The organism is Candidatus Eisenbacteria bacterium (assembly GCA_005893305.1).
GTDB lineage: Bacteria > Eisenbacteria > RBG-16-71-46 > SZUA-252 > SZUA-252 > WS-9.
In genome coordinates this window covers 1-57,671 of sequence record VBOZ01000008.1, presented here as the reverse complement: position 1 = coordinate 57,671, position 57,671 = coordinate 1, and the positions used below count along the sequence as shown (strand labels likewise).

Genomic DNA, 57,671 nt, shown 5'->3' with positions numbered 1-57,671 from the left:
GATCGTGATCCCGCCCTCGATCTTCCTCATCGTCTGGCTCGGGAAGAAGCTGCGCCGGCGCAGCACCATCACCCAGGAGCGGATGGCGGACCTGAACTCGATCCTCCAGGAGACCCTGACCGGAATCCGGGTGGTGAAGGCGTTCTCCATGGAGGAATTCGAGAAGCGCAAGTTCGCCCGCGCGGCGCAGGACTACTTCCGCTCCTTCGTGAGGCAGAAGCGCCTGGGCTCGATGGCCGGCCCCCTGACGGAGTTCCTCGGCGTGGTGGCCGCCACGCTGGTGCTCTGGTACGGAGGGCACGAAATCCTCCTCCAACGGGCTCTGGAGCCGCAGCAGTTCTTCATCTTTCTCTTCGCGATGCTCCAGTTGATGGCCCCGCTCAAGTCGCTCAGCAACGTGAACGCGACGATCCAGGAGGGGCTCGCGGCGGCGGTGCGCATCTTCCGCCTCCTCGACACGCAGCCGACCGTGGCGAGCCGGCCCGACGCGCGGACGGTGGTGTCGATCCGCGATGGGTTCGAGTTCGAGGGCGTATCGTTCCGCTACGGATCCGGCGGCGACGTGCTGCACGACGTCTCCTTCCGCGCGCGGGTCGGGGAGATGGTGGCGCTGGTAGGGCCGAGCGGGGCGGGGAAGTCGACCCTCGTCGATTTGGTGGCCCGCTTCTACGATCCGAGCCAGGGGCGGATCCTGCTCGACGGCCTGGATCTCCGCGAGTACGACGTCGCCTCGCTCCGTCGGCTGATGGGCGTGGTGACCCAGGAGCCGATCCTGTTCAACGATACCGTCTGGAACAACATCGCCTACGGCGTTCCCGACGCGGACGAGGAGTCGGTCCGTCTCGCCGCCCGGTCGGCGAACGCGGAGCGGTTCATTCTCCAGACGACGGAGGGGTACCAGACCAAGATCGGGGATCGCGGAATGCTGCTCTCGGGCGGCGAGCGGCAGCGGATCGCGATCGCGCGCGCCATCTTCAAGAACCCGCCGCTCCTCCTCCTTGACGAAGCAACGTCCAGCCTCGACTCGGAATCCGAGCTTCTGGTGCAGGAGGCGCTGGAGGCGCTCTTCGCGGGACGCACGGTGTTCGTCATCGCGCACCGACTCTCGACGATCCAGCGGGCGGACCGCATCTTCGTGCTCGACGGGGGCCGGATCGTCCAGACCGGCACCCATCCGGAGCTGGTCCAGGTTCCGGGACTCTACCAGAAGCTGCACCGCCTCCAGTTCCGCCTCGCCGACGCCGAGCTCGCAGCCCAGAACCGGGCGAGCTGACCTGTGCCCCAGGGACCGGCGGTTGTCGTCCGGTTCTCGTCGTTGGGCGACGTTCTGCTCGCCGCGCACGTGCCCTCGTTCCTTCGCGCCGCCGATCCCGGCCGCCACGTCCTCTTCGTCACCAAGGAGCAGTACGCCGGCGCGCTCCGTGGCCATCCCGACATCGACCGCTTCTACGTGCTGCGCGACGGAACGAGCGATCCCGCCGAGCCCGCCCCCTTCGGGTTCGTGGGCGGGCTCGGGGATCTCGTCGCAGCGCTCCGGCGTGAGGGGATCGCGGAGGTGATCGACCTTCACCAGAATCTTCGATCGTCGCGGATCGTGGGGGCCTTCGATCAGGCGAAGCGGACCCTGCCGCAAAAGCACGGCCTTCGCCGCCGGCTCATGGTTCACGCGCGCTGGATCCGCGTGAAGCCCGTTCCGCCGCTCCTCGAAACCTACCGCTCTCTCGCGGGGTTGCCGCCGGACGCGCCGCTCAAGCCGTGGCTTCGCGACGCCCTCACCGGGGCCGAGCGCTCGCGGGCGACGGCGCGGCTGGGCGCGGACGCGGGGCGCGGCTTCGTGTTCCTCGGCGTCGGGGCGCGGTGGGAGACGAAGCGGTGGCCGGCGCGGCACTTCGTCGCGCTCGGGACGGCGATCGCCTCCGATCTCGGCCTGGGCGTCCGCTACGCGATCGACCCCAAGGAGCGCTTGCTGGAGGCGGAGCTTCGCGCGCTTCTCCCGGAGGGGCGCCACGCCGAGATCGCCTCGCTTGGGTTTCGCGACGCGGCGGCCCTCGCGGCGGGCGCCTCGGCGATCGTCTCGAACGATTCCGCTCTCCTCCATCTGGGGCCGGCCCTCGGCGTGCCCGGTCTGGGGATCTTCGGGAGCACGGTTCCCGCATTCGGGTTCGCGCCCCAGGGCCCCCGCGACTCGGTGGTGGAGATCCCGCTCGGCTGCAGGCCCTGCGACGTGCACGGGAAACGGCGATGCCCGCTCTCGCACCACGCGTGCATGGAGCGCCTCCCGCCCGAGCTGGTGCTGGCGTCGCTCCGGCCCCTTCTCGCTTCCAGGAAGGTCGGATGACGCGGGTCCTGATCACCCACGCGGAGCCCGAGGCTCTGGCGCGGGAAGTCGAGGGAGTCCTCGGAGAGTCGATCCCGTGGACGGGGCTAGAGGGCGCCGGGGACGCGACCGCCGACGTCTGGTTCTGCGCGGGGCTCCCACCGCCCGCGCCGGTAGCCCTCCCGGCGCTTCGATGGATTCAGAGCGGCTGGGCGGGCATCGAGGCATGGTCCGGTCGCCCGGAATGGCGCGACGGCGTGACCTTGACCCGCACCGTGGGGGACTTTCCGAAGCGGATCGCCGAGTACGTGTTCGGCTATCTGCTCGCGTGGGAGCTCGGCGTTCCGGAAGCGCTGCGCCAGATGGAAGCCCGCGAATGGAAGCGATGGACGCCCGGGACGCTGGCGGGCAGCTCGCTCCTCGTGGTCGGGTACGGCGCGATCGGGGCTCACGTGGGCTCCGTGGGGCGGGAGCTGGGCATGCGCGTGGAGGGAATCCGGAGAGGGCCGGTCCCCGCGGGGGAGGACGCGGCGGGAATGTACGGGCCGGATGCGATTCGCGACCGGCTGCCGCACGCCGAGTTCATCGTCAACCTTCTGCCGCACACCCCCGCGACGGAATCGTTCTGGAACCGGGAGCGCTTCGCGCTCATGCGGGAGGGCGCGACCTTCGTGAATGCCTCGCGGGGCGCCACCGTCGACGAGGCGGCGCTTCTGGAGGGAATCGCGAAGGGACGCCCGGCGCGGGCGCTCCTCGACGTCTTCCGCGAGGAGCCTCTGCCGGCCACGCATCCCCTTCGAACGGCCAAGGGAATCTGGATCACGCCGCACGTGGCCGGGATCGGCACGCTCCGGCCGCTCGCGGAGGACTTCGCGGAGAATTGGCGGCGATATCGCAGCGGGGTCGCGCTCCGGAACGTTGTCGACCGGGCCCGGGGCTACTAGGGAATTGCCTTGATTCCGGCCCCTTCGCACCCATAATCGCCATAGGGAGGAAGACACGTTGGCGGTACGGACGCAGAAGGAGCCTACGGTGACCCAGGGCACGATGTGGGCGATGGAGAAATCGGCCCCAGGGCCGGGCCTCACGCGCATCACCGCGCCGATCCCGAACGTCGGGCCGAGGGACGTGAGAATCCGCGTCACGGCCTTCGCGATCTGCGGGACCGACCTCCACATCGTGGAGTGGGATCGCTGGGCGGAGTCGCGGATCAAGCCCCCGCTCATTCCGGGCCACGAATTCACGGGGATCGTCGAATCGGTCGGCTCCGAGGTGGCGCTCGTACGGGCCGGGGATCGCGTCACCGGCGAGACGCACATCTACTGCGGCCTTTGCTACGCCTGCCGCCGCGGACTCCTCCATCTCTGCAAGAACGTCCAGATCCTGGGCGTGGACCGGCAGGGCGCCTTCGCCGACTTCGTCGTGATTCCCGAGCAGAACGTCTGGAAGGTGGATCCCAAGATTCCCGAGGAGATCGCGGCGGTCCACGATCCGCTCGGAAACGCGGTCCACACGGCGCTGGCGGGTCCCGTCGCGGGGCTCCGCTTCGCGGTCTTCGGCTGCGGGCCGATCGGCTGCTTCGCGGTGGGGGTTCTAAAGTCGGCGGGAGCGGCGTGGGTGGCGGCGATCGACAAGAACCCGATCCGGCTCGAGCTCGCCGAGAAAATGGGCGCGGACCGGCTCCTCCACGTGGAGCGGGACGCGGTCGTGCGCTCGATCCTCGACGCGACGGGGGGCGACGGCGTCGACGGAATGCTCGAGATGTCGGGCAGCGCGGGCGCGCTCAGGGACGGCTTCGAGGTGCTCGCCAACGGAGGGCGCGTCTCGCTCCTCGGCATCCCGTCGAAGCCGCTCGAGATCGACGTGGCCAAGGAGATCATCTTCCGCGGGGCCACCGTGCAGGGAATCAACGGCCGCTGGATCTTCGACACGTGGTACCGGATGGAGGCGCTCCTCCTCTCCGGGAAGCTCGACATCCGGCCGGTGATCACGCACGTGCTCGGCTGGGACGATTTCCACCAGGCGGTGGAGCTCCAACGCTCGGGCAAGGCGGGAAAGATCGTGCTGGTGCGGGACCGCAAATGAGCCGCGCCACCGCGACGAACAACCCGCTCCAGTTCCTCGACGAGGCCCTCGCCCAGATCCGCGCCGAAGGCCTCTACCGAAAGCTCCGCGTCCTGGCTGGGGAGCAGCGCGCGGCCGCGCGCTTCGACTCGAAGGACGTGATCAACCTTTCGTCGAACAACTACCTGGGATTGACGACCCACCCGAAGCTCCGCGAGGCCGCGCTCCGCGCGCTCAAGGAGCTGGGGGTCGGCTCCGGCTCGGTCCGGACCATCGCGGGGACGATGGAGATCCACATGGAGCTGGAGCGGAGGATCGCGGCCTTCAAGAAGACCGAGGCCTCCGTCGTCTTCCAGAGCGGTTTCGCCGCGAACGCCGGGACCGTGGCCGCGATTCTCGGAAAGGACGACCTGATTCTCTCGGACGAGCTGAACCACGCGAGCATCATCGACGGCGCGCGGTTGAGCCGGGCGACGATCCGGGTCTTCCCGCACCGCAATCCCACCGAGCTCGGACGCCTCCTCGAGGAGACCGCGTCGGTGAAGCGCCGTCTCGTGATCACCGACGGGGTCTTCAGCATGGACGGCGACATCGCGCCGATGCCGGAGATCGCGGCGCTCGCGAGGGCGCACGGGGCCATCATGATGGTGGACGACGCCCACGCGAGCGGCGTTCTGGGCAAGGCCGGGCGCGGCACCGTCGATCACTTCGGGCTGCACGGACAGGTCGACATCCAGGTAGGGACCCTCTCCAAGGCGATCGGCGTCCTGGGCGGCTACGTGGCCGGCACGCGATCCCTCATCGAGTACCTGTATCACCGAGCGAGGCCGTTCCTCTTCAGCACCTCTCATCCTCCGGCGGTCGCGGCGGCCTGCATCGCGGCCTTCGACGTTCTGGAGGCCGAGCCGGAGCGCATCGAGCGGCTGTGGTCGAACACGAAGCGCTTCAAGGACGGGTTGAAGCGCCTCGGGTTCAACACGGGAATCAGCGAGACCCCGATCACGCCCATCTTCGTGGGAGAGGCCGACCTCGCGATGAAGTTCTCCGACCGCCTCTTCGACCGCGGCCTCTTCGCGCAGGGGATCGGCTACCCGACCGTCCCGAAGGGGAAGGCGCGGCTCCGCACGATCGTGACCGCGACGCACACCGAAGAGGAGCTGGACCGCGCCCTCTCCATCCTCGAAGAGGTGGGGCGAGGCCTCGAAATCATCCGCTGACCCGCTGCGTGGCGAAGCCATGACACGCCCGGAAGACGCGCCCCTGCTCGTTCGCATTCCCAACTGGCTCGGAGATCTCGTCCTCTCGCTTCCCACCCTGGAGTCGGCCGCCGAAGGACCGGCGATCTTCCTGGGCCCGGAGTCGTTCCGGGACATCCTCGAGCCGCGATTTCCGAGCGTCCGTTACGTCGCGACGAGCCGGGCGGCGCGATGGGCGCCGCTCCCCACGATCCGCGCGCTCCGCCCGCGCAGGGCACTCCTCCTTACCGAGTCGCTCTCTTCGGCCCTTCTCACGTGGCTCGCCGGCGTACCCGAGCGGATCGGTTATGCCGCGGAGTGGCGCGGGCCCCTGCTCACCACGCGCGTTCGCCGGGCGGGACCGCCGCGATCGACCGCCCGCGCCGCCGAGTATCGCGAGCTCGCGGCCGCCGCGGGGATCGCCCCGCGCTCGGAGATCCCGACGCTTCAGCCGTTGGCCGAGGAGTCCGACAGCGCGCGGGTCGCCCTCGAGCGCGCGGGGTGGAAGGGCGCTCCCTATCTCCTGCTCGCGCCGGGGGCCAGCTACGGTCCGGCGAAGCAGTGGGAGCCGAAGCGCTTCGCCGCGGCCGGGGCCGGCATCGCGCGGCGCACCGGCCGCGCGGTCGTGGTGGTCGGCGGGGTCGAGGATCGCGATGCCGCCGCGTCGGCGGCGCGCGAAGCTCGGGGCGCGGGGGCACGCGCGATCGACCTCGCCGGTTCCACCGGGCTGGGTGAGCTCTTCGGGATCGTCGCGGGCGCAGACGGCGTCATCTCGAACGATTCCGGCGTCATGCACCTCGCCGCGGCGCTCCGCCGGCCCACGGTCGGCGTGTTCGGCTCGACGAGCCCGGTCTGGACTTCGGCTTCCGCCCCGTGGGTGTCGAATCTCTACGCGGCCTACCCCTGTTCTCCCTGCTATCGCCGGACCTGCCCGATCGGCTACGGATGCCTCCGCTCGATCGGCCCGGAGGAGGCGTCGCGGGCGCTGGAGCAGCTCCTCCCGTGACCGGCGAGGGGCGCGGGGGCCGGCGGGCGCTCGAGTGGCTGCTCGACCGGACGTTCGCGATCCGGCCCCTCCTCTGGATCCCCGCGGTGGCCGTCTACGGCGCGGGGCGTGCTTGGGAATTTCGCGTGTCGGGCCGGAACGATTTCTCGCCGGGACCCCTCGCGTCGCTGCTTCTGATCCTGGCGGCCGTCCACGGGGCGAACGCCTGGCGCGACCGCGACGGGGACCGTCGGAACCGGAAGGGACTCCCCGTGGTGCGCGGCCTCGTCGGCGGCCGATCCCTTCTCGCGGTGGGTCTCGGCGCCGTCCTTGTGGCGGCGATTGTCGCGCGGGGCGCGTCGTCCTTCGAGCAGGGTCTCCTTCTGGTTTCATTGGTCCTTGGGGTGGCCTACGTGGCGCCGCCCTTCGAGCTCAAGCGAAGGCCGATCCTGGACGTGCTCTCGCACGGCGCGGGCTACGGGGTCGTGGCGTTCCTGCTCGGAGCGGCAGGCTGCGGCGGACCGTGGGGCGTGGGGGATCTGCGCGCGGGGTCGATGGCGTCGCTGCCGTATACGCTCGGGATCATGACGGTCTCGCTACTCACCATGTTGGCCGATCGCGAGGGCGACGAGCAGGCGGGTCAGCGGACCACGGCGGTCGCGCTGGGCGCGGGGCGGGCGGCGGGCCTGTCTGTCGGGCTCGCGTGGGGGACGATGGCGGCGGGGCTCTGGGCGCTCGATCTCACGCCTGCGGTCTGGGGCATCCTCGCGGCGGCGATTCTGGCGCTCGGGCCGGGACTCGATTCGCGGACGGCCGCCTCGTGGAACGCGCTCTCGATACGGCTCCAGCTGCTTTTTCTCGTGATCCTGGCGCCCCAAGCGCCGGCCGCATTCCTCGCCGCGATTCTGATCGCGGGCGCCACGGAAGCTTACAACCGATGGCGGTGGGGCGTCGGCTACCCGCTACGAGCGGTCGGCCGGGGTGGTGCGTGACTCAGCGGAGAACGCGCGAGTAGGTCACCCCGTCGCTCTGGTACTGATAGAGGCGGGCGGCCGCGCGCGCCATCGCCGCGGGGAGGTAGCCCTCGACACCCAAGGTCTCCAGATCCGGAGGATATTCCCCCCGGACCCGCCGGTAGGTCTCCAGAGCGAGGCTCACGCGGGCGGCCTCGTCGACGAGCGCGATCTCGGGCGGGACGGCGACCACCGCCGGCGCCGCGGCTCGCGCCGCTCGGGAGAGAAGAGCCGGAGTGACAAAGAACGCGATCGCGAAGGAGGCGGCAAGGGAAACGATGGCGACCGCGAAGGCGAGGAAGCTGTTGGCGGTCCGCCGCGCGGGAACCGGGGGCGGCTCCGCGGCGATCGGGGTCACCTTCGCGGGCGCCGCACCGAGCGAAACCTCGATGACGCCGAGGTCCAGGAGGTGATGGAGCGCCTCGAACGCCTCGAACTCCACCAGCTTCGATTGCGCGACGAGGTCGCGCAGCGGCCGCAAGCCGTCGACGAGCGGCAGAATGCGCCGCTCCTGGGACGACATCTCCTTGGGCGGCATGGCCAGCGGCTTCGGGCGGAGCACCATCGCGGGGGAGGAGAGCGTTTCCCGATAGCGGACGATCTCATCGATTCGCCGCATGCTCTCCATCAGGAGCCCCTCGGTATTCAGGCGGACGTTCACCGCGAACTTGGGAACGGTGCGTGAATCGCCCGAGAAGTGGTAGGAGCCGGATTTCCACGTGAGCAGCTGGTGGAGCGTGTCCTGGATCTGGTGCTCCAGCGCCTGCGTGAGCGCCTCGCTCGTCATGTAGTTGCCGGAGAGGAGGACGTCGGTCAGCTCCCTCCGACTCTCGGCCTCGATGGTCTCGATCTGCTTCAGCTGGGCCTCGGTCAGATGCCCCGTCCGGACCAAGTACGGCTTCAGCGGATCGCGCGCGTTCCTGCGTCGGTCGCGCGTCGAGACGATCTTGCCCGCCTCGAAGAAGACGACCGCGACATCATCGCCGGCGGTCAGCTTGAGCACGCCCGACTTCTGCTGAACCGCGATCAGCTGAAGGATTTCGGGGAGGCTGAAATCGTCGAGGTTTCCCTGGAGCGCCATGTCAGGGTCTCCGGCCCGTTCGGGCGCGCGCCGGTCTCGCGCCCGCGCCCGTTGCCTCGTCCACCGGGGCGGTCAGGTCCTCGACGTGTGTCGTCGTCGTGGAGAAATACCGCGCGACGCTGATCGCGTACGTGAGCAGGAAGAGGAGGATGAGTGGGATTCTCTTGGCCAATCCCGACGTCGGGGACGGAAGCACGTCGAGCGACGGCACCAGGGCGCCGTTCCAAACGACGAGCAGCGCCGCCGAGCTCATCACGAGGAGAGCGAAGAATCCCGAGAGGGTCGCGCCCCGGAGCATCTGAGCCGCACCGGGCACGAGGAGGGTGAGGATCGCCTGGCCCGCCGTGCGCCTCCGCGCGGCGCCCCGGCCCTGCCGGGTGAGGAGAAGCCGGGTGAACTCCGTCGACTTCAGCTCCTTCACCGATTTGAAGCAGTTCTCACAGAAGGCGCGCTGCTGCATCCGCTTGACGCAGCGGCGGCAGATCACCGTCTGGCAGTTGGAGCAGTGCATCGTCGGGAGGCCCCGCCCGAGGAATTGGCCGATCCCGGCGAAGATGAGAAACATCGCGGGGATGAAGACCAGCGCAAAAGGCGCCGGCGGCGCCAGGCGCGTGACCCACCGGATCAGGGCGTTTCCTTCGCGGACGCTCGGGATCCGGTGCGACGCGAAACGCCGGGAGAGCCCCCACAGCGCCTCGGCGGGCGGATCCGCGTCCATGACGCTCCGGTTGAGCTGCGGCGCGGTCCAGCGGCTGAAATCGGCCACGCGATCGAACGAGATTGTGGAGGCGCGGGACTGCTCTCGACTCGCCTCCGTGAACATGAGCTGCTTCGTATAGACCTGCGCCAGATTGAAATGAGGCTCGACCGCCCCGGGCGTGGCGGCCGCGGCCGCCTCGTAGGTCTGCCTCGCCCGCCCGAAATCCTCGCGCGCGAAGTAGACGTTTCCGAGGTTCGTCAGGATCCAGGCCGTCTTCGGGCGGAGCACGGCGGCGAGGGTAAGCTGCCTCTCGGCCATGTCGAGGTCCCCGCTTCGCCGCGCCATCGATCCGAGCGCGAACGGGAAGAGCGCTTCGGTCGCGTCGCGGGCCTCCCACGACATGAGCGCCGCCGCGAGGTCCGGGTCGTACCCGGAGTTCATCGCGCGGTCCACCAGAAGTCCCGGCTCCTCGAGCGTCGGCGCGCCCGCCCAAGGGGCGATCGCGCCGATACCGCCCGCGAGAACGAGCGCGGAGACCAGGAACAGCACCACGAGACCCACCTCGCGCTTCCCGAAACGGAAGGAGGTGAGGCCGGAGAAGAGCGTCGCCGTCGGGATGGCGCCGAGCCCCCATACCGCGGGGGAGAGCGTCACGACGGCGGCGGACGCCTGCCCGATGTGCGATTGGGGCGCTCCCAACAGCTCCCGCACGACGTGGACCAGGTGGGGGAAGTGCCGGAACGCGATTCCGATCACCGCGAGAAGGAGGCTGACCATCCAAACGGCGATGAGGCCGGTCAGCACGTTCGCGAGAAGGTGGCGCTGCCAGGGGTAGCTTCGCCCGAGAATGCGGAAGGCCTCGCTCAGCTCGCCCACCGCGCGGCCCGGGTTTCGAAACGCCAGCACGCGGGCCAGCGTGAAGTGCGCGTCCGGGAAGTCCGGGTCGAAGGCGGACGCCGCTTCCAGGAGTCGGATGGCCTCGGCGGGTTTCCCGGTGGCGTCCTGCGCGAGGGCCTCGCGGTAGCAGGCCTGCGCCGCCGCCAGGGCGCGCGTCACGCCGGAGTCGTACTTCTGGTTGAGCGCGCTCGTAATCGCTTCGGCGCCGGCCGGCGCGAACGCCTCACCCTTCGCGATGGCAGCCCGCGGGGAAGCCAGAGAGAGTGCCGAGGCGAGGAGTGTGAACGCAACCGCGGGGACGCGAAAATGTCGCCGGTGCGCGTGCGAGGCTCGATGACCAGTCGTTCGGCGCGTCACGGGCGCACGTTAGTGGTGGGGTGGAAGGGGTGTCAAGGGATTTGTCCCCCAGCGTGCTATCCTACGCGCCTCACGACGCATCGTTGTCATCCAAGGGAGGTTGGGAGGAAGCGGCATGCCGGCGCAAGCGACCCGCATCGAAGCACTCCCCGGAAAGGTCGGACAAGAGGTCCTGCTGGAGGGGTGGCTCTACGCGCGACGATCGAGCGGGAAGCTCGAATTTCTCCAAGTAAGGGACGGAAGCGGCGTCGTGCAGTGCGTCGCCTCGAAGGCGGATCTGCCCGAGGACGTCTTTGCCCGCGCCGCGGCGGTGTCGCAGGAGGCGGCGATCCGGGCGCGGGGCCTCGTGCGCGAGGACAAGCGGGCTCCGAGCGGCGTGGAGCTCACCCTCACGGGGCTCGAGGTCGTGGGGGAGAGCCGCGAGTATCCGATCACGCCGAAGGAGCACGGAACGCCGTTCCTCCTGGATCACCGGCATCTCTGGATCCGCTCGCAGCGGCAGCACGCCATCTTGAAGATCCGCCACACCCTCGTCGACGCCTGCCGCGGCTTCCTCAACCGGGAAGGCTTCACCCTCGCCGACGCCCCGATCTTCACCCCCAATCCGTGCGAGGGGACGACCACCCTGTTCGAGACCGAGTACTTCGACGAGAAAGCCTATCTCACACAGAGCGGCCAGCTCTACAACGAGGCGACCGCGATGGCCTTCGGCCGGACCTACTGTTTCGGCCCGACCTTCCGGGCCGAGAAATCGAAAACGCGGCGCCACCTGATCGAGTTCTGGATGGTGGAGCCCGAGATCGCGTACGCGACGCTCGACGATCTGATGGTCTGGATCGAGCGCTTCGTCGAGGCGATCGTCGCGCGCGTGCTCGAGGATCGGCGCGAGGAGCTCAAGGTCCTGGGCCGGGACGTCGCCGCCCTCGAGCGCGTCCATCCTCCGTTTCCGCGCGTCTCGTACGAGGAGGCCGCGCGAACGCTGAAGGAAAAGGGGCTCCCGTTCGAGTGGGGCGGCGATTTCGGGGCGACGGATGAAACGGTCCTGACCGAGGGGCGCGATCGGCCCTTCTTCGTGCACCGCTTCCCGGCGGCCGTGAAGGCCTTCTACATGAAGCGCGATCCCGGCGACGACCGGCTCTCACTCTCGTGCGATCTCCTCGCCCCGGAGGGATACGGCGAGATCGTCGGCGGAGGGCAGCGGGAGGACGACTACGGAACGCTCGTCGAGAGGATCGAGGAGGAGAAGCTCTCCAAGGAGACGTTCGAGTGGTACCTGGACCTGCGGCGGTACGGGTCGGTGCCGCACAGCGGGTTCGGCATGGGCATCGAGCGCGCGCTCGCCTGGATCTGTGGGATCGAGCACCTGCGCGAGACGATCCCGTTTCCTCGTCTCCTGAACCGCCTGCGCCCCTAGGCGCGGGGTGGGATCCGGCAGAGCGCTAGGCCCTGAGGGCTTCCCACCAGAATATGGATTGACACCCCGATGGACACCACCGTACGTTCCCCCACTCTTCGACGGCGCGACGCCGTGCAGCCACCCCTCGTGGGTGGCGTTTTTGCAAGCGGTCGCGGCCGTTACGGGGAATTAATTGGCTCCCGGCGGGGTATCCCCAGTAGGCTCGGTTCGGCGCCCGGAAGGCGCGGAAATGTGCAGGGATTGACAGGGGTTACGAGGGCGGGTAGTCTTACGAGGTGAGTGGCTTTCGCCGGGCGTCGCGCGCTCGGTTTTCTCGGGCGGCGCTCGTCATGGCGGCCCTGGCCTGCGGGGCCTGCTCATCGCCATCCCCCCCTCGGAAGACATCCTCTCCGCCGCTGACGCTCGCGGGGACAGAGTACCTGTCTCCTCTGTTCCGGGCCGAAATCCGGGAATTCCGGGATCAGTACCCGGACGCGGACTCGATCGTCATACGGCCATCGGGCTCCGCGGAAGGAATGGAGCAGCTGGTGAACGGTGAGGTTTCGATGTCGCTCTTGCTGAGGGAGTTGACGGACCCGGAGGTCGAGGCGGCGATCCGGCGGGATGGAATGCAAGCATTCCCGGTCGCGTGGGACGCGGTGGCGGTGATCGTGAACCCGGCCTCGCCGATCGAGCAGATTTCGCGCACGGAGCTCGCCGCCGTCTACCGCGGCGAAACGAAGGAATGGGCCTCCCTCGGTTGGAGGCAAGGAGGAGAGATTATCACCCTGACAGCGGGGCCGCGGCTCGGTATCTACGCCTACCTGGAGCAGGCGCTCCTCGGAGGCGACCCGTACGCGCCGACCGTCTACGCGCCGCCGACGGAGGAGGAAGTCGTCGAGGTGGTTGCGACTCGGCGAAACGCGCTCGCCTGCGTGTCGCGGCCGCTGGCGGAGGGCGTCGGCTCGCGGGTGAAGACGCTTCGGGTTTCCCAGGCGATCGGGCTGGAGTCGATTCCGCTGACGCGCGAGACGCTCTTCACGCGCCGGTACCCGCTCCTGAAACCGATCTCGGTCGCGACGAGCGCTCATCCGGCCGCGACCGTCTCGAGCTTCATCAACTTCGTCTCGGGCATAGACGGGCAGCGCATCATCGCGCGGCACGGCTACGCCCCAGCCACCGTTCCCATCCGGATCATCCGCACGGCCGAGGGGGTAGAGTGAAGCTCGTCCGCTATCTCGTGCCCGCCACGATCCTCGTGCTCGCCCTGGCGACCCCTCCGGCGTGGGCTCTCTCCTCGGGAGACCTAATCAAGCAGGGGATCTCCATGCTCCGGGAGGGAAAGATCCGGGAATCGCTCGACCTCTTCAGCAAGGCCCAGAAGCTCGATCCAAACAGCCCGAAGCCGCACTACTACCTCGCGTCCGCCCTCGAGCGGTTCGGCACGCCCGAAGGCGCCGACAGCGCGCTCGTGGAGTACCAGACCGCGCTCAAGCTGAATCCAAAGTACCCGGAGGCGCTCACCGGGCTCGGAAAACTCCTGCGCAAGACGGGCAAGAAGGAGGAGGGCACGGCCAAGCTCGAGGACGCGGTCAAGTACGACCCTAAGGATCCGGCGGCGCTCTACGCCCTGGGCCAATCGTACCTGGAGGACAAGCGGTACGACGACGCCGCTAAGGTCTTCCGGAAGGGAACCCTTCTCAAGCAGGGGAGAGCCCTCTTTCTCGCGGGCTTGGCGCTTGCCCTGGAGGGGAAGGGCGACCTGAAGCAGGCGGAAGAAGTATTCATCCGCGCGCGCGAGACCGACCCGAACAACCTGCGCGTCCGCGTCGATCTCGGCGGGTTCTACATGCGGAAGAAGATCCCGGTCCTGGCCGCGCCGGAGTACGGCCGCGCGACCGAGCTGGATCCGAAAAATCCCGAGTACCACTACCTCTACGGCAAGGCGCTCGTCGGGATGAACGAGTTCAACGCGGGTCTCACCGCGTTCATCGCCGCGACGCAGCAGGATTCGACGTACGCGCCCGCGTATCTGGAATCGGGGCGCCTCTTCTATCGCGCGAAGCGATACAAGGAAGCCGCCGATAATTTCAAGGTCTACACCGGCCTCGTGCCCGACGACTACCAGGGCTATCTGGAATCGGGCCGAGCGCTATCCAACAGCCGTGATTCCAACGACAAGGTGGAAGCCGTCATCACCTTGACCAAGGCGAACGAGATGAAGCCCGGCGTTCCCGAGGTCCTGGGGGCGCTTTGCAAGCTCTACGCCGAACAAGGGGAGGCCGGGCGCGACAGCGCGCTCGCGTACTGCGACCAGTACGCCTCCGCCACCGATTCGCTCACCGCCGAGGAGAACCTTCGCGTCGGAACGTTGTTCGTCGCGGCCGGCGATTCCGCCAAGGCATTCGAGCATCTGACCCGGGCTCTCGCGCAGGACTCGACGTTGACCAAGGACGGGAATTTCCAGCTCGGCTTCCTCTACTTCTCGAGGCAGGATTTCGCGTCGGCGGCTCCGTATTTCGAGCGGACGCTCCAGGCCGATTCCGTGTTCGTCCCGGCGCTCTTGAACCTGGCCCTCTCGAGGCTCCAGCTCGGCGACAAGGCGAAGGCGATCGAGATCCTGAGACGCTCTTTGGCGGTGAATCCCAAGGACGTGCGGGCAATGATCTGGATCGGCCAGACGATGCTCACGATGGAGCCGGACTCGCTCCCCGTGGCGCTCGAGACCTACCGCGCGGCGATCGCGGCCGATTCGGCGAACGCCGACGCGTACCGGGGGGCCGGCCTGGCGCTCCTGCTCATGGACAACTGCTCGGAGGCCCTCGGGCTGTTCCAGAAGGCCACCGAGCTGACGCCGGACCACGTGCAGGGCCACATCTGGCTGGGACAGACCTACTCCAAATGCCGCGATCAAAATAAAGCGAAATTCGAGTTCAACAAAGCGCTCGAGATCGACCCGACAAACCGTGAAGCATCGCGGGGACTCGAGATCATTCGAAAATGGGAGGAGCAGCAGCTACAGCGCAAAGGCGCCAAATCGACAGGCGCGGGCGCCAAACCGTCTGGCGCTGGTGCCAGCACTCCGTAGGCCAACGCGGCGGGATGCCGCGAACAGGGAGGCACGATGAGCTTGGATGTCCGGACCTCGGGTGACGTCACGATCCTCACGCCGAAGGGAATGCTCTTGGGCGGCAAGGAGACGGACGAGCTGGCGGCCAAGATCAAGGAGCTGAGCGAGGCGGGAAACAAGAAACTGCTGATCAACCTGGGGCAGACCACGTTCATGAACTCGGTCTCGCTGGGAGTGCTCATCGCGGGTCATTCGAATTACGCGAAGCGCAGCGCGCAGATGAAGCTTTGCGCCGTGGACAAGAAGATCCAGAACATCTTCGTCGTGACGAAGCTCTCGCTCGTCTTCGACGTGTACGACAGCTGCGATGAGGCTTCGAAGAGCTTCAAGTAACAGGTATTGCCGGTCAGTTCGGGCCTGATGCATACTTTTTGCGTCCAGCCCGGTAGGACGTTCTCATCTCGGAAGAGGAGGGAGTCGTAGTGAGACAAGGCTTATTCATCACGATCGTCGCCGTGGCCGCCCTGGCCATCTCCATCGTCATCTACATGTTTCTCCCGGAGTACATCAAGTCGGGCGGACCGCTGGTGGCGCTGCTCATCATGCTTTCGATCATGTCCGTGACGCTCGTGTTCGAGCGCCTCTTCACGATTTCCCGCGCGAGGGGCAAGGATCCGATCCCGACCTTCATGCGCAACGTTCGGAAGAAGATCGACACCATGGACATCGAGGGCGCCGCGGACCTCTGCTCGAAGCAGCGGGGCTCGTTGGCGAACGTGCTCCGGGCCGGCCTCGACCGCTATCTGCTCGTGCGCACCGCGCCGATCGATCGCCAGGCCAAGCTCCAAGAGGTTCAGAAGGCGATGGAGGAGGCGAACATGCTCGAGGTTCCGCTTCTCGAGCGGAATTTGATCGCTCTCGCCACGATCGCTTCGATCGCGACGATGGTCGGTCTTCTCGGAACGGTGATCGGAATGATCCGGTCGTTCTCGGCGCTGGGACACACCGGATCGGTGGACGCGGTCAAGCTCGCGGTCGGGATCTCCGAGGCGCTCATCAACACCGCCGGCGGTCTCTTCGTCGCCATCTTCTCGATCGTGCTCTACAACGTGTTCGTCACGATGATCGACAATTTCAACTACATGATGGACGAGGCGACCCTCGAGGTCGTCGAGGTGTTGGCGCTGAAGGAGGCGACGAAGTAGCATGGCTGCGAAGAAGATGAAGCGGATCGGCGTCAAGATCGACATGACGCCGATGGTCGACGTGGCCTTCCTGCTGCTGATTTTCTTCATGTCGACGTCGCAGTTCGATCCGCCCCAGAAGGTGCCGATCGCCCTCCCGGATAGCCATTCCAATCTCAAGGTGCCCGAGTCGGATGTGCTGATTCTGGGAATATCCAAGGACAACAAGCTGTATTGGCAGGTGGGGAAGAACCCTCAGCAGGAAACCGACATGGTGAGCCTGGAGCAGCTGGTCTTGGATCAGCGCCATCGCAACCCCCGGCTCCGCGTGGCCATTAAGGCGGACAAGGACTCGGAATACGGGACGATGGAAGACGTCATGGCCATCATGCAGAAGACGAATACGATCACGTTCGAACTCGTCACGGAGCTGGTGGCGAGCAAGAAGTCGGCAATGAGGTAGCGGCCGACCGCCGCGACACCGAAAGGAAGTGACGTACCATGGGTGCCGTAGACACCCCTGAAGCTGGCGTAAAACACAAAAAGGGCGGACTTCGGAAGAGGGCGCCGAAGCGCATCGGGGTCAAGATCGACATGACCCCGATGGTCGACGTCGCGTTCCTCCTGCTCATCTTCTTCATGTGCACCACGGTATTCCGCAAGCCGCAGGCGCTCGAGATCAACCTCCCGCCGGACCCCAAAGCCAAGGTCGAGATCGCGGAGTCGAACGTGTTCACACTCCGGGTGGTCGCACCCGCGGACACGACGCAGGGAGGGGTCCGCGCGTTCTGGACGCTGGCCAAGGCCCCGCCCAAGGAGGCGAAGTTCGATGAGCTCGAGGCGATCTTCGCGGCGGAAGGAAAGAAGAATCCCAAGCTGGTGGTCCTCGTGAAGATCGATCGGACCGTGAAGTACAAGTACATGGTGAACATCATCGACCAGCTGCAGTTCGCCGAGCTGAATCGATTCTCCTTGGCGCCGCTCGACGACGCGGACAGGAAGGAGATCGCGGGTCTGTGACCTCCACCGTCGCTTCGACCGTGTTCGAGCGTGTCCCGATCGGAGCCGCCGATCTCAAGGCGAACTCGCAGCGGATGTTCCGGAAGGGGCTCCTCATTTCCGCCGGAATCCATCTGGCGATCATCGGAATCTACATGCTGACCCAGATCTGGCACCCGCCGGACGAGGCCGCCTACACGGGACGCGTGATCAAGATGCAGACCCTGCCGCCGCCGCCGCCGCTCTCCTCGGCGCCGCCTCCGCCGGTGATCCCGATCAATCAGGAGATCGTGAAGCCCACGATCGGAACGCCGGTCCCGGTTCCGGATGCGCAGGCGCCCGAACAGACCATCATGACCCAGCAGGAGCTCTCGCAGGCCCTCTCTCCGGTCGGCTTGGGTACCGCCGGCAAGGACAGCCTCGTCATCGCCTCGGATGAGCTGCCGGGCGAAGGGGAGTTCGTGTATTACGAGGACGAGCCGGTGCCCGTAACCCAGGTGACGCCCAAGTATCCCGAGATGGCGCGCGACGCCCAGGTTCAGGGCCGCGTCGTGCTCCACGTCCTCGTCGGAAAGGATGGGCGGGTCAAGAACGTCAAGGTGATCCGAAGCGTGAAGATGCTCGACGAAGCCGCAGTTGCCGCCATCAAGCAGTGGGTCTTCAAGCCGGCGCTCAGCAACAACAAGCCGGTGGCCGTGTGGGTGGAAGTGCCGATGGACTTCCACTTCTAGAGCGTTTCACCCCCCTCGCGTAGATCTCCCGCCGCCGCCGCGCGGCGGGACGGAGCCGGGACAAGAAAGGTCGACGCGCCATGACCGCCGCGACCGTCCCTCCCCCCAGCTGGATTCCGATCGGTGCCCCGGAGATTCGCGCGAACGCCCGCCGGTTTTTCAGCCGTGCGTTGGCGATCTCAGGTGTTGGGCATCTAGCAGTCCTCGGTGGCGTCCTCTGGCTCCAAGCGCGCTCTGTCGAGACGCAACCAACCTGGTACAAGACGGCGATCCACGTCATGCCGGTCCCGCCGACCGACCTGCCGCCTCCGCCGGTCATGCCGCCCTCCGAGCGCCCCACGACGAATCCGACCGACAATGGCGTGTTCAAGCCCGTCCAATGGGATCCGCCCACGCTCGATAACCCGAGCCGGAACGTGAAGGCGATCGGGAACGACACGAGGAGGGAGCCGCCTTCCTCCGCGCCGCCACCCAGCGGCGAGCCCAGCGGCGAGCCCGCGGTCGACGGGAATCCCTCGGAAGGAGCATTCGTCGCCTTCGACCAACCGCCCGTTCCCATCTACCGCCCCGCACCCGATTATCCCGACTGGGCGCGCGAGCAGGGGATCCAGGGCCGCGTCGTGTTGCACGTCCTCGTGGGCCGGGACGGGCAGGTCACGCGGATCACGGTGTTGCGCGATGTCTCGGGCCTGACCGACGCCGCGCGGGAAGCGATCGCCCGGTGGCGCTTTCACCCGGCCCTCTCCGGGCGGAACCCCGTCGCCGTATGGGTCGAGATTCCAATCGAGTTCAAGCTTTGAACGCCGTGGCCGGGGGGCGCTCCCGAGCGCTCCTCGACCCCATTTCTCTTTGACAGCGCTACCCCCGCAGCCTACTCTTGCTGGTCGTGCTTGGTCCGGGCAAGCTTCTTCTCCATAAGCATTTCCGCGCTTCGGCCGCACCTTCCTCGGGCTCATGTTCTCGCTGAAGGCGGCTTCGCAAATGACGGGGGGTCAATAACATGGAGGGTGATAGGAACTCCGCGCCCGGCTCCGGCGACGCCAATGGGGTGGAAGCAGCGCCCTCGATATCGGCGTTTCAGAGCATCATCGGGGTGTTCGCGAATCCCAGGAAAACCTTCGAGGGGATGGCCGCGAAGCCGCGCTTCCTGATTCCGTTGATCCTCGTTGTCTTGGCTCAGGCGGCCTTCGCGGTCGCGATCTTCCAATCGGGCATCGTCAAGAGCGACGCCATCGCCAAGATGGAGGCGAAGGGAAAGCCGCCCGAGATGATCGGCGCCATGGAGAAGTTCTTCGACTCTCCGGCCGCGCCGGTCATCGGGGCCACCACCGCCGTCGTCGTGGTCGCCTTCGTTCTGCTCTTCAACTCCGCGCTCCTCTTCTTCATCGGCAATCTCATGCTGGGGGCGCGGCTCAGATTCCAGCACTACCTTTGCGTCGCGGCGCACGCGGCCGTCATCGGCCTCGTCGACGTCGCGGTTCGATTGGGACTCGCCCTTGGAAAGGGAACGCTCGACATCCGCCTCGGCCTGGGAAACCTGTTCGGCGAGGATCCCGGTTTCCTCGGGCGATTTCTCGACACCCTGAGCAATCCCCTGATGCTCTGGTCGGGGGCGGTCTCCGCCGTCGGCGTATCCGTCTTCGCGAAGAAGAAATTCAGCTTTGGAGTGCTCGTGGTCCTGCCTGCTTTCCTCATCGGCGCCGTCCTGTCCGGGATCTCGAGGTAGGGACGCGTCGGTTGGGAACTGGCTGGAAACAATCGCGGTAGATCATGCGTATTGATCGGGATCACTTTGCGGCGCCGTCGCTTCGAACCGTCATGGGGGTAAGTCGGATGAACTGGGGAAGAAATTGGACGCTGGTGCTCCTCGCGCTCACCTTGCCGGCGGCGGTGTTCACGCCGGCAGCCGGGCAGACCAAGGCGCCGCCCGAAGCCTCGCGGCCCGCCGCTGCCGCGGACACCATCCAGCTTGCCCCCACGACCGCGGCCGAAAGCCTCCTGACCTCATCGACCGTCCCCGCAGGCGAGCGGTGGAGCCTCGCCCGCTGCGTCCAGACCGCCCTGGAGCGGAACGCGGACATTCGGACGGCGCACGCGCGTTCGCGCCAGGCAAGCGGGTCGGCGCTCGGGGGCTGGAGCGGGATCCTCCCGTCGGTCACGACCGAGGCGTCGTACACGCAGATTCGGCCCGACAAGGCACGCTCGCAGCTGTTCGATCCGTCGGGCACGTTCCTCGGCGTGAACACGAAGCAGGAGTTCACCACGCTTAGCGCGACCGCGTCGTCGAACGTGATCAGCGCCGCTTCGATCGTGGAGAAGCGGCGCCGGGATCACGTGCATCGAGGAAGCGAGTTCGACGAGATCGAGACGCGGAACCAGGTCGTCTACCAGGTGAAGCAGCAATATTTCGTCCTGCTGAAGGCCGATCGGCTGGCCCAAGTGGCGCGGGAGACCGAGAAGCTCGCGCGCGACGAGGAGACGCGGGCCGACGCGCTCTTCCAGGTGGGCACGGTGGCGCGGGGGGACGTGCTCAAGGCTCGGGCCCGGCGCGCGACGACGCAGGGCGACCGGTTGAAAGCCGAGAGTCAGGTCGAGATCCAGGCCGCGAAGCTGGGGCAGATCATCGGAGTCCGGCCCGGGCAGCGAATCGTCCCCGATCCGAAAGTAGAGGAGGGGATCGTGATCCCCGATTCCGCCGCCGCGATCCGACTGGCGATCGCGGCACGGCCGCGTCTCGAGAGCGCGAAGGCGGCGGAGAGCGCCGCTCGGTCAAACCTCTTCGGCGCGCGGGCCGTGCGGCTCCCGTCGGTCACAGCGACGGTCACCGTCGACCGGTCTCGGATCGACGAGACGGTCCAAGGGCCGTTCGGGGATTTCAGTCCCACCCGCTACGCCACGGAGTGGCAGGGCTCGCTGAGGGCGTCGCTGCCGATCTTCGACGGTCTCGCGATCGAAGGCAGGGTGCGCCAGGCAAAGGGGGCGATGCTCGAGGCGGAATCGCAGCGGCGTCAACGGGAGCTGGACGTGGCGGTCGAAGTGCAGCAGGCGTGGCTCACGCTGCGCGAGGCGGTCCAGCGGATCGACGTGGCGCGCGAAGGGCTCACCTCGGCCGAGGAGGACTACAAGTTCTCGAAGGGCCGCTACGAGCTCGGCGCGGGGACGTACCTCGACCTCCTGACCTCGGAGGTCGGGCTGGCCACCGCCCGCCAGAGCTTGGTGGAGGCGGCGGCGGACGCCAGGATCGCCGAGGCGGGGCTCGAGTTCGCGGTCGGGGCGAAGCGGTACTAGCCTCTCGAACGGCACCGGAGGAGAGATCGGAATGAGCGGCGGCGGAAAGCGGATTTTGTGGATCGGGATCGGGACGGTCGTGCTGCTCGTGATCGTGATCTCGAACCTCAGGCGATCCGCGGGCGGGCAGGTGGCCGTCCAGGCCGGTGACGTGAAGAGGGGGTCGATCTCCGCGACGGTGCGGGCGCCGGGTCGGGTTCAGCCCGAGACCCAGGTCAAGCTGAGCGCCAACGTGCCGGGCCAGGTGGTGCGGCTCTCCGTGAAGGAGGGCGATCGCGTGCGGAAGGGTCAGTTCCTCCTCCAGATCGACGACACCCAGTACCGGGCGCAGCTCCGCGAGGCGACCGCGGCATTGGCCGCGGCCCGGTCGAACCTCCGCCTGACCGATGCGGCGCTCCAGCAGTCCGAGGCCTCCTTGCAGCGGAAGGAATCGCTTGCCGCGCAGAAGCTGGTCTCGCCGGAGGAGCTGGACCAGGCGAGGACGCAGCGGAACTCCGACAAGGCCCGTGTCGATTCGAACCGCGAGGAAGTGGAGCGCGAGATGGCGGCGGTCCAGGTATCGGAGGACTACCTCCGGAAGACCCGCTTCGACGCTCCGATCGACGGCACGATCACCCAGCTCAGCATCGAGCGGGGGGAGATCGCCGTGATCGGGACGATGAACAATCCGGGCACGGTCATCCTGACGGTGGCCGACCTTGCCCGCATGAAGGTGGAAGCGGACGTGGACGAGACGGACGTCTCGACGGTCACGCTGGGGCAGAGCGCCGAGGTGAAGGTCGACGCGCTCCCCGACACGACGCTGACCGGCCGCGTCTCCGACATCGCGAACTCGCCCACGATCGAGGACGTCGCGACGCAGGAGCAGCAGACCAACTTCAAGGTGGACGTGATGATCGACAATCCCCCCCGAATGCTTCGCCCCGGGATGACCGCGGACGTTGAGATCAAGACCGCGACCAGGGATAGCGTGCTCACCGTGCCGATCCAGTCGGTCGTGGTGCGGACTCCCGACGATCTCAAGCCGCCGGTAAAGGGGAAGCGGAAGTCGGCTCCCCGCGACGCGAAGGCGGATGAGGCCGGCCCGACCGCGGCGCCTACCGATCCCAAGGCCAAGAAGACGGAAGAGATTCGCGGCGTGTTCGTGATCGTGGGCGGGAAGGCCGAATTCCCGCGAGCGACACCGACTTCGAGGTCGCCGGGGAGCTGAAGCCCGGGGACAAGGTCGTGATCGGGCCCCACAAGACGCTCCGAACGCTGAAACCGGGACAGAAGGTCAAGATCGAGGAGCCGAAGAAGCCGAAGGGGAAGGAGCAATCGTGAGCGCCGGCCCGAGCGACAATAGCGCCCTGATCGATATCACCGACATCCGCAAAGTTTACGAGATGGGCTCGACGGAGGTGAACGCCCTCGACGGCGTCTCCCTTCACGTCCGGAAGGGCGAGTATTTGGCGATCATGGGCCCGTCGGGCTCAGGGAAGTCGACGCTCATGAACATCGTCGGCTGCCTGGATACGCCGACCAGCGGATCGTACAAGCTCCGCGGCACGGAGATCCGCGAGCGGGACGACGACGAGCTCGCGCGGATCCGGAACCAGGAGATCGGGTTCATCTTCCAGACCTTCAACCTCCTCCCCCGCGCGGACGCGCTCCACAACGTCGAGCTTCCGCTGATCTACGCCGGCAGGCCGGCCAAGGAGCGCCGCGAGCGCGCCCGCGGCATGCTGGAGATGGTCGGGCTGGGCGACCGGACGCACCACCGCCCCAACGAGCTCTCGGGCGGCCAGCGGCAGCGCGTCGCGATCGCCCGCGCGCTCGTGAACGGGCCGTCCCTGGTCCTCGCCGACGAGCCGACCGGCAACCTCGACTCCAAGACCGGCCTCGAGATCATGGCGTTGCTCGACGACATCTCCAGCCGCGGCAACACGGTCATCCTGGTCACCCACGAGGAAGAGGTGGCCGAACGCGCCCACCGCATCGTGCGGCTGCGCGACGGCCGCATCGAGAGCGATCGATCGACAAGGACGGCCGCGCCGTCCCCCGCATGAGTCCTGAGCGCCCGATCCGGGGCGACTTCTGGATCGCGCTGACGGAGAATCTGAAGATCGCGGTTCGCGCCCTCCGCGCGCACAAGCTCCGCACCGTCCTCACCGTTCTCGGCAACGTCGTGGCCGTCATGTCGGTCATCGCCGTCGTCTCGATCATCGACGGCTTGAATACCTACGTCTCCGAGAAGATCCTCGAGCAGGGCCTTCGCGTGATCTATGTCGACAAGTTCGGCCTCATTACGGATGACGACGCGTGGCGGCTTGCCGCGAAGCGGCAGGATCTGACGCAATTCGAGGCTGGCGCGCTCCAAGACCGCATGCAGCTCGCGGGCCGGGTCGTGGCCCAGGCTGAGACAAACAAGAGCGTCCGGGCGGGGAGAACGGAGCTTCGGAACGTCCGCGTGCTGGGCACGACCGAGGGGTACCAATCGGTCGGCAAGTATGAGACGGAGGAAGGCCGGGCGCTCGAAGACAGCGACATCTCCCGGCGCCGGTCGGTTTGCGTGATCGGCTCCGAGGTTTCGGAGAAGCTGTTTCCCCAGGTCGATCCGATCGGAAAGTCGATCCGCGTGGCGGGGCATGAGCTGCTCGTCGTCGGGACCGTGGTTCCGCGCGGCAACGTGCTGGGGCAGAGCCAGGATAACCTCGTTGTCGTGCCGCTTGGGCAATTCGAGAAGATGTTCGGCGCGCGTCGATCGCTGACGATCCTCGTGAGCGCCATTCCGGGCGTCGACCTGGAGCGCCTCTCGGACGAGGCGCGCGTCGTGCTCCGCTCCGCCCGCCACGTCCCGCTCGGAGCGCCGGACGACTTCGCCATCAGCACCGCCGAGACCTACATGGCGCTCTATCAGACCCTGACCGGCGGCATCTTCGCCGGCACGATCGGTCTCGTCGCGATCTCGCTGGTGATCGGCGGGATCGTGATCATGAACATCATGCTTGTCGCCGTGACGGAACGGACCCCGGAGATCGGGATCCGAAAGGCGGTGGGCGCGCGGCGATCGGATCTCCTCTCACAATTCCTGAGTGAGGCGGTGGTCCTCGCCTTCTTCGGGGGCATCCTGGGCGTCCTCTGCGGCATCGCCTTCGCGCTCCTGATCCGGGCGGTCACGCCGCTCCCCGCGTCGATTCAGCCCTGGTCCGTCGCGATCAGCCTCGCGGTGGCCTCCTCGGTCGGGCTCTTCTTCGGCGTCTACCCGGCGACCCGGGCGGCCCGCCTCGATCCGATCGTCGCGCTCCGGCAGGAGTAGCCCGTGGCCATCGAGATCCGCGAGGGCGCGTCGATCGCCTTCGACTCGCTCCGGACCAACAAGCTCCGTTCCTTCCTGACCGTCCTCGGCGTCATCATCGGCATCACCGCCATCATGGCGATGATCTCGATCATCGAGGGGCTGAACCGGAGCATGAAGGCGCAGCTCGCCTCGCTCGGAACGGACGTCCTCTACATCCGGCCTTTCGCGCCGGGAGCCTGGGTCGGGCAGATGCCGGACAGCCTCCGGCGCCGGAAATGGTTCACGCCCGACGACGCGGACGCGATCCGGCGCCTCTGCCCCGCGGTGGAAGCGGTGGCGCCGCTGAATTTCGAAGAGCTCCGGCTTCGCTACCGTGACACGGAGAGCCGCCTCACCTTCGTGATCGGAACGTCCCCAGACTACATGGTGACCAACAACTACGCGGTCAACAACGGGCGCGGCTTCACCGAGGCGGAGGTGGATCACCGGGCCCCGGTCTGCGTCCTGGGCGTCGATCACGTCGAGACGCTCTTTCCGCACGTGAACCCGATCGGGAAGAGCATCTACATCGGCGGCCAGCCGTTCACGGTCATCGGGCAGGCGGAGCCTCGCGGCAAGTTTCTCGGGCAGAGCCTGGACGACATCGTGCTCGTTCCGCACACGACGCTCGAGAAGCTCTTCGGGCCGAAGCTCCGAATGGTCCTGAACGCGAAGCCCGTGTCGCCGGAGCTCATCGACACCGCGAAGGAGCAGATCGGGGAGGTCCTGCGCCGGCAGCGGAAGGTCCAGTACGGCCAGGGCGACAACTTCGCCATCTTCACCGACCAGTCGCTGGTCGATCTCTACAGCCAGATCACGGGCGCGTTCTACCTGGTCATGGTCGCGATCTCCTCGATCGGGCTGATGGTCGGGGGAATCGGGGTCATGAACATCATGCTCGTCTCGGTGACCGAGCGGACGCGTGAGATCGGCGTCCGGAAGGCGCTCGGAGCCCGGCAGCGCGACGTCCTCTGGCAGTTCCTCGTGGAGGCGATGACCCTGACCGGCGCGGGCGGCGTGATCGGCGTGGTCGTGGGGCTCGGGGTCGGGAAGCTGATCGACATCGTCACGCCGCTCAGCTTCGCGGTGCCTCTCTGGGGCATCCTGCTCGCGTTCGGCTCTTCGACGGCCATCGGCCTCTTCTTCGGGCTCTACCCCCTCCGGTACGAGTGAGGGTGGGCGGCCCGGGGGAGCCCCCCTCCCTTGGTATGCTAAACTCGGGTGTTCGCCCGGAACTCGTCGGGACCTCCAAACCCCCATTTCCCGAAAGGCCACCGTGGATTGGATCCGCGTGCGCGGAGCGCGCGAGCACAACCTCAAGAACCTGAGCCTCGACATCCCGAGGAACGCCCTCGTCGTCCTGACCGGCGTCTCGGGCTCGGGAAAATCGTCGCTCGCCTTCGACACGCTCTACGCTGAGGGCCAGCGCCGCTACGTCGAATCGCTCTCCGCCTACGCCCGGCAATTCCTGGGGCAGATGGAGAAGCCCGACGTGGATCAGATCGAGGGCCTCTCGCCCGCGATCTCGATCGAGCAGCGGACCGCGGGCAGCAATCCGCGCTCCACACCGTCACCGAGATCTACGACTACCTGAGGCTCCTCTTCGCGCGAATCGGCGTGCAGCACTGCGTGAACTGCGGCCGGCCGATCCGGAGCCAGACCGTGCAGGAGATGGTCGACGCCCTCCTCGCGACGCGCGCGGGGCAGCGGCTCCAGATCCTCGCCCCCGTCGTGCGCGGCCGGAAAGGCGAATACCGAAAGGAATGGGCGCAGTGGCGGAAGCTCGGCTTCGTGCGCGCGCGCGTGGACGGCGTCTGGAAGGAGCTCGAGGAGGAGCTGACGCTCGACAAGAAGCGGAAACACTCGATCGAGATCCTGGTCGACCGCCTGGCGGCCGAGCCGGAGCGCCGGAGCCGGATTCACGAATCGCTGGAGACGGCGACGCGGCTCGCCGAGGGAATGGCGCTCGTCGTCCATGGGGACGGAAGCGAGGAGACTCTTTCCGCGAGCGCCGTCTGCTCGGTATGCGGGATCTCCTACGAGCCGCTCCAGCCGCGGTCGTTCTCCTTCAATAGTCCCTACGGCGCGTGCAAGGCGTGCGACGGCCTGGGGACGACGCTGGAGATCGATCCCGACCTCGTGATCCCCGACCGCTCGAAGTCGCTTCGCGAGGGGGCGGTTGTTTGGTGGGGCGATCCGGAGGGGACGTGGACGAAGGGGCTGCTCCAGGCATTCGCGAAGCGTCTGGGCATCTCGTTCGACACGCCGTTCGCCAAGCTCCCCGCCGCGGCGCAGCGCGCGATCCTCCACGGCCTGGGCGACGAGAAGCTCCAGTACCGCTTCAAGCTCAAGAGCGGCAAGGTGTGGAAGCACCAGGGGAAATTCCACGGCGTGATCCCGGAGATGATGCGCCGGTACCGGGAGACCAAGTCCGACTCCATCCGATCTCAGATCGAGGCCGCGATGTCCAAGCGCCCCTGCCCGTCCTGCGGCGGGGCGAGACTCCGCCCCGAGGCGCTCGCGGTCCGGATCGGCAAGGAGAACATCGCCGAATGGGCCGCCCAGTCGGTCGAGCGGGCGCTCCAGACGATCCGGGGGCTCTCGCTCGGGCCGCGGGAATCTTCGATCGCCGCGCCGATCGTGAAGGAGCTTCTGGCGCGGCTCCAGTTCCTCCTCGACGTCGGGGTGGGATACCTGACGCTCGAGCGCGCCGCATCGACGCTCTCGGGGGGCGAGGCGCAGCGGATCCGCCTGGCGACCCAGATCGGATCGCGGCTCACCGGGGTCCTCTACATCCTCGACGAGCCGAGCATCGGGCTCCACCCCCGCGACAACCAGAAGCTCCTGGGCACGCTCCTGGCGCTCCGCGACCTCGGCAATTCGGTTCTCGTGGTGGAGCACGACCGGGAGACGATGGAGGCCGCGGACCACATCGTGGACCTGGGTCCCGGCGCGGGCCGCCGCGGCGGCTACCTCGTGGCGCAGGGCACGCTCGAATCCGTCCGGGCAACGCCCGACTCGCTCACCGGCCGGTATCTCGCCGGGGCGAGCGAGATCGCGGTGCCGCGGACGCGGCGCTCCGGAAGCGGGGCGCGGCTCGAGGTGATCGGAGCGCGCCACAACAACCTCAAGTCGATCCACGCCCGGTTCCCTCTGGGCACGTTCGTCTGCGTGACGGGGGTCTCCGGCTCGGGGAAGAGCACCCTCGTGAACGACATTCTCTACAAGGCGCTCGCGAAGCGGCTTCACCTGGCGAAGGAGACCCCGGGACGGCACGACCGGATCGTGGGACTCGACCAGATCGACAAGGTCGTCGCCATCGACCAGTCGCCGATCGGGCGGACGCCGCGCTCCAACCCGGCCACGTACACGGGCGTCTTCGGCCTGATCCGCGACCTCTTCGCGCAGGTCCCGGAAGCGAAGGTGCGCGGGTATTCGGCGGGGCGGTTCAGCTTCAACGTGAAGGGGGGCCGTTGCGAGGCCTGCGCCGGGGACGGGCTCACGAAGATCGAGATGCACTTCCTCCCCGACGTCTACGTCACGTGCGACGTCTGCCGCGGCAAGCGGTACAACCGCGAGACGCTCGAGGTGACATACAAGGGTAAGTCGATCGCCGACGTGCTCGAGATGACGGTCGACGACGCGCTCGAGCTCCTCGGTCCCATCCCGGCGATCCGTCGGAAGCTCGAGACGCTCCAGGGCGTGGGGCTCGGATATGTCCACCTGGGCCAGCCCGCGACGACCCTCTCGGGCGGAGAGGCACAGCGCGTCAAGCTCGCGACCGAGCTCTCCCGGGTCGAGACGGGGCGGACGCTCTACATCCTGGACGAGCCGACCACCGGGCTCCACTTCGAGGACGTCCGGATGCTCCTCGAGGTGCTCGACCGTCTGACGGAGCGGGGAAACACGGTCATCGTCATCGAGCACAACCTCGATGTGATCAAGCGGGCGGACTGGATCCTGGATCTGGGCCCCGAAGGGGGAGAGGCGGGCGGGCGGATCATCGCCGAGGGCCCGCCGGAAGCCGTCGCGGCCGTGTCCGACTCGTTCACCGGCGAGGCGTTGCGCCCGCTCCTCCAGCCGGCCCGCCCACGGCGCCGCACGGCCCAGGCGGCGGTTTGAAATCCCCCGCGAATGTGGTAAGGTAGCGACCGCCTTTCACGCCGCAACTGTCCCAATGGAAAGAGGATGCTCGAAACCGCAACCGCACCGAAGCGGACCCCGTTCCATCCCCGTCACGTAGCCCTTGGGGCGAAGATGGTGCCCTTCGCCGGCCACGAGATGCCGATCCAGTACGAGGGGATCCTGACCGAGCACCGGACCGTGCGCTCTGGCGTCGGGGTCTTCGACGTCTCGCATATGGGCGAGATCCGGCTTCAAGGTCCCGGCGCCGCCGCCTACGCCAACCGCCTCGTCACGAACGAGGCGGGGAATCTTCCGGGTGGAAAGGTCGTCTACACCCCCATGTGCCTGGAGACCGGCGGGATCATCGACGATCTCCTGGTCTACGCCTCGGGTCCGGACCGCCTCCTGGTCGTGAACGCGTCGAATTTCGAGAAGGACATCGCCTGGATCCGCCGGCACGCGCCGGCGGACGTTACCGTCGTCGACGAGAACGCGCAGACCGCGCAGCTCGCGGTGCAGGGTCCCCGGGCGGAGGCGGTCGTGGCGCGCCTCTACGGAGACCGCGCTCGGGCCCTCGGCTTCTACGAGGCGTTCGAGGAGGGCGCGGGGGACGACTGGACGCTCGTCTCGCGGACCGGCTACACCGGCGAGGACGGCTTCGAGATCTATGTCCGGGCTCCGCGCGCCCTCGATCTCTGGGACCGCGTCTTCGAGGCGGGGAAGAGCGAGGGGATCCGCCCGATCGGCCTCGGCGCCCGCGACACGCTCCGTCTCGAGATGGGCTACTGCCTCTACGGAAACGATATCGACGAGACCACGAATCCGCTCGAAGCGGGGCTTGGCTGGACGGTCCGGTGGGAGAAGCAGGATTTCATCGGGTTGGACGCGCTCCGCCGCGTGAAGGAGGCGGGCGTGAATCGGCGCCTCCTGGGCCTGGTCTTGGAAGAAGACCGGATCGCCCGGGCGGGCTGCGAGGTTCGCTTCGACGAGAAGCCGGTCGGCCGCGTGACGAGCGGGTCGATGGGAATCAGCGTGGGGCGGCCGGTCGCGATGGCCTATCTCGCCGGCGACGCGGCGAAGCCCGGGGCCCGCGTCGAGGTCATCACGCGCGGCACGAGCGCCCCCGCGGCCGTGACGTCCCGCCCGATCTACCGCAACGGATCCGTCAAATCGCCGAAACCCAGGAGCCCAAAATGAACGTACCAAAGAGCCTTCACTATACGAAGGAGCATGAGTGGATTCGCGTGGAGGGCGACGAGGTGATCGTCGGCGTGACCGACTACGCCCAGGGAGAGCTGGGGGACGTGATCTTCGTCGAGCTGCCGGCGCCGGGGACCAAGGTAGCCCAGATGAAGGCATTCGGTACGATCGACGCCGTGAAGACCGTGAGCGATCTCTTCGCGCCGGTGGGCGGCGAGGTGACGGCGGTGAACACCGAGCTGAAGGAGAATCCGGCTCTCGTGAACCAGTCGCCCTACGACAAGGGCTGGATGGTCCGGATCCGCGTGGCGAACCCGAAGGAGATCGACACGCTCCTGAACGCGGGCGCCTATGAGAAGCACCTGGGGGCGCACGCGTGAGTTTCGTCGGACGGAGCGACGCCGAGCGCCGCCAGATGCTGGAGCGGATCGGCGCGCCCAACCTCGAATCGCTCTGGGCGTCGATCCCCGAGGAGTTCCGCGTCACGGGACCGCTCCCCCTACCGGCGCCGCTCGCCGAGTACGAGATCGCCCGGAAGTTCGAGCAGTGGGGGGAGCGGAACGCCGACGCGAGCCGCTACGCCTGCTTTCTCGGAGGCGGGATCTACGACCATTTCATCCCCGCCGCCCTCCGCTCGATCATCTCGCGCTCGGAGTTCGCCACCGCCTACACGCCGTATCAGCCCGAGGTCTCGCAGGGAACGCTCCAGGTCATGTTCGAGTACCAGTCGCTGATCCGCGAGCTGACGGGCATGGAGGTGGCCAACGCCTCGATGTACGACGGCGCGACCGCCGCCGCCGAGGCCGCGCACCTGGCCGCCGGCGCGACCGGCCGGACGCGCGTCCTTGTCTCGGCGGGGCTTCACCCGCATTACCGCGAAGTACTGAGAACATACGCGTCGGCCGGCGGATTCACGGTCGAGGACCTTCCGCTCGCGGGAGGGCGCACGTCCGCGGCGTCGATCGCGCGAGCCGAGGGACCGCAGATCGCGGCAGTCATCTGGCCGCAGCCCAACTTCGAGGGAATCGTCGAGGACGGAAAGGTCCTCACGGAGGCCGCGCACGCGGCGGGCGGATACTCGATCGCGGTCGCGGATCCGGTCGCGCTCGCGATCCTCACGCCGCCGGGCGAGGACGGCGCCGACATCGTCGTCGGGGAAGGCCAGCCGATCGGCGTCCCGATGAGCTACGGCGGTCCCCTGGTCGGCTTCTTCGCGATCCGGAAGACCGACGTGAGGCGGCTCCCCGGCCGATTGGCCGGCGCGACGGTCGACCTGGACGGGAAGCGCGGCTACGTGCTCACGCTCCAGACCCGCGAGCAGCACATACGCCGGGAGCGGGCGACATCCAACATCTGCACGAACCAAGGGCTGATGTCGATCGCGAACACGGTCCATTTGGCGCTCCTCGGGGCGCAGGGAATGCGCGACGTGGCGACGCAGTGCTTGGAGCGGGCGCACTACCTGGCGGGACGCCTGGCCGAAATTCCCGGAATCACCCTGGCGAACGGGGACGCCCCCTACTTCCGCGAGTTCGTCGTCCGGCTCCCAGGGAGCGCGGAAGCGTTTGCGCGCGCCGCGCTCGAGCGAAAGATTCTGGCCGGGATTCCGCTGGCACGCTTCGATCGCGCTCGCGGCAAGGATCTTCTCGTGGCGGTCACGGAAAAGCGGAGCCGGGAAGAGCTCGACCGTTACGTCGAGACCGCGGCCCAGTGGGCGAGGACCGCGGCGGCGAAGGCCCCGGCGGAGGCGGCGTGTCGGAGCTGACCTTGAGGGAGCTCTCGGTTCCTGGGCACCGCGGCCCGCGGCTCATGCCGCTCGACGTGCCCGCGCAGGGAGCCGAGCGCGTGATCCCCAAGGATCGCCTGCGGCGCGCGGCCCCCGCCCTTGCCGAGGTGTCCGAGCCGGTCGCGGTCCGCCACTTCGTGAACCTCTCGACGCTCAACCACCACATCGACAAAGCGATCTATCCGCTCGGCTCCTGCACCATGAAGTACAACCCGAAGCTAAACGATGAAGTGGCCCGTATTGCGGGATTTGCAATGCTGCATCCGTTGCAGCCGGAGGAGACCTCGCAGGGAGCGATGGCGGTCATCTGGGAGCTTCAAGATTGGCTCAAGACGGTGATGGGGATGCCCGCGATCACGACGCAGCCGGTGGCCGGGGCGCAATGCGAGCTCACGGCGATCCTCATGACGCGCGCCTACCACCGCGATCGGGGAGACGCCCGCGAAGAGGTCATCGTCCCCGATTCGGCCCATGGCACGAACCCCTCGACGGTGCACCAGGTCGGCTATCGGGTCGTGACCGTCCCTTCGGGGCCGGACGGGCGCGTGGAGATGGACGCGCTGCGGAACGCGATCACCAAGAAGACGGCCGCGATGATGCTCACCAACCCGAACACCTTGGGGATTTTCGAGACGCACGTCGGGGAGATCGCGCGCCTGGTTCACGAAGCGGGAGCGCTCCTCTACCTGGACGGCGCGAACCTCAATGCGATGGTGGGCCTCGCGAACCCCGGCGCGATGGGGTTCGATTTCGCCCACATCAACCTCCACAAGACGTTCTCGACGCCCCACGGAACGGGCGGCCCCGGCGGCGGGGTTCTATGCACCCGGCAGGAGCTGGAGCCTTATCTCCCGCTCCCCGTGCTCGAGAAGAATGGTGAGCGCTACAGCTGGAGCTACGAGCGGCCCCGATCGATCGGCCGGGTCCACTCGCATTACGGCAATTTCGGCATCCTCCTCCGCGCGCTCTGCTACATGCGGACGCTGGGCGGGACGGGGATTTCCGAGGTGAGCCGCGAGGCGATCCTGAACGCGAACTATCTCAAGGCGCGCCTCGTGGAGGCCTACGCGCCCTCGCACCCCGGGTACTGCATGCACGAGTTCGTCCTCTCGGCGAGCCGGCAGAAGGCGCGGGGCGTGAAGGCGCTCGACGTGGCGAAGCGGCTGCTCGATTTCGGCATGCACGCCCCGACGACCTACTTCCCGCTCATCGTGGACGAGGCGCTCATGATCGAGCCGACGGAGACGGAGACGAAGGCGAGCCTCGATTCGTTCGCCGAGGCAATGCTCACGATCGACCGGGAGACGATCGAGGACCCGGCTCGGGTCAAGGCCGCTCCCACGAAGACGCCGGTACGCCGCCTCGACGAGGCCCGCGCCGCGCGGAGACTGGAGCTCAGCTGGCAGGACACGGAGGCTCATGGCGGAGCCGCATGAGGAGCGGCCGCGCAAGGCAGGGGAGCTGAGCTGGACCGCCTGGCCGGCGCGTGAGCGTCCCCTCGCCGCCGCGGTGCTGATCGTGGCCGCGGTCGTGCTGGGCATGCTCGTGAAGAAGGGAACCGACGATTCGTTCCTGGGCGTGGCCGCTCCGGGCTTCGTCCTGGCGTCGCTCTCTTCGTTTCTGCTCCCGACGAGCTACCGACTGACGAAGGAGTCGTTGGAGGTGCGCTCGCTCGGGGTCTCGCGCGTGCGTCCGTGGACGGAGATGCGGCGGATGACCGTGGATCGGACCGGCGTGTTCCTGAGCCCATTCGACCGGCGAAACTGGCTGGAAGCCTACCGAGGCGTCCGGCTTCTCTTTGGAGGAAATCGCGATCAAGTGGTGGCGTTCGTCGAAGCCCGTATCGGGCGAGGTGCCGCGGAAGCCTAGGCGGCCTGATCCGCCCGCGGGCTCCGACCCGGCTCGGGACGGCGGGCGCTCTCCGGAAGACGAGCGTCTCTTGGAGCGGCTGGCCGAGTTCGCGGTGTCGCGCCGGATGACGGTTCCGGCGATCCTGTTTCTCGAAAGCGTGAAGCCGCTCTCCTTCCTGGGGAGCCAGGCGCTCTACTTTTTCGAGCCGATGGTCCGGGCGCTCTTCACGGTCCCGGAATACGAGCGATTCGCGGCGCTCATGGAGCGGCGCGAGAACATCGAGGTACTCTTGGTGAAGATCGAGGACCGGGACGAGAAGGCCAGGCAGGCCGAGCGCGAGCGGAAGGCCGAGGAGCGCGCGGCCCGCGATCAGGCCCGGAAAGGGAAGGATTCTCCGTGACGATCCCAAAGCCTGAAGCGATCAATTCGATACTCGCGACCGACTGCGGGAGCACGACGACGAAGGCGATCCTGATCGAGCGGCGCGGGGACGAATATCGCCTGATCGTTCGCGGCGAGGCGCCGACCACGGTCGAAGCCCCGTTCGAGGATGTGACGCGGGGCGTCCTCAACGCGATCATGGAGGTGGAGGAGCTCGCCGGCCGGAAGATCCTGGACGGCGAGAGGATCATGACCCCCCAGTCCGGAACGCAGGGAGTCGATCTCTACATCTCGACCTCCAGCGCGGGCGGTGGCCTCCAGATGATGGTCTCGGGCGTGGTGAAGAGCATGACCGGGGAGAGCGCCCAGCGCGCCGCGCTCGGCGCCGGGGCGATCGTGATGGACGTGATCGCGAGCAACGACGGCCGCCTGCCGTACCAGAAGATCAAGCGCATCCGCCAACTTCGCCCCGACATGATCCTCCTATCCGGCGGGGTGGACGGAGGGACGACCTCCCACGTCGCGGAGATGGCGGAGCTGCTCGCTGCGGCGGACCCGAAAGCGCGCCTCGGCGCCGGGTACGAGCTGCCGGTGATCTACGCCGGGAACAAGGACGCGCGGAAGATCGTGGAAGAGCGGCTGGCGCACAAGACCGCGCTCAAGATCACCGACAACCTCCGGCCCGTCCTCGAGCGGGAGAACCTGACCCCGGCGCGCGACATGATCCATGACCTGTTCATGGAGCACGTGATGGCGCACGCTCCGGGCTACCGGAAGCTGATGACGTGGTCGCCCGTTCCGATCATGCCCACGCCCGGCGCGGTGGGCCTCATCATCGAGACGATCGCCCGGGACGAGAAGATCAGCGTGATCGGCGTGGACATCGGCGGCGCGACGACCGACGTCTTCTCGGTGTTCCAGAGCGTGTTCAACCGGACGGTCAGCGCCAACCTCGGGATGTCGTACAGCGTTTCGAACGTCCTGGCGGAGGCCGGCCTCCCGAACATCCTGCGCTGGGTGCCGTTCGAGATCAGCGAGCACGATCTCAGAAATCGGATCAAGAACAAGATGATCCGGCCGACGACGATTCCCCAGACCCTGGAAGAGCTGATCATCGAGCAGGCGATCTCCCGGGAGGCGCTGCGCCTCGCCTTCGAGCAGCACAAGATGCTGGCGGTCGGTCTCAAGGGGGTGCAGCAGGAGCGGACGATCTCGGACACCTTCGAGCAGACGGGGAGCGGCGAGACGCTGGTGCGGCTCGACCACCTGGACCTTCTGGTGGGAAGCGGCGGCGTCCTGTCGCACGCGCCGCGCCGGGCCCAGGCGGCGCTCATGCTTCTCGACGCCTTCCTCCCGGAGCACGTGACCGAGCTGGCGGTCGATTCCATCTTCATGATGCCGCAGCTCGGCGTTCTGTCGACCGTGCATCCCAGGGCCGCGAAGCAGGTGTTCGAGAAAGACTGCCTCATCCGTCTCGGCTCGACGGTGGCGCCGGTCGGCCCGGGGAAGGAGGGGGTCACGGCCCTGCGCGCCTCCCTGGAGTTCCCGGACGGACGCCGGGAGACCCTGTCGATCCCGTACGGGTATCTGAAGCTCGTTCCCGTGCCGGAGGGCGAGTCGGTGAAAGCCGTCCTGAATCCCGAGCGGGGGCTCGACGTCGGCGCCGGGAAGGGCCGTGAGCGCGAGGTGGTCTTGAAGGGCGGCGTGGTGGGCGTGATCTTCGATTGTCGGGGTCGCCAGCCGTTCACGCTCCCCGCGGACCGCGATCGCCGCATTTCGAAGCTGGCGGAATGGAATGAGGCGCTCGATGCCTACCCCGTTGCCGCCGTGAAGGTCTGACGCATGGCCCACTCGTACACGCCCGGACTCAAGGTCTCCGCCTTCACGACGCTGCGTCGGGAGAGGAAGCTCCCGCTCGCGGGAACCGTTCTGGTCTCGGTCGGACAGAAGGTCGAGGCCGAGACGATCGTCGCACGGACCGAGCTGCCCGGAAACGTCCAGACCGTGAACGCGGCGAACATCATGGGCGTTCTCCCCGAGGATGTCCCGGACTGCCTCGTGAAGCCGATCGGATCCCCGGTGAAGAAAGGGGAAGCGATCGCGGAAAGCCGCTCCTTCTTCGGGCTCTTCCGGTCGAAGGTCCTGTCGCCCACCGACGGCACGGTGGAGAGCGTCTCCACGGTCACGGGCCAGGCCCTGCTCCGCGAGCCGCCGATTCCGGTCGAGGTCGACGCCTACGTCGACGGGACGGTCGTCGAGGTGCACGAGAGCCAGGGGGTCACCGTCGAGACGCGCGGCACCTTCATCCAGGGGATCTTCGGCATCGGGGGAGAGATCAGCGGGCAGCTGCACGTCTGCGTGGCGGGACCGGGGGAGGCGCTGACCGAGGCGAATCTCGGGAGCGATGTACGGGGGAAGGTCCTCGTGGGGGGATCGCACGTCACGACGAGGGTCCTCAACCGGGCGATCCAGCTCGGCGCGAAGGCCGTGGTCATCGGCGGGTTCGACGACCAGGACCTCCGCGAGTTCCTCGGCTACGACCTGGGCGTGGCGATCACCGGCTCCGAGGAAAAGGGGCTGACGCTCGTCGTCACGGAGGGATTCGGAGAGATTCCGATGGCCGGCCGGACGTTCGAGCTCCTGAAAAGCTGCGAGGGGCGAAAGGTCTCCGTGAGCGGCGCGACGCAGATCCGCGCGGGGGTGCTCAGGCCCGAGATCGTGGCGCCCCGCCTGACGGAGGCGATCCCGGCGGAGGCTCGCGCCGACGGTGCCGAGCCCGAGGGGCTCACGGTCGGGAGCCTGATCCGCGCCATTCGAGAGCCGTACTTCGGGCGCCTCGGGAAGGTCGTGTCCCTGCCGCCCGAGCTCGTCCCTCTCGAGACCGAAGCTAAAGTCCGGGTCCTCGAGGTGGATTTTGGAGACGGCAAACGCACGCTCTTGCCGCGCGCGAACGTGGAGATGATCGAGTCCTAGAGCCTCGGAACGGGCAGATGCCGCTTGACACCCGCGCCGGAGCGCCACTAACGTGATTGGGAACGCCGGACGTAAGACGTAGGGAGGGGTCGAATTCGCGTGCTGGGCGTCGAGCGTGGCAGAGCGGGCGTACACCTCCCGGCGGCCGTTTCAGTCGTGTTTTTCCTCTGTTCTCTCCTGTTGGCCTCCCCCGCAGCCGCCTTCCCGCTCAGAGCAAGGGACACGCCGAACGACGGCGGGGGAAGCATCACCCTCGAATGGACCGCTCCAGCGCCCGTGGCCAAGGAGTGGGTCCTCGTCCGCCGCGAGCGCGGGGGGACCTTCGCGCCGGTGATCACCATCGAGGGGACGGCCCATTCCTTCCGCGACGGCGCCGTCCAGACCGGCGTCTTCTACGAATATCAGCTCGTCGCCCAGCCGACCGACCCTCAGCTCGACTCCGAAGTCTCCGCGCCGACGCGGGCCCTCGCCGCGTGGTTCGACCGGACCAAGCTGAACGTCCTGGTGGTCGCAGGGATCTTCTTTTTTCTCCTCTTCTTCTACATTCGCCAGGCCGAGAGCGGGGTTCGCTGGTCTTTCCGGAAGATCCCCGGGCTCGCCGCGATCGAGGAAGCGATCGGACGAGCGACGGAGATGGGGCGCGGCATCCTCTACGTGCCCGGGGTTCAGGAGATCGACGACATCCAGACCATCGCGAGCATGATCCTCCTGACCAAGGTCGCCCGGATGGCCGCCAAGTACGAGACCAATCTGCTCGTTCCCGCGAACTCGCCGGGCGTCTACACGGTGGCCGAGGAGGTAGTCAAGTCGGCCTACGCGGACGTGGGCCGGTCCGACGCGTACCGGAGCGACCAGGTCCGCTACATCACCTCGGAGCAGTTCGCCTACGTCGCGGCGGTCAACGGCATCATGCTCCGGGAGCGTCCCGCCGCGAATTTCCTTCTCGGCGCCTTCTTCGCGGAATCGCTCCTCCTCGCGGAGACCGGCCACTCGGTCGGGGCCATCCAGATCGCCGGCACCGCCAACGTGCATCAGATGCCGTTCTTCGTCGTCGCCTGCGACTACACGCTGATCGGCGAGGAATATTTCGCGGCCAGCGCTCTCCTCTCGAACGACGCGCGCCTTCTGGGGAGCCTCAAGGCCTCCGACACGGTCAAGATTTTCCTCATCGCGGTCATCGTCGCCGGCTCGCTCCTCCTCACCTTCGGCCAGTCGTGGCTCACCGGCTTCTTCGCCACCCAGTGAGGCGTCCGCGATGAAGCGCGAAGTCCCGATCCTGATCACTCTGGTGTCGGGGATCTTCTGCCTGATCGGTTTCTTCGTGCCGCATCCCTGGATCCACGATCTCTACGGCGACGTGCAGAACTGGGGGATCGTGGTGGTCGGCTGCACGTACGTCCTGGGCGTCGCGAATCTCTTGCGTATCAACCTCCGCCAGGCCCAGCGGAGAGAGGGTGACTGGATCTACAAGATCGTGCTCATCCTCGGCCTTCTGACCACGATGGCGATCGGGTTCTCGGAAGGGAACCACTACTCGGACGTGCATTCACGCTTCCAGTGGATTTACCTCACGTTCTACTCGCCGATGACGTCCACCATGTTCGCGCTCCTGGCGTTCTTCATCGCGTCCGCCGCGTTCCGCGCGTTCCGGATCCGCTCGCCTGAGGCGCTCCTGCTCGCCATCGCGGCGTTCATCCTCATGATCGGCCGCGTTCCGCTCGGCAACGCGATTAGCCATTACATACCGGACGCGGCGGACTGGTTGATGGAGATTCCGCAGAACGCCGCGAAGCGGGGCATTCTGATCGGCGCGGCGCTCGGGGTCATGGCCACCGGCATCCGGGTCATCCTCGGCCTCGAGAAGGCCTACGGCGGCGGAGGGGAAGGAGGCGCGTGAGGGACTTCCTGGCCGGGCTGCGGGCGCTGGACCGCCGATGGATCTTTCTGGCCGTCGGGCTCCTGGTCATCGCCCCGCTCCTCTTCGGCTTTCACCTCGCGCCCGTCGTGCCCAGCCATCGCGCAAAGGGCTTCTACGATGCCATCGAGCGCCTCCCGGAAGGCTCCACGGTGCTGGTCGCCGCGGACTACGATCCCGGGACGAGGGCCGAGAACTATCCCATGCACCTCGCCGCGGCCCGCCAGCTGATGCGGCGGAACATCAAGATCATCGGCGTCGAGCTCTACCCCGCGGGCGTTCCCATCGGCGACGACGTGCTGCGGACCATGGGCGCGGAGCTTGGAAAGAAACTCGGCGTCGACTACGTGAACCTGGGCTACAAGGTCGGGAACGAGCTGGTGATGTCCTCGATGGGCACCAGCATTCCGAAGACGTTCCCGGTGGACAGCCGAGGCGTTCCGGTCTCGAAGATTCCGGTCATGAGGGGGATCGAGAACTTTCAGCAGATCGACATGATCGTGAGCATCAGCGCGGGATATCCGGGGACCAAGGAGTGGGTGCAGCAGGTGGTGTCCCGCTTTCACGTGCCGATGATCGCCGGGGTCACCGCCGTGAGCGCGCCCGAGTATTATCCCTACCTCCAGGCCGGACAGCTCCAGGGGCTGCTGGGGGGCATGGCCGGCGCCGCGGAGTACGAAGCTCTCGTGGGGAAGCCCGCGCTCGCCACGAGGGGGATGGACGCCCAGTCCCTGGCCCACGTGTTCATCGCGTTCATGATCATCCTGGGCAACATCGCGTTTCTCGGGCAGCGGAAGCCCGCGAAGGGATAGGAGAGCCATGCATCTGAGCTCGGACATCGGAGTCTGGATCGGGGCCTTCCTCACGCTCGGGATTTTCAGCTTTCTCTACAAGGACAACCCCGTATACAAGTTCTGCGAGCATCTCTTCGTCGGGATCTCGGCCGGCTATTACGTCGTGCTCACGATGATCTCGTCCGTCTATCCCAACATGATTCAGCCTCTCTTCACGAACTTCACGCACGATCGGAACTACTTCCTGCTCATCCCGCTCGCGCTCGGCATCATGCTCTTCTCGCGCTTCTTCCCGCGCGGCGACTGGCTCTCCCGCTGGCCGATCGCCTTCATCCTGGGCGTCTACCCGGCGCTTCGGATCACCGGGTTCGCTCAGGGGGATCTCGTGGAGCAGGTGCACGGAACGATGCTTCCGCTCTGGGTCCCGGGAGACGCCGGAACGACGATTAACAACTGGCTCCTCGTCGGAGGTCTCCTCACCACGCTCATCTTCTTCTTCTTCTCGAAGGAGCACAAAGGCGCGCTCGGCGGGAGCGCTCGCGTCGGGATCTACTTTTTGATGATCAGCTTCGGAGCTTCCTACGGCTACACGGTCATGGCACGGGTCTCGCTGCTCATCGGACGGGTGATGTTCCTTCTCGACGATTGGCTGGGCCTGCTTCGGTTCTGAGGCCGTGGCCATGTCCGGCCGACCTTCCGTCCACTACCTTCCCCACCGCGCCGGCTCGGGCGCCGATCAGATGGCGATCGACGGCGCGCTTCTCGAATGGGCCGCGTCGGGACCGTCGCGCGCCGTCTTCCGCACGTATGCCTGGTCGCGGCCGACCTTGAGCCTGGGAAGGGCGGAGCCGTATCCCTCGGGGTGGGACGTGGCGGCGGTTGAAGCCGCGGAGCTGGACGTCGTGCGCCGGCCGACGGGCGGGGATGCGGTGCTGCACGACGGGGAGCTCACGTTCGCCGTGGCCGCGAGCCTTCCGGGTCCGTGGGCGCTCCGGCCCCGAGCGTTCGCCGACCTGGTGGCCGAGGCGCTGGCGGAGGCGCTCCGAGAGCTCGCGCTTCCGGCGGAGCGGATCGATCCCGGTGAGGAGCGGGCGGCGGTGGGCCGCCCCGGCGACCAGCCCTGCTTCGCCCGGTCGTCCGCAGGGGAAGTTCGCGTGGGTCCCTACAAGGTCGCGGGGATCGCGTCCCGGTTCACCCGGGGGGCCGCGCTGAGCCACGCCTCGGTGCCGCTCTCTCCGCGCCACCGCGACGTCGCGTCGTTTCGCGCGAACGCGGGGGGCGACCGGGCATTGCTCGAGCGGCACGCGCGCTCCACGACCGAGCTCCTGGGGCGCGACGTCGTGGATTCGCTCCTGGGCGCGCGCGTCGCGGCGGCGCTCTCGGCCCGGCTCCTGGCACCGCTTCGCCCCGCCGTCTTCGCCGAGCTCGGAATCGCGGAGCCGGCGGAAGGATGAGGCGGCCGCGGTTCGACTGGTGGGGGATCACCCTCTACGCGGCCGCCATGGCCTTCGTGGAAACCGCCTGTGTGGTGTCGTTGAAGCGCCTCTACTTCCCCGAAGGGTGGCGGCCGCCGTTCCACGCGATTCCGGCCGACGGGCTCCTGCTCGAGCAGGCGCGCGAGACGGCAACGCTCGTCATGATCGCGGCGGTCGCGTTCCTCGGCCGCCCGGCGTGGCGCGAAGGGGCGGCGCGCTTCCTTTGGATCTTCGGGATCTGGGACCTTCTCTATTACGCGTTCCTGCGATTCCTCACCGGCTTTCCCTCGGGCCTCGGCGACCGCGACATCGTGTTTCTCGTTCCCCACGAGTGGATCTTCCCGGTGTGGGTGCCGTTCGCGTGCTCCATCGGATCGCTCGTCGTGGCCCTGCTGCTCCATCGGAGCGGGACGCGCGAAGGCTAACCGCCCGGTCGTGTGATACCTTCGCCCGCATGAGCAACGGCAACGGTCCGCTCGTGGGCTTGGTCATCCTGGACGGCTGGGGGATCCATCCGCGCGCGGAGGGGAACGCGATCCGCCTCGCGCGCACCCCGGTGATGGATCGTCTCCTCGCGACCTATCCGAACGCGACCCTCACGACGTGCGGCGAGGCAGTGGGACTTCCCGCCGGGCAAATGGGGAACTCGGAGGTCGGACACTTGAATCTGGGCGCCGGCCGGATCGTTTACCAGGATCTCACGCGGATCGACAAGGCCGTCGCGGATGGGGAGCTGGGAAAGAACCGGGTGCTTCAGGGGACCTTCGACCGTGCGAGGAAGCGGGGCACGCTTCACTTCATCGGGCTCCTCTCGCCGGGCGGAGTGCACAGCCACGAGGACCATCTCCACGCGCTGCTCCGCATCGCGGCCGATGCCGGCGTGAAGCGGATCCGCGTCCACGCGTTCCTCGACGGCCGCGACACGCCGCCCCGCTCGGCGAAGAAGTCGATCGAGGCCGCGGAATCGGTCCTCCGCGCGATCTCGGGGGGCGCCATCGCCACCGTGTCGGGCCGGTTCTTCGCGATGGACCGCGACAAGCGATGGGAGCGGGTCGAGAAGGCCTATCGCGCGATGGTGTTAGGCGATGGACCCGTCGCCAGGTCGGCGTCAAAGGCGCTGGAGGACGCCTACGCGCGTGGTGAATCCGATGAGTTCGTGACGCCGACCGTCATCGAAGGCGCCGACGGATCGATCCACGACGGAGACACGGTGCTAGCGTTCAATTTCCGCCCCGATCGGATGCGGCAGCTCTCCCGGGCCCTCGCGGACCCCTCCTTCGATGCCTTTCCCAGGCTCGGGCGGCCCACGGATCTCCATTACGTGACGATGACGCAGTACGACGAGACGTTCCCGTACCCGGTGATCTTCACGGACGAGCCGCTCCGCCGGACTTTGGGGGAGGTCGTGAGCCGGGCGGGCATCCGGCAGCTCCGGATCGCCGAGACCGAGAAGTACGCGCACGTCACTTATTTCTTCAACGGCAGCGAAGAGACGGCGTTTCCGGGTGAGGATCGAGTCCTGATCCCGTCACCGAAGGTTACGACCTACGATCAGAAGCCCGAGATGAGCGCCTTCGAGGTCACCGACGAGCTGGAGCGGCGGCTCAAGGACGGCGGGTACGGCTTCTTCGTCCTCAATTTTGCGAACGCCGACATGGTTGGCCACACCGGCGTGCTCGAGGCCGCCGTCCGCGCGGTGGAGACCGTCGACCAATGTTTGGGCCGCGTTCTCGATGCGGTGGGCCGGGGAGGGGGTCTCGCGCTCGTGACGGCCGATCACGGCAACGCCGAGCAGATGATCGACGAAGCGACCGGCGAGCCCCACACCGCGCACACGCTCAATCCCGTGCCGGTTCTGATCGCGGCTGGAAAGCCGATTCGGGTGCGATCGGGAATCCTGGCCGACGTCGCGCCTACAATTTTGCGTCTGCTGAATCTGGAAGCCCCGCCAGAAATGACCGGTTCAAGCCTCCTCGATCCGTAGGCGTGGGGCTTTTGCCCCTCGACTTTGAGCCGCCCTCCCCACGGCCGGCCTCGAATTTCGCCCTCACGAAGAGGGCCCTCTCGGTAAGCCGACCCTCCGTCGATAGTACGTTAGACAGAACCCGTAGATAGCTGCAACTATGATACTTACAATGTGGCTAGGTCCAGCCACCATCGCTCGGTCCCGCCGATATTAATTCGTCCGAGAGCCGATCGGGGAACACCGGTTGCAATGACACATGAGTGTCGTGACATAGCAACCGAGTTTGTTCCCTGCGGTGCTCGCGAGAATCGTCCGGTCCTGAGCTGATCCCCTCGACGAGACGACGCAGTTTACTGGCACCGGACGCACGACGCCGGCGGGGAACTTTAATAATCCCCAAGGGCCCCTCCCCCGGGCTCTCGAAGGCGCCGAAGTTGGACTTCGGCGCCTTCCTTCATTTGAATCCGCCCGCTCCCTCTGCTAGCTTGTTCGGGATCTCCCCTTGTCGTTCGGAACCGAGGGAATTGCAACGTGGCGCAAAATCGCTGGCTCTTGGGCTGCGGTCTACTCATCGCCGGAACCGTGGCCATGATCGCGCTCGCGTTCGTGGTCGTGAACATGGCGTTGAATGGGGACCGGCCGAGCCTGGCCGGCCTCGGAGGCCGCGTGGGGCTCGTCGAGATCGTCGGCGAGATCAGCGATTCCGAGCCGGTCGTCGAGCAGCTGGACCGGCTGGAGCGTGATTCCAGCGTGCGCGCGGTGGTCCTGCGCCTCGACAGCCCCGGAGGGGGCGTGGCCGCGTCGCAGGAGATGTACGAGGCGGTCCGGAAGATCAGGGAGGACGGGAAACCGGTCGTGGCCTCGCTGGCCGGGGTTGCCGCATCCGGTGCGTTCTACGTGGCGTGCGCCGCGGATTCCATCGTCTCGAACCCCGGCACCCTCACCGGGAGCATCGGCGTGATCATGAGCTTCCCGAACACGGAGGAGCTCTTCCGTAAAGTCGGTGTCCGCCTCGAGGTCGTGAAGACCGGAAAATTCAAGGATGTCGGCTCGATCTGGCGTCCGATGACCGAGGAGGAGCGGAAGCTGCTCCAGGACGTGCTCACGAACGTCTACGACCAGTTCGTGGACGCGATCGTCGAGGGCCGAAGCCTGAATCGGGAGGACATCCTTCCGTACGCCGACGGCCGCGTGTTCACCGGGGACCAGGCGCTGGACTACGGTTTCGTCGACCGCCTTGGGGATCTGGACGACGCCATCAACATGGCGGCGAAGCTGGGCGGGATTCACGGCAAGCCGTCGATCGTGCGGAAGGAGCGCCGCCGGGGATCGCTCCTCGATCTCCTCGACGAAAAGTTGAATCTGGTGGGCGCAGCGGCGGGGCTATCGTCGAAGGGTCCTCGCCTCGAGTATCGCCTGCGCTGATTGACGGGCGGTTGGGGCCGGTGCTAGATTCTGCGCCACCGACCGATTCGCGGTCGAACGGCGAATAAGCAGGAGGGAGTCCATGACCAAGGCCGATCTCGTGGATGAAATCTCTTCGCAGACCAAAATCTCCAAGAGCGAGACGGCGACGATCGTCGATCAGCTGCTGAACGCCATTTCGCGGGCGTTGAGTGAGGGGAAGCACATCGAGATTCGCGGATTCGGAACGTTCAAGGTGCGGGAGCGCAAGGCGCGGAAGGCCCGGAATCCAAGGTCAGGCGCCGAGGTGATGGTCCCCGCGAAATTGGTTCCCGTCTTCAAGGCCTCGAACGAGCTCAAGGGAGCGGTCCGCGGGGGCTGAGCGCCCGGGGGCAAGGGAGAGCAATGGGAAGCGGAAAAAAACGCAAGCGCAAGAAAATCGCCACGCACAAGCGGAAGAAGCGGCTTCGCCGCGATCGGCACAAGAAGAAGCTTCGCTAATTGGCGTGGGCGCGGCTCGATCGTCGCCGCATTCGGAGCGCCATCCGGCCCGGCGCGCCCCTCATCGGGGTGCCCGGGCCGGTCCCATTTCACCCGTGACGAGACGATCCCTCGTCGGCCGGCTGAAGTGCACCCGCTTCGGCTACGGCTTCGTGATCGCGGAGGACGGCGGAGAGGATCTGTTCATTCCTCCACACGCCATGGGGGGCGCCCTCCACGGTGACCGCGTGCGGGTCGGACACCTCGACACCCGCCGCGAGGGCGACTCCCACGAGGTGCTCGAGATCCTCGAGCGCACCCGCTACGGCATCGTCGGGCGCTTCGAGGGGCGCGGCCGGCGCTCCGCGCTTCTGCCCGACCGTCCCGAGTATCCCCGCGAGATCATCCTGACCCTCCACGCGAGCCGGCGCGCCGCCTCCGGCGCCCGGATTCTCGTGCGGTTGAAGGCGACCCCACCGGAGCCGCTCGTCGGCACGATCGAGGCCATCTTCGCCGATGACGATCCCCGCGAGGACAGCCTCCTCGTCGCGCTGGAGGAGGGGATCCGGACCGAATTCGACCCCGAGGCCGAGCACGAGGCCGCGGCGTTTCACGAGGATTCGGTCGCCCGCGCCGCCCACGATCGCGTCGATTTTCGAAATGGCCTGGTCCTCACGATCGATCCCGAGGACGCCCAGGACCACGACGATGCGCTCTCGGTGCTGGAGGAGCGGCCCGACGGGAGCGCGACCGTGGGGATCCACATCGCCGACGTGACCCACTACGTGCGGCCGGGCAGCGCGCTCGACCGCGAGGCCCAAGCGCGGGGGACCAGCGTCTATCTGGCGGATACGACCTTTCCGATGCTGCCCGCGGCGCTCTCCTCCGGCCTCTGCAGCCTGTCGGAAGGGAAGGACCGGCTGACCGTGAGCGTCGTGGCGGATCTCACCGCGGACGGGCAGCTCCGGAGCTCCCGCGTCGTCGAGGGGATCATCCGGAGCGCCAAGGACCTCACCTACCAGGAAGCGCACCGGCTGCTTCGGGAAGGGAGCGGCGATATCCCGGGCGCGCTCCGACCGCTGGACCGGCTGGCGAAGGCGCTCCGCTCGAAGCGGCTCGAGCGCGGCGGGCTGGAGCTCGATCTTCCCGAGATCAAGCCCGAGCTGGACGCGCGGGGGGAGCCGATCGTGTTCGACGAGGCGCCCCGGCTTCCGACGCACGAGCTGATCGAGGAGTTCATGCTGCTCGCGAATCAGGTCGTCGGCAAGCGCGCTCGCACGCTCGAGCTCCCGTTTCTTTACCGGGTTCACGAGCGACCTCGCTATGATAAGCTGCGCTCGTTCTTCGAGGCGGCGCAGTATCTGGGTCGTCAAGGACCGACCCAGATCGTCACCGACGCGAAGCAGCTGCAACGCTGGGTGAGCCACGGGCGGAGCGCGAAGGACCGGCTGCTCAACATGTACCTTCTGCGCGCGCTCGAGAAGGCTCGGTACGACCTGGTCGATGTCGGCCACTTCGGATTGGGGATGGAAGGGTATGCCCACTTCACCTCCCCGATCCGAAGATATCCGGATCTGGCCAACCACCGGATCGTGAAGAGATTCCTGGTGGACGGGGCGAAGCGCTCGGGAGACCCGTGGGCGTTCTCGGCGGGTTGGCTCGACGCTTCGGTCGCGGCCGCCACGTCCGCCGCGGAGGTGGGCGCGGACGACGCGGAGCGGTCGGTCGAGAAGCGGAAGGCCGTTCGGTTCGCGCTCCAGAGACTGGGCGAGGAAGCGCGAGGGGTGATCTCCGGACTGACCCCGGCGGGCTTGTTCATCTGGATCGAGGCGTGGCGCATCGAGGGCTTTCTCCCCAAGCGCTCGGTGGGGGACCCTTCGCTCACGCTCGCGGAGCATGGATTTTCGTTTCGCTCGAAGCGGTCGCGGCATCGCCTCGGGCTTGGTGATACGGTGCAGGTCTTGGTCGCGCGCGCGGACCTGGACCGCCGCGAGGTGGAGCTGGGCCTTGCCCGTCGCGCGGGCGGAAAGGCCGAACGAACCAAGCACCCTGGCCGCCGCGCGGCGAAGCCCGGGCGAAAGCGCCGCCGCTAGCGGCGTGTTTCATCCCCCGACCTGGCGAGCTCTAGCGCCGAGAAGGAGAGCCACATGACGAAGCCCGGCCGCGAGCGAAGAAAATCGCCGCGGATTCCCGCCAAGCTGGCGATGCAGATTTCGGGTCGGGACGACGCCTCCGTCCTGACGACGGAGAGCATCAATCTCTCCTCGAGCGGCATCCAGTTCGGGAGCCGCCTCTTCCTCTCCCCTTTGACCAAGGTCGCGCTGACGCTTCTCCTCCCGCCCTTTGGCCGGCGGCTCAGGCGCGAGCGGATGCTTCAGTGCGAAGGGGTGATCGTCCGGTGCGAGGAGCGCGTAGGGTCCGGCCAGAAGCTCCGCTACGAGCTTGCCTGCTACTTCACCGACCTCACGGTCGGCGACCGGGAGCTGATCGAGCAATACGTGCTCTGGCGGACGATCCGCCGCCTCCCGTCGGTCAACGGAGACGCCGCCTCGCACAAGCCGCGCCGGAAGTCCGCGGCGCCTTGACCCTTCGGCGCGGGGCGGAACCCAACGCCCCGCCCCAGGGTAGTGGAGGACGAAGGCCCATTCCTTCCCATAGGAGCCTGAACCGCCACCCATGACCCGCTCCGAACGCTCTCTCCCGCCCCGGCGCCTCCTGGCCTGCGCGATCCTCGCCGGCGCGATCCTCGCCCCCGCGCCTGCCGGCGCGACCCGTTACGCTGGGGAGTTCCTGCGCATCGGGGTCGGCGCCCGCGCCCTAGGGATGGGGAGCGCCTTCGCCGGGCTCGCCGACGACGGAACCGCCGCGTTCTGGAATCCGGCCGGGCTCGCCACCCTCACCTCGCGGGAAATCACCGCCATGCACGCCGAGCAGTTCGGCTCGATCGTCAAATACGACTTCCTCTCGTACACGATGCCGCTCAGCGCGCCGGGCCAGCCGAAGCAGGCCCTCGCCATTTCCCTCATCCGGCTCGGGGTCGACAACATCCCGGACACGCGGGGTCTCCAGATTCTCGACGTGAACGGGAACGGGAAGTTCGACTATCCGGAGGACCGGCTGATCGTCGACGAAAGCCAATTCGTCTTCGACAGCGACAACGACGTGGCCCTTCTCTTCAGCTATGCGCGTGCCCTGGGACAGAAGCTGTCCCTGGGGGGCAGCCTCAAGGTGATCCGGCAGTGGCTTGGGGACAGCCTCCGCTCGAACGGCTTCGGGCTGGACGTGGCGGCCCTCTATGTGGGCCCGCACGGATTGTCGGCCGGTGCCAAGCTCACCGACGCGACCACCACGCGGATTCTCTGGAACACCGGCACGAACGAATTCATCGCGCCGTCGCTTCGGATCGGCGGGGCCAAGACTCAGGCGTTTCACGGCCGCCGCCACGTCGTCACCGCGGCGCTCGACGTCCAGGTCGGCTTCTCCGACGAGCGGCTCTCCAGCCAGGCCCATCTCGGAGCGGTCACGTTCGAGTTCCACCCCGGCCTCGAGTACTGGCTCGACCGGCGCGTGGCCCTGCGCGCGGGCTTCGAAGCCAAGAATTTCTCCGCGGGGGCCGGGTTCCGATATCGCAAGATCGGACTGGACTACGCCTTCCTCGATCATCAAGACTTAGACGCCAGCCACCGCATCTCGGGCTCGTACTCCTTCTAGGGACCCTTTCGGGCCGGAGGTCCGCGTCTGATCGTCGTGCCGTCGATCCTCGTCTTGGTGCTGGCCGGGGGGAGGAGCGAGCGGCTGCACGCCCTCGGCCGGATGCGCCCGGCCTCCGCGCTCCCCTTCGGCGGCAAGTACCGCGTCATCGACTTCACGCTCTCCAACTGCGTTCATTCGGGTCTCACGCGGATCGGCGTCCTGACCCAGTACGCGCCGCTCTCGCTTCAGGAGCACATCGGGATCGGGAGGGCGTGGGACCTGGACCGGCGCGACGGGGGCATTCGCCTCCTGCAGCCGTACGTCCGCCAGCGCGAAACGAACTGGTACCGCGGCACGGCCGACGCCCTCGTGCAGAACCGGAACGTGATCGCCGATGCCCAGGCCCGGCACATCCTCGTGGTCTCCGGGGATCTGATCTACAAGATGGATTACGGTCCGCTGATCGAGCGCCACGAAGCGCGCCGATCGGCCCTCACGATCGTCACGACACGGAGCCCCGAGGGAGAGCGGGATCGATACGGAGTGGTCGAGGCGGACACCGCGGGGAGGGTGCGAGCGTTAGCGGATCGAAGCGGCGGCGCGGCCGATGAGAAGATTTCCGCCGCGATCTACCTGTTCCGGGGTCGCGACCTGATGGAGCGGCTCGCCGACCCCGCGCTCGGGCCCGACCTGGTTCACGACGTGATCCGCCCGATGATTCATGAAGGGCTTCCCGTCTACGCCGACCCGCTCGATTCGTACTGGCGCGATGTCGCCACGATCCCCTCCTACTTCGGCGCGAGCATGGATCTCCTGCGCCCCCGTCCACCACTCAACCTTCACGATCCGGACTGGCTCATCTACACGCCGAGCGAGGATCGTGCTCCCTCCGTGCTCGGGGGCGGGGGAGACGTGACGTCGAGCCTCGTCGCGCACGGCGGCCGGATCGACGGGACGGTGCGGCGATCGATCCTCTTTCCCGGCGTCCAGGTCGACGCGGGCGCGGTGGTCGAGGATTCGATCGTGATGCACGACACGTGGATCGCCCGCGGCGCGCGGATCGAGCAGACGATCGTGGACAAGCAGGTGCGGATCGGGGAAGGGGCGGAGGTCGGCGTGGGGACGCCGGCGCGGCGGCCGGACACACTCGGCGATCTCGAGTCGGGTCTGAGCGTCATCGGCAAGCGCGCCGAGATTCCTGCCCGCGCGCGCATCGGGAGGAACGCGATGATCGAGAGCGGCGTCCGGGAGGCCGACTTCGAGAGCACCGAACTCGCCGCGGGCTCGACCGTCCGTCCTCGGGAGCGGCGGCGCCGATGAGCTTCGTCGCGTACGCGATGATCCTGGCGGGGGGCGTGGGAAGCCGCCTCTGCCTGCTCTCCGAGAAGAGGGCCAAGCCGGCCGTTCCGTTCGGAGGGAAATACCGGATCATCGACTTCACGCTATCGAACTGCGTCAACTCGGGAATTTTCGACGTCAGCATTCTCACGCAGTACCGTCCGCTCTCGCTTCGGAATCACATCGGGATCGGCCGGCCGTGGGATCTCGACCGCAAGCGGGGCGGCGTGGAGCTCCTGCAGCCGTTCCAGGGGTGGACCGAGAACGACTGGTACCGGGGAACCGCGGACGCCGTCTGGCAGAACTGGCACCGGATTGCCGAGCGCGAATCCGAGCACTTCCTCGTCCTCTCGGGGGACCACGTCTACCGGATGGACTACCGGCCGATGATCGAGGCCCATCTCGAGCGCGGCGCCGACGCGACGATCGCGGTGGCGGAGGTACCCATCGAGCAGGCGTCGCAGTTCGGCATCATCCGCACGGACGAAGCGGGCTGGGTCACGGAGTTCCTCGAGAAGCCGCGGAACCCCCCGTCGGGAAAGATCTCCATGGGCGTCTACGTCTTTCGGGGGGCGGCTCTGTTCCAGGCGCTCGAGAGCGACGCCGAGCAGAATACAGGGCACGACTTCGGTAAGAATATCCTTCCCGCGATGGTGGGGCGGGGCCGGGTCGCCGCGTATCCCTTCGTGGGGTACTGGGAGGATATCGGGACCCTCGACTCCTACTACCGGGCGAACCTCGACCTCCTGCGCGACGATCCGCCGTTTCCGCTCGTCGACGCCCGGTGGCCAATCTTCACGCCGAGCACCGAGAGCCCGCCGGCCCGAATCGGCGCGCGGGCGCACATCCGCTCCTCCATCGTCACGCACGGAACGATCGTGAACGGGACGGTCGAGCGGTCGGTGCTGTTTCCGGGGACGGTGGTCGAGGAGGGAGCGGTGGTGCGGGAGTCGATTCTCATGGGGGAGACGTGGATCGGCCCGGGCGCCGTGCTCGATCGGATCATCTGCGACAAGCGCGTTCACGTCGGTCGGGATGCGGTGCTCGGCACGGGACCTCTGATTCCAAACCGATCGTGTCCCGAGCACCTGAGCTCGGGGATCACGATCGTGGGAAAAGAGACGCGGGTACCTGAAGGTATCGTGATCGGGAAGAACGCGCGGATCGCGCCTGATCTCGTGGAGGACGATTTTCCCGCGGCGGGCGTGGCGAGCGGGGACGTGCTCGAGCGGGGCAGCGGCGCGCCGTCGGCGCCCGCGGGACAGACGCGGCGCTAGCCGGCTACCGGACGCGGAGTCTCTGGCCGGCGTGAATCGCGCTCGCGTCCGAGAGCCCGTTCAACCGGGCCAGACGCGTGGTGCTGGTGCGGTACCGCGCTCCGATCTGGGAAAGCGTCTCGCCCCGCCGCACGATGTGAATGCCCGAGCGGCTCCTCCGAACGGGCCGGCGCATATCCGCCCGGTGCTCGCGCGCCGCGGTCCGGAGCTCGGTCCTCGAAAGCGGCCTGGGAGAATAGGTCGTCTCGAGCGCCAGCTGGATCTGCTCGCCCATCCCGTGCGGAACTTTCAGGCTGGTTCCGTCCTGGTCGCCGGGCATCCGGTGGCGGACAAAGACGGGATTGAGCCGCTCCAGCTCCTCGACCTCGACGCCGCTGACGCGCCCGATCTCGCTCAGGTCGATGGCACCTTCCACGACCACCTCGTCGTAGCGGAGCGGCGAGTTTTCGGGGATCTCGAAGCCGTACCGCTCGGGATCCGAAGCGATCTCCATTGCGGCCATGAATTTCGGAACGTAGTCCTTCGTCTCCCGCGGGAGGCGGAGGGCCCAGAAATCGGTCGTGCGCTGGCGGCGGATCGCCCGCTGGACGGTGCCCTCGCCGGAATTGTAGGCCGCGAGGGCGAGCGGCCAGGAGCCGTCGAACAGCTCGTAGAGCCTGCGCAGATACCGCGCTGCGGCGCGGGTCGCCAGCTCGGGGTCGCGGCGCTCGTCCTTGTACGGGGTCATCTCCAGACCGAAGAGGCGCGCCGTCCCGCGGATGAACTGCCACGGGCCCACCGCGCGCGCGACCGATTTCGCGTGCATGTTGAAGCCGCTCTCCACGAAGACCAGATTGGCAAGCTCCTCGGGCACGCCCTCGGCGCGGAGGTTCTTCGTGAGGAGATCCATGTACGACGCGGAGCGGGTGATCCAGAGCTGGAAGCGCTCGCGCCCTCTTCCCGTGTAGTACGCGAGCCAGACGTCGACGCGCTCGTTCCGCTCGGGCTCGACGGGCTTCAGGGTATGGGGCAGGTCGGGAGTTCCATCCGCGACGTCGGCATCGTCATCGGCCGAGCGCGCGGCGCGGTCGCGCACTTCCTCGAGCCGCCCTCGAAGGGAGGACACACCGGAGCGCGAAGGCGGCAGGTCCCCCAGATCCTTGAGCGCGTCCTCCGCGGTGGACACCGCGTCCGACGCCTTCCCGGAGCGAGAAAGATCCTCGGCCTTGGAGAGCTTTTCCCGGATCGGATCCAGAGGGTCGCGGTCCGGCTGCTTCTCTTCGGCCGCGGGCACCGGATCACGAGACGAGGCCGGCGACCAACCGGGCATGTCGGGGCCAAATACGGCCGCCGCGGCCCGTGAAGGGGCCGCCGCCGTCAGGCTGAGCAAGGTCAGGATTAGGATGGAGCGAAGCTGAATCAACGGGGCCTCCGTCTGTTATCGGCGAGGTCGACCGGACTCGAGGCCACGTTGGTGGAGCTGTCCGATCGGCGTTTTTCCCTTGCCCCCATGAGGGGGTCCCTGATGCAGAACCTCCGGACGCTACCGGTTCTCCAATGCATCTTGCAAGCGAGAACGCTCCGGCAGCCGGAAACGTGGCCGGAAGTGGCCCAATCGAGACCTCCTCCGCCCTTCTAAATCAAGTCATTGCAAGTCATATGCCACCCAATCCGGTTGACACCGCCGAAGCGCCTTCCTATTCTGCGGGCGTGATGAAGGCGGAGCTCATCTCACAGTTCCGTATCGCTGGCCTCGTCAGAAGCCCCGATCGGGATGGTGCCCTTGCGCACTTCGATCCCGAGCGGGGCTTCGCGCTGACTGCCCGAGGCTCGATGGGGCCGGCCGACGTGATCGATCCGACCATCTGGGTGAGGGAGAAGATCTCGCTCGCCCTGAGCGCCCCCGGGGACACCGCCGACGCGCCTCTCCGGCGCGTGATCGGCGCGCTCCGGGCTCTGCACGCCGAGCTCATGGCACGGCCCGAGAGCGAGCGGCCCTGGGTCTCGGTGCTGGTCCTTCTCCTGCTCGGCGAGGATGCCGTGGCGGTGAGCGCGGGCGACTGCCCCTGCCTGCGCTTCCGGAGCGGCCTCCTTTCGAGGTTGGGAAGGGGCGAGGGAACCTTCGGCGCGGAGGCGCCGCGAGGCGCCCTCGGCTCCGAGCCCCAAGTGCGGATCGAGATCGTTCCCCTCCGTCCTCCACCGGGAGATCTCTACGTCCTTTCGACGCGCCAGCTCCGCGAGGGAGAGCTCGCGGTGCTCGCGCGGGATCTCGCGATGGCGCGCGACGGCGCGCAGCTTCTCCGCGCGGGCGTCGAAGGAGCGTCCGACCGCGGCCGGATCGCGATTCGAATTCTCGAGCCGTCGGAATCGGAATCGATCGTCGAGACGGCCGAATCGCTCGAATCGATCGTGGACGCGTTTGCTCCCTCGATTCTCGAGGAGCCGCTCAACGAGGTCGAACTCGTGGGAGGCGCGGCCGATTGGGGCGGATCGCATCGGATGGAGCCGCCGCGCCCCGAGCCGCCGTACCGGGAGCCGCCCCAGATCGATCCGCCTCCGCGCGACAGCGGGTGGGGAAAGGGAGAGCTCATCCGGGGCGGGCTGCTCGATTTCGATGCGGAAGAGATCGAGCCAGCGGATATGGATTTAGACGCGATCGAAGTCCGTGACGACGGTGCCGCGTACCAGGGCTCGGTGGCGGCGGAATTTCCGGAGTCGGGCGGATTCGTCGAGGCGGAGCTGCCGGCGACCGAAGCGGAGCTCCCGGCGATCGAAGCGGAGCCTCATGAAATCGAGGCGGAGCAAGCCCGGGCGGACATGGAGCCTCCGGAGGCGCCGCGCGAGCTTCCGGAACGGCCGACGGCTCTCGATTCCTGGCAGGTTCCGGCGGACGACACGGAGTGGCGGAAGGAACGGTCGCCGCGCCCCTCACGTCCCGCCGCCCTCGCGCCGGTCGGCGAGGAGCGTCCGTGGTACGAGCCGCTCGCGCTCTCGGCCGGCGGCGCCCTCGCGATCGTAGCGCTGGCGCTGCTCGTGCGGTCGCTCGTGCCGGGGATCCTGGGCACGAATCGCGGCCACGCGCCCGCGCCTGGGGTGGTGACGGCCGCGACCGGACTCGCCGACATCTTCTCCGATCCACCGGGAGCGACCGTCCGCGTGGACGGCGTGACGCTCGACGGGAAGACGCCGCTCGCGGGCGTCACCATGGACGCGGGGCTCCATCGCGTGGAGCTGGATTGGGGCCCGTGGGGCGCGTGGCGCGACACGGTGGAGATCACGCCCGGCTCGCGCCTGACCGTGCACCCCGCTCTCTTCGGCGTCGCCTCGTTCCGCTCGTCGGAGCCGTCGCGGGTGCTGGATGTCTACGTGGACGGTGTCTACGCCGGCACGACCCCGCTCTCCCTTCCGCAAGTCGTCGTCGGTCGGCATCTCGTTCGGTTCGGCGGGCCGGGCCTCACCACCAGCGCCCAGGAGGTCGAGGTGCTTCGCGACCGCCCGGTGGAGCTGGTCGGAAATCCGGGACCGGTGCCCGAGAACGGAAAGATCACGATCCGGACGGCGATCCTGGGCGACTCGGGATTCGAATCCGGGAGAGGCGATCCGTACTGGGTCGACGGGGTAGCGCGCGGCGTGACGCCCGCCACCGTGGATCTGAAGCCGGGAACGCACAGCGTGCGTGTGGCGCGCCGGGGTTTCCCGCCGCAGGTCACCGTGCTGGAGGTGAAGGCGGGCGGGGAGCATTTCGTCACGGCCGAGTTCGGCGCGCGCTCGGAGGAGCCGCTCCACTTCGATCCTCCGGACGCCATCGACGTGACGAACCCGATGCCGCTCACGATCGCGCTGCCGACCTCGGAGTGGGATCCCTCGATGGCGCTCTGGCTCTACGCGGCGGCGCCCGGCGGGTCGTTCCAGGCGAAGCGGATGACCCGGCTCGAGGAGGGCACGCGCACGTTCGCCGCGCTCCTTCCTCCCGAAGTCCTGCGCAGCAACGCGCGCCAGGTTCGGTTCTTCTTCAAGGCGACCGGCACGGCCGGCCGCGAGACCTTCTCCGAGATCTACACCGTCCGCGTCAAGCTGTAGGGCGGCGCTCCTCCCCAGCCGTCAGAACCGTTCTCCTCCCCGGACAAGGGACGCGGCATGCGTCCAGGCTGGCCTCGTCTCGTCGTGCCGGCGCCGGTGGCGCTCTGGCTTCCGATCTGCGCGGGACACCTTGTCTCCTCGCTGACGCCGGTTCCGGCGGTCGTGGAGAGCGGCTCGCGGGCGCTCGCGATCGCCATGGGCGCGGTCTCGCTCGCCGCGGCCGTCGCGATCCGGTCGCGATCGGGAATCGGATTCGACCCGCGACACGCGCGGCGCGCGGAAGCGGCCGCGGGGTGGATTTCCCTCCTGCTCGCGGGTGCGGCGCTGGGCGCGGAGTCGGACCGGGCCGCGTGGCCGCTCCCGGTCCATCCGCGGGAAGTAGCGGTCGTGCTCGAAGGAAAGGTGCTCGATACCGCCGCGATCGACGCCGAGCCGCCCTCGGTCCTGTTCGAGGCGCGCCGCGCGCGGGTCGGAGGCGCGGAGAGGGAGTGCCGGGCGCGGCTTCTCCTCCGGTGGCGCGATTCGACGATCGCCCCGCGATGGATCGTTCCCGGGCTCTGGCTCCGGATCTCGGGCGCCTACCGGCCGCCGGAGGATGCGCGCAACCCGGGCGGGGCCGCCCCCGGGCGATGGCTCACGGCGCTCGGGATGGCGGGCACGATCTCGGTCGATCCGCTCTCGCCGTCGGCCCCGGCCGATCCGCCCGAGCGCGGCGGCGACTTCGGCGCGATCGTGCGCGACCGTGTCGCGCGCCAGCTCGCCGCCGCCGTGAGCCCTCCGGTCGCGGCCCTCGCGAGGGGGATGCTCCTCGGCGACCGCTCCGGGATCTCGCCGGCGATGCGCGACTCGTTCCGCGACGGAGGGACGATTCACCTCCTCTCGATCTCCGGACTTCACGTCTGCATCCTGGCGGGGTTCCTCTCGCTCTTCGCGACCGCGCTCCGCATGCCGGCGGTTCCCGCGATCGGGCTCGAGCTCTTCTCGCTCTGGGGATACGTGGCCCTGGTTGGGGCGCCGGCCTCCGCGATTCGGTCGGCGGTCCTGTGGACCGCGGTGAGGAGCGGCCGTGCGTGGGGGCAGGTGGTCCGGCCGTTCGCGGCGTGGGGACTGGCCGGGCTGATCCTCCATCTCCTCGACCCCGCTTCGGTTCTCGATCCCGGCTTCCAGCTCTCCTTCGCGGCGGTCCTCGGCCTCGGCGCGTCGGGTGTCCTCTCGCGCCTTCCCGGAGAGAGCCGGAACGGAGGAGGGAGGATTCGGTCGTGCCTTCAGTCGTGGGCGCGCGGGACCTGGTCGCTTTTTCTACAGAGCGGCGGCGCGACGGCCGGGACCACGGGAATTCAATCGCGGCTCTTCGGCGCGGTGCCGGTGATCGGAATCTTCCTCAACCTGGCCGTGATCCCGCTCTGCACGCTCTTCATGGCGGAGGCGATCTTCTTTCTCTTCCTCCGGGCCGCGTGCCCGACCGCGGTCGCCGCGATGGGCGCGGGCGCGCTGGATGCGTCGGGTCTCCTGCTCCTCACGTTGAACGATCGCGGCGCGGGCCTCCTCTCACCGTGGCTCGTGCCCGGACTGGCGCCCGTCGCGTGGATCGCCGTCGCGCTCGTGGCGCTCCTTGCCGCGTGGGCCCGCGCCGAGGCGGCGCGGGGCGGTGATCCGCCTCGGGGCTCCGCCGCGCGGTGGTCGCTGGGAGCGCTCGCGCTCGCGGCGCTTGTGCCGCTGGCGCCGCGCTGGCCCGGGCCGGCACCGTCCCAGGAGCAAGCCGTGGTGCTCTCGCTCGACGTCGGGCAGGGAGACGCAACGTGGATCGGTCTCCCGGGCGGAGAGTCGATCCTCGTGGATGCCGGTCCCGCCGACGACGGACGGGACGCCGGGGAGCTCGTCATCGAGCCGGCTCTTCGCCTGGAGGGTAGGGGACGCGCCACCGTGGCCATCCTCTCGCACGCGCACCTCGATCACTTCGGCGGCTTCGCGTGGCTGGCCCGGCGGCGATGGATCGGAGCGTTGATCGAGAACGGAAGCGATTCGTCCGGAGCGTGGCGCCTCCGGCTCCGGGCGGCCCTCCGGCGAGGGGGAGGACGGCTGGTTCCGCTCTCCCGCGACTCCTCCCTCGCGCTTCCGGGACGCTCCACGATCGAGATCATGCGCGGCCTGGAATCCGGGGGTGAGAACGATCGCTCCCTCGCCGCCACGCTTCGCGCGGCCGGCGCCTCGATTCTCCTCGCCGGCGACCTCGAGTCGGCGGGGGAGGCGGCCGTGCTTCCTCGCCTTGGCCCGGTCTCGGTGCTCAAGGCGCCGCACCACGGGAGCCGGACCTCGAG

49 protein-coding genes and 1 pseudogene (1 of these 50 running past the window's edge) are annotated in these 57,671 nt (G+C 67.8%); 47 read left to right on the top strand and 3 right to left on the bottom strand.

From position 1 onward, the window contains the following. From E6K79_01555 to E6K79_01525, 7 genes are all read left to right on the top strand, one after another. A protein-coding gene (locus E6K79_01555; GenBank protein TMQ66633.1) for an ABC transporter ATP-binding protein crosses the window boundary here: on the top strand, positions 1 to 1,273 show its 3' portion. Its footprint begins 734 nt before the window's first position; only the last 1,273 of its 2,007 coding nucleotides appear in the window; its start codon lies beyond the left edge, outside the window; the stop codon is at positions 1,271 to 1,273. A gap of 3 nt (positions 1,274 to 1,276) precedes the next feature. Next, on the top strand, positions 1,277 to 2,338 hold the full coding sequence (locus tag E6K79_01550) for a glycosyltransferase family 9 protein (GenBank protein ID TMQ66632.1): 1,062 nt from the start codon (positions 1,277 to 1,279) through the stop codon (positions 2,336 to 2,338). Then, positions 2,242 to 3,261, top strand: a complete 1,020-nt coding sequence (locus E6K79_01545) for a D-2-hydroxyacid dehydrogenase (protein ID TMQ66631.1) — start codon at positions 2,242 to 2,244, stop codon at positions 3,259 to 3,261. Before E6K79_01550 ends, E6K79_01545 begins: the two co-directional genes overlap by 97 nt. A gap of 88 nt (positions 3,262 to 3,349) precedes the next feature. After that, positions 3,350 to 4,402: an L-threonine 3-dehydrogenase gene (locus E6K79_01540; protein ID TMQ66788.1), complete on the top strand. Its 1,053-nt coding sequence runs from the start codon at positions 3,350 to 3,352 to the stop codon at positions 4,400 to 4,402. Continuing rightward, positions 4,399 to 5,598 (top strand): glycine C-acetyltransferase, encoded by a 1,200-nt coding sequence (locus E6K79_01535; GenBank protein TMQ66630.1) that lies wholly within the window; start codon positions 4,399 to 4,401, stop codon positions 5,596 to 5,598. Before E6K79_01540 ends, E6K79_01535 begins: the two co-directional genes overlap by 4 nt. A gap of 19 nt (positions 5,599 to 5,617) precedes the next feature. Then, positions 5,618 to 6,622, top strand: coding sequence for a lipopolysaccharide heptosyltransferase II (gene waaF, locus E6K79_01530; protein ID TMQ66629.1), 1,005 nt, complete (start codon positions 5,618 to 5,620; stop codon positions 6,620 to 6,622). Next, positions 6,562 to 7,593 (top strand): hypothetical protein, encoded by a 1,032-nt coding sequence (locus E6K79_01525; GenBank protein ID TMQ66628.1) that lies wholly within the window; start codon positions 6,562 to 6,564, stop codon positions 7,591 to 7,593. The genes waaF and E6K79_01525 overlap by 61 nt, the downstream gene beginning before the upstream one ends. 1 nt (position 7,594) lies before the next feature. Here the strand turns inward: E6K79_01525 and E6K79_01520 are convergent, their stop codons facing one another. Next, a complete protein-coding gene (locus tag E6K79_01520) occupies positions 7,595 to 8,695 on the bottom strand; it encodes a DUF4388 domain-containing protein (protein ID TMQ66627.1) in 1,101 nt (366 codons plus the stop codon). 1 nt (position 8,696) lies between these two features. Further along, on the bottom strand, positions 8,697 to 10,649 hold the full coding sequence (locus tag E6K79_01515) for a hypothetical protein (GenBank protein ID TMQ66626.1): 1,953 nt from the start codon (positions 10,647 to 10,649) through the stop codon (positions 8,697 to 8,699). A 115-nt stretch (positions 10,650 to 10,764) separates the two neighbouring features. On the opposite strand from E6K79_01515, the gene asnS reads away from it, so the two are divergent. From asnS to E6K79_01325, 38 genes and pseudogenes are all read left to right on the top strand, one after another. Beyond that, on the top strand, positions 10,765 to 12,063 hold the full coding sequence (gene asnS, locus E6K79_01510; GenBank protein ID TMQ66625.1) for an asparagine--tRNA ligase: 1,299 nt from the start codon (positions 10,765 to 10,767) through the stop codon (positions 12,061 to 12,063). A 332-nt stretch (positions 12,064 to 12,395) separates the two neighbouring features. Beyond that, positions 12,396 to 13,268, top strand: a complete 873-nt coding sequence (locus tag E6K79_01505) for a hypothetical protein (protein TMQ66624.1) — start codon at positions 12,396 to 12,398, stop codon at positions 13,266 to 13,268. Continuing rightward, the gene (locus E6K79_01500) at positions 13,265 to 15,133 is read left to right on the top strand and encodes a tetratricopeptide repeat protein (protein TMQ66623.1); all 1,869 of its coding nucleotides are present in this window, start codon (positions 13,265 to 13,267) and stop codon (positions 15,131 to 15,133) included. The genes E6K79_01505 and E6K79_01500 overlap by 4 nt, the downstream gene beginning before the upstream one ends. 36 nt (positions 15,134 to 15,169) lie before the next feature. Further along, positions 15,170 to 15,508, top strand: a complete 339-nt coding sequence (locus tag E6K79_01495) for an STAS domain-containing protein (protein ID TMQ66622.1) — start codon at positions 15,170 to 15,172, stop codon at positions 15,506 to 15,508. Positions 15,509 to 15,597: 89 nt separating this feature from the next. Then, positions 15,598 to 16,320 (top strand): MotA/TolQ/ExbB proton channel family protein, encoded by a 723-nt coding sequence (locus tag E6K79_01490; GenBank protein TMQ66621.1) that lies wholly within the window; start codon positions 15,598 to 15,600, stop codon positions 16,318 to 16,320. Between the two features lies 1 nt (position 16,321). Continuing rightward, positions 16,322 to 16,762, top strand: coding sequence for a biopolymer transporter ExbD (locus tag E6K79_01485; protein ID TMQ66620.1), 441 nt, complete (start codon positions 16,322 to 16,324; stop codon positions 16,760 to 16,762). A gap of 38 nt (positions 16,763 to 16,800) precedes the next feature. After that, positions 16,801 to 17,319, top strand: coding sequence for a biopolymer transporter ExbD (locus tag E6K79_01480; GenBank protein TMQ66619.1), 519 nt, complete (start codon positions 16,801 to 16,803; stop codon positions 17,317 to 17,319). After that, positions 17,316 to 18,029, top strand: a complete 714-nt coding sequence (locus E6K79_01475) for an energy transducer TonB (GenBank protein ID TMQ66618.1) — start codon at positions 17,316 to 17,318, stop codon at positions 18,027 to 18,029. The genes E6K79_01480 and E6K79_01475 overlap by 4 nt, the downstream gene beginning before the upstream one ends. A gap of 80 nt (positions 18,030 to 18,109) precedes the next feature. After that, the gene (locus E6K79_01470; GenBank protein TMQ66617.1) at positions 18,110 to 18,829 is read left to right on the top strand and encodes an energy transducer TonB; all 720 of its coding nucleotides are present in this window, start codon (positions 18,110 to 18,112) and stop codon (positions 18,827 to 18,829) included. Positions 18,830 to 19,077: 248 nt separating this feature from the next. Next, positions 19,078 to 19,755, top strand: coding sequence for a hypothetical protein (locus E6K79_01465; protein TMQ66616.1), 678 nt, complete (start codon positions 19,078 to 19,080; stop codon positions 19,753 to 19,755). Between the two features lie 44 nt (positions 19,756 to 19,799). Further along, the gene (locus E6K79_01460) at positions 19,800 to 21,317 is read left to right on the top strand and encodes a TolC family protein (protein TMQ66615.1); all 1,518 of its coding nucleotides are present in this window, start codon (positions 19,800 to 19,802) and stop codon (positions 21,315 to 21,317) included. Between the two features lie 31 nt (positions 21,318 to 21,348). Next, complete coding sequence (locus E6K79_01455) at positions 21,349 to 22,527, top strand: efflux RND transporter periplasmic adaptor subunit (GenBank protein TMQ66614.1); 1,179 nt, start codon at positions 21,349 to 21,351, stop codon at positions 22,525 to 22,527. A 175-nt stretch (positions 22,528 to 22,702) separates the two neighbouring features. Further along, the gene (locus E6K79_01450) at positions 22,703 to 23,365 is read left to right on the top strand and encodes an ABC transporter ATP-binding protein (GenBank protein TMQ66787.1); all 663 of its coding nucleotides are present in this window, start codon (positions 22,703 to 22,705) and stop codon (positions 23,363 to 23,365) included. Beyond that, the gene (locus E6K79_01445) at positions 23,362 to 24,615 is read left to right on the top strand and encodes an FtsX-like permease family protein (protein TMQ66613.1); all 1,254 of its coding nucleotides are present in this window, start codon (positions 23,362 to 23,364) and stop codon (positions 24,613 to 24,615) included. The genes E6K79_01450 and E6K79_01445 overlap by 4 nt, the downstream gene beginning before the upstream one ends. Positions 24,616 to 24,618: 3 nt before the next feature. After that, positions 24,619 to 25,809, top strand: coding sequence for an FtsX-like permease family protein (locus tag E6K79_01440; protein TMQ66612.1), 1,191 nt, complete (start codon positions 24,619 to 24,621; stop codon positions 25,807 to 25,809). Between the two features lie 103 nt (positions 25,810 to 25,912). Then, a pseudogene (uvrA, locus tag E6K79_01435) lies at positions 25,913 to 28,758 on the top strand (excinuclease ABC subunit UvrA). A 66-nt stretch (positions 28,759 to 28,824) separates the two neighbouring features. After that, positions 28,825 to 29,958: a glycine cleavage system aminomethyltransferase GcvT gene (gcvT, locus tag E6K79_01430; GenBank protein ID TMQ66611.1), complete on the top strand. Its 1,134-nt coding sequence runs from the start codon at positions 28,825 to 28,827 to the stop codon at positions 29,956 to 29,958. Next, positions 29,955 to 30,341 carry a glycine cleavage system protein GcvH gene (gene gcvH, locus E6K79_01425; protein ID TMQ66610.1) on the top strand — a complete coding sequence of 129 codons (387 nt, stop codon included), beginning with the start codon at positions 29,955 to 29,957 and terminating at the stop codon, positions 30,339 to 30,341. Before gcvT ends, gcvH begins: the two co-directional genes overlap by 4 nt. Next, positions 30,338 to 31,726 (top strand): aminomethyl-transferring glycine dehydrogenase subunit GcvPA, encoded by a 1,389-nt coding sequence (locus E6K79_01420; protein TMQ66609.1) that lies wholly within the window; start codon positions 30,338 to 30,340, stop codon positions 31,724 to 31,726. Before gcvH ends, E6K79_01420 begins: the two co-directional genes overlap by 4 nt. Further along, entirely contained in the window at positions 31,714 to 33,183 is a 1,470-nt protein-coding gene (locus E6K79_01415) for a glycine dehydrogenase subunit 2 (GenBank protein ID TMQ66608.1), read from the top strand. The genes E6K79_01420 and E6K79_01415 overlap by 13 nt, the downstream gene beginning before the upstream one ends. Further along, on the top strand, positions 33,167 to 33,616 hold the full coding sequence (locus E6K79_01410; GenBank protein ID TMQ66607.1) for a hypothetical protein: 450 nt from the start codon (positions 33,167 to 33,169) through the stop codon (positions 33,614 to 33,616). The genes E6K79_01415 and E6K79_01410 overlap by 17 nt, the downstream gene beginning before the upstream one ends. Next, a complete protein-coding gene (locus E6K79_01405) occupies positions 33,600 to 33,998 on the top strand; it encodes a hypothetical protein (protein TMQ66606.1) in 399 nt (132 codons plus the stop codon). Before E6K79_01410 ends, E6K79_01405 begins: the two co-directional genes overlap by 17 nt. Positions 33,999 to 34,018: 20 nt before the next feature. After that, positions 34,019 to 35,818 (top strand): methylaspartate mutase, encoded by a 1,800-nt coding sequence (locus E6K79_01400; protein TMQ66786.1) that lies wholly within the window; start codon positions 34,019 to 34,021, stop codon positions 35,816 to 35,818. A 3-nt stretch (positions 35,819 to 35,821) separates the two neighbouring features. Next, the gene (locus E6K79_01395; GenBank protein TMQ66605.1) at positions 35,822 to 36,952 is read left to right on the top strand and encodes a hypothetical protein; all 1,131 of its coding nucleotides are present in this window, start codon (positions 35,822 to 35,824) and stop codon (positions 36,950 to 36,952) included. Positions 36,953 to 37,228: 276 nt separating this feature from the next. Next, a complete protein-coding gene (locus E6K79_01390; protein TMQ66604.1) occupies positions 37,229 to 38,197 on the top strand; it encodes a hypothetical protein in 969 nt (322 codons plus the stop codon). 10 nt (positions 38,198 to 38,207) lie between these two features. After that, on the top strand, positions 38,208 to 38,849 hold the full coding sequence (locus E6K79_01385; GenBank protein TMQ66603.1) for a hypothetical protein: 642 nt from the start codon (positions 38,208 to 38,210) through the stop codon (positions 38,847 to 38,849). Beyond that, the gene (locus E6K79_01380; protein ID TMQ66602.1) at positions 38,846 to 39,679 is read left to right on the top strand and encodes a hypothetical protein; all 834 of its coding nucleotides are present in this window, start codon (positions 38,846 to 38,848) and stop codon (positions 39,677 to 39,679) included. Before E6K79_01385 ends, E6K79_01380 begins: the two co-directional genes overlap by 4 nt. 13 nt (positions 39,680 to 39,692) lie before the next feature. Beyond that, positions 39,693 to 40,331, top strand: a complete 639-nt coding sequence (locus E6K79_01375) for a hypothetical protein (GenBank protein TMQ66785.1) — start codon at positions 39,693 to 39,695, stop codon at positions 40,329 to 40,331. 10 nt (positions 40,332 to 40,341) lie between these two features. Next, a complete protein-coding gene (locus E6K79_01370) occupies positions 40,342 to 41,115 on the top strand; it encodes a lipoate--protein ligase family protein (protein ID TMQ66601.1) in 774 nt (257 codons plus the stop codon). Then, positions 41,112 to 41,561, top strand: a complete 450-nt coding sequence (locus E6K79_01365) for a hypothetical protein (GenBank protein ID TMQ66600.1) — start codon at positions 41,112 to 41,114, stop codon at positions 41,559 to 41,561. The genes E6K79_01370 and E6K79_01365 overlap by 4 nt, the downstream gene beginning before the upstream one ends. Positions 41,562 to 41,590: 29 nt before the next feature. Continuing rightward, the gene (locus tag E6K79_01360) at positions 41,591 to 43,120 is read left to right on the top strand and encodes a 2,3-bisphosphoglycerate-independent phosphoglycerate mutase (protein ID TMQ66599.1); all 1,530 of its coding nucleotides are present in this window, start codon (positions 41,591 to 41,593) and stop codon (positions 43,118 to 43,120) included. Positions 43,121 to 43,633: 513 nt separating this feature from the next. Beyond that, positions 43,634 to 44,527 (top strand): signal peptide peptidase SppA, encoded by an 894-nt coding sequence (sppA, locus tag E6K79_01355; GenBank protein ID TMQ66598.1) that lies wholly within the window; start codon positions 43,634 to 43,636, stop codon positions 44,525 to 44,527. Positions 44,528 to 44,609: 82 nt separating this feature from the next. After that, positions 44,610 to 44,888 (top strand): integration host factor subunit beta, encoded by a 279-nt coding sequence (locus tag E6K79_01350; GenBank protein ID TMQ66597.1) that lies wholly within the window; start codon positions 44,610 to 44,612, stop codon positions 44,886 to 44,888. Positions 44,889 to 45,006: 118 nt separating this feature from the next. Then, positions 45,007 to 47,079: a VacB/RNase II family 3'-5' exoribonuclease gene (locus E6K79_01345; GenBank protein ID TMQ66596.1), complete on the top strand. Its 2,073-nt coding sequence runs from the start codon at positions 45,007 to 45,009 to the stop codon at positions 47,077 to 47,079. Between the two features lie 54 nt (positions 47,080 to 47,133). After that, entirely contained in the window at positions 47,134 to 47,571 is a 438-nt protein-coding gene (locus tag E6K79_01340) for a PilZ domain-containing protein (GenBank protein ID TMQ66595.1), read from the top strand. 91 nt (positions 47,572 to 47,662) lie between these two features. Next, the gene (locus tag E6K79_01335) at positions 47,663 to 48,697 is read left to right on the top strand and encodes a PorV/PorQ family protein (protein ID TMQ66594.1); all 1,035 of its coding nucleotides are present in this window, start codon (positions 47,663 to 47,665) and stop codon (positions 48,695 to 48,697) included. Between the two features lie 27 nt (positions 48,698 to 48,724). Beyond that, entirely contained in the window at positions 48,725 to 49,999 is a 1,275-nt protein-coding gene (locus E6K79_01330; GenBank protein ID TMQ66593.1) for a glucose-1-phosphate adenylyltransferase, read from the top strand. Next, positions 49,996 to 51,294 carry a glucose-1-phosphate adenylyltransferase gene (locus tag E6K79_01325; protein ID TMQ66592.1) on the top strand — a complete coding sequence of 433 codons (1,299 nt, stop codon included), beginning with the start codon at positions 49,996 to 49,998 and terminating at the stop codon, positions 51,292 to 51,294. Before E6K79_01330 ends, E6K79_01325 begins: the two co-directional genes overlap by 4 nt. A gap of 4 nt (positions 51,295 to 51,298) precedes the next feature. Here E6K79_01325 and E6K79_01320 read toward each other — a convergent pair whose 3' ends face one another. Next, positions 51,299 to 52,696 carry a LysM peptidoglycan-binding domain-containing protein gene (locus tag E6K79_01320; protein ID TMQ66591.1) on the bottom strand — a complete coding sequence of 466 codons (1,398 nt, stop codon included), beginning with the start codon at positions 52,694 to 52,696 and terminating at the stop codon, positions 51,299 to 51,301. 134 nt (positions 52,697 to 52,830) lie between these two features. On the opposite strand from E6K79_01320, the gene E6K79_01315 reads away from it, so the two are divergent. Continuing rightward, positions 52,831 to 55,353 (top strand): PEGA domain-containing protein, encoded by a 2,523-nt coding sequence (locus E6K79_01315; protein TMQ66590.1) that lies wholly within the window; start codon positions 52,831 to 52,833, stop codon positions 55,351 to 55,353. A gap of 57 nt (positions 55,354 to 55,410) precedes the next feature. Beyond that, on the top strand, positions 55,411 to 57,671 hold a 2,261-nt coding region (locus tag E6K79_01310; protein TMQ66589.1), incomplete at its 3' end, for a DUF4131 domain-containing protein.

Bases quoted from the DNA above. Each gene is read 5' to 3' on its own strand.
- E6K79_01315 (TMQ66590.1), top strand. From the start codon at position 52,831: ATGCATCTTGCAAGCGAGAACGCTCCGGCAGCCGGAAACGTGGCCGGA.
- E6K79_01395 (TMQ66605.1), top strand. From the start codon at position 35,822: ATGGCCCACTCGTACACGCCCGGACTCAAGGTCTCCGCCTTCACGACG.
- E6K79_01370 (TMQ66601.1), top strand. From the start codon at position 40,342: ATGTCCGGCCGACCTTCCGTCCACTACCTTCCCCACCGCGCCGGCTCG.
- gcvH (TMQ66610.1), top strand. From the start codon at position 29,955: ATGAACGTACCAAAGAGCCTTCACTATACGAAGGAGCATGAGTGGATT.
- E6K79_01410 (TMQ66607.1), top strand. From the start codon at position 33,167: ATGGCGGAGCCGCATGAGGAGCGGCCGCGCAAGGCAGGGGAGCTGAGC.
- gcvT (TMQ66611.1), top strand. From the start codon at position 28,825: ATGCTCGAAACCGCAACCGCACCGAAGCGGACCCCGTTCCATCCCCGT.
- E6K79_01450 (TMQ66787.1), top strand. From the start codon at position 22,703: ATGGGCTCGACGGAGGTGAACGCCCTCGACGGCGTCTCCCTTCACGTC.
- E6K79_01485 (TMQ66620.1), top strand. From the start codon at position 16,322: ATGGCTGCGAAGAAGATGAAGCGGATCGGCGTCAAGATCGACATGACG.
- E6K79_01470 (TMQ66617.1), top strand. From the start codon at position 18,110: ATGACCGCCGCGACCGTCCCTCCCCCCAGCTGGATTCCGATCGGTGCC.
- asnS (TMQ66625.1), top strand. From the start codon at position 10,765: ATGCCGGCGCAAGCGACCCGCATCGAAGCACTCCCCGGAAAGGTCGGA.
- E6K79_01445 (TMQ66613.1), top strand. From the start codon at position 23,362: ATGAGTCCTGAGCGCCCGATCCGGGGCGACTTCTGGATCGCGCTGACG.
- E6K79_01340 (TMQ66595.1), top strand. From the start codon at position 47,134: ATGACGAAGCCCGGCCGCGAGCGAAGAAAATCGCCGCGGATTCCCGCC.
- E6K79_01325 (TMQ66592.1), top strand. From the start codon at position 49,996: ATGAGCTTCGTCGCGTACGCGATGATCCTGGCGGGGGGCGTGGGAAGC.
- waaF (TMQ66629.1), top strand. From the start codon at position 5,618: ATGACACGCCCGGAAGACGCGCCCCTGCTCGTTCGCATTCCCAACTGG.
- E6K79_01455 (TMQ66614.1), top strand. From the start codon at position 21,349: ATGAGCGGCGGCGGAAAGCGGATTTTGTGGATCGGGATCGGGACGGTC.
- E6K79_01525 (TMQ66628.1), top strand. From the start codon at position 6,562: ATGCCTCCGCTCGATCGGCCCGGAGGAGGCGTCGCGGGCGCTGGAGCA.
- E6K79_01365 (TMQ66600.1), top strand. From the start codon at position 41,112: ATGAGGCGGCCGCGGTTCGACTGGTGGGGGATCACCCTCTACGCGGCC.
- E6K79_01480 (TMQ66619.1), top strand. From the start codon at position 16,801: ATGGGTGCCGTAGACACCCCTGAAGCTGGCGTAAAACACAAAAAGGGC.
- E6K79_01545 (TMQ66631.1), top strand. From the start codon at position 2,242: ATGCCCGCTCTCGCACCACGCGTGCATGGAGCGCCTCCCGCCCGAGCT.
- E6K79_01520 (TMQ66627.1), bottom strand. From the start codon at position 8,695: ATGGCGCTCCAGGGAAACCTCGACGATTTCAGCCTCCCCGAAATCCTT.
- E6K79_01460 (TMQ66615.1), top strand. From the start codon at position 19,800: ATGCGTATTGATCGGGATCACTTTGCGGCGCCGTCGCTTCGAACCGTC.
- E6K79_01385 (TMQ66603.1), top strand. From the start codon at position 38,208: ATGAAGCGCGAAGTCCCGATCCTGATCACTCTGGTGTCGGGGATCTTC.
- E6K79_01350 (TMQ66597.1), top strand. From the start codon at position 44,610: ATGACCAAGGCCGATCTCGTGGATGAAATCTCTTCGCAGACCAAAATC.
- E6K79_01535 (TMQ66630.1), top strand. From the start codon at position 4,399: ATGAGCCGCGCCACCGCGACGAACAACCCGCTCCAGTTCCTCGACGAG.
- E6K79_01505 (TMQ66624.1), top strand. From the start codon at position 12,396: ATGGCGGCCCTGGCCTGCGGGGCCTGCTCATCGCCATCCCCCCCTCGG.
- E6K79_01495 (TMQ66622.1), top strand. From the start codon at position 15,170: ATGAGCTTGGATGTCCGGACCTCGGGTGACGTCACGATCCTCACGCCG.
- E6K79_01335 (TMQ66594.1), top strand. From the start codon at position 47,663: ATGACCCGCTCCGAACGCTCTCTCCCGCCCCGGCGCCTCCTGGCCTGC.
- E6K79_01360 (TMQ66599.1), top strand. From the start codon at position 41,591: ATGAGCAACGGCAACGGTCCGCTCGTGGGCTTGGTCATCCTGGACGGC.